The 56,526-nt window shown below is 71.9% G+C and carries 54 protein-coding genes (1 of these 54 only partly in view); 37 read left to right on the plus strand and 17 right to left on the minus strand.

Annotation, left to right across the window (positions count from 1 at the left end):
• Window positions 1-48: 48 nt before the first annotated feature.
• Both C3486_RS17445 and C3486_RS17450 read right to left on the minus strand, forming a co-directional pair.
• Window positions 49-1,050: a carbohydrate kinase gene (locus C3486_RS17445; RefSeq protein ID WP_103833635.1), complete on the minus strand. Its 1,002-nt coding sequence runs from the start codon at window positions 1,048-1,050 to the stop codon at window positions 49-51.
• Between the two features lie 430 nt (window positions 1,051-1,480).
• Window positions 1,481-2,479 (minus strand): LacI family DNA-binding transcriptional regulator, encoded by a 999-nt coding sequence (locus C3486_RS17450; protein ID WP_103833636.1) that lies wholly within the window; start codon window positions 2,477-2,479, stop codon window positions 1,481-1,483.
• Between the two features lie 342 nt (window positions 2,480-2,821).
• Here C3486_RS17450 and C3486_RS17455 point away from each other — a divergent pair, with 342 nt between their 5' ends.
• The 3 genes from C3486_RS17455 to C3486_RS17465 are packed head-to-tail and all read left to right on the plus strand — an operon-like array spanning window position 2,822 to window position 5,797.
• A complete protein-coding gene (locus tag C3486_RS17455) occupies window positions 2,822-3,847 on the plus strand; it encodes a zinc-dependent alcohol dehydrogenase family protein (RefSeq protein WP_103833637.1) in 1,026 nt (341 codons plus the stop codon).
• A 5-nt stretch (window positions 3,848-3,852) separates the two neighbouring features.
• Window positions 3,853-5,325 (plus strand): sugar porter family MFS transporter, encoded by a 1,473-nt coding sequence (locus C3486_RS17460; protein ID WP_103833686.1) that lies wholly within the window; start codon window positions 3,853-3,855, stop codon window positions 5,323-5,325.
• A 55-nt stretch (window positions 5,326-5,380) separates the two neighbouring features.
• The gene (locus C3486_RS17465) at window positions 5,381-5,797 is read left to right on the plus strand and encodes a Rieske (2Fe-2S) protein (RefSeq protein WP_103833687.1); all 417 of its coding nucleotides are present in this window, start codon (window positions 5,381-5,383) and stop codon (window positions 5,795-5,797) included.
• Window positions 5,798-5,843: 46 nt separating this feature from the next.
• Here the strand turns inward: C3486_RS17465 and C3486_RS17470 are convergent, their stop codons facing one another.
• Window positions 5,844-6,782 (minus strand): hypothetical protein, encoded by a 939-nt coding sequence (locus C3486_RS17470; protein WP_103833638.1) that lies wholly within the window; start codon window positions 6,780-6,782, stop codon window positions 5,844-5,846.
• A gap of 238 nt (window positions 6,783-7,020) precedes the next feature.
• Between C3486_RS17470 and C3486_RS17475 the strand changes: the two genes are divergently transcribed.
• From C3486_RS17475 to C3486_RS17535, 13 genes are all read left to right on the plus strand, one after another.
• Complete coding sequence (locus tag C3486_RS17475) at window positions 7,021-7,638, plus strand: papain-like cysteine protease family protein (protein WP_103833639.1); 618 nt, start codon at window positions 7,021-7,023, stop codon at window positions 7,636-7,638.
• A gap of 4 nt (window positions 7,639-7,642) precedes the next feature.
• A complete protein-coding gene (locus C3486_RS17480) occupies window positions 7,643-8,509 on the plus strand; it encodes a hypothetical protein (protein WP_103833640.1) in 867 nt (288 codons plus the stop codon).
• 278 nt (window positions 8,510-8,787) lie between these two features.
• Complete coding sequence (uvrC, locus tag C3486_RS17485; protein ID WP_103833641.1) at window positions 8,788-10,887, plus strand: excinuclease ABC subunit UvrC; 2,100 nt, start codon at window positions 8,788-8,790, stop codon at window positions 10,885-10,887.
• Window positions 10,884-11,834, plus strand: a complete 951-nt coding sequence (gene rapZ / locus C3486_RS17490) for an RNase adapter RapZ (protein ID WP_374936888.1) — start codon at window positions 10,884-10,886, stop codon at window positions 11,832-11,834. Before uvrC ends, rapZ begins: the two co-directional genes overlap by 4 nt.
• Entirely contained in the window at window positions 11,831-12,889 is a 1,059-nt protein-coding gene (gene yvcK, locus C3486_RS17495; RefSeq protein WP_181138584.1) for a uridine diphosphate-N-acetylglucosamine-binding protein YvcK, read from the plus strand. Before rapZ ends, yvcK begins: the two co-directional genes overlap by 4 nt.
• Window positions 12,880-13,869, plus strand: coding sequence for a DNA-binding protein WhiA (whiA, locus tag C3486_RS17500; RefSeq protein WP_103833642.1), 990 nt, complete (start codon window positions 12,880-12,882; stop codon window positions 13,867-13,869). Before yvcK ends, whiA begins: the two co-directional genes overlap by 10 nt.
• A 245-nt stretch (window positions 13,870-14,114) precedes the next feature.
• The gene (gap, locus tag C3486_RS17505; protein WP_103833643.1) at window positions 14,115-15,122 is read left to right on the plus strand and encodes a type I glyceraldehyde-3-phosphate dehydrogenase; all 1,008 of its coding nucleotides are present in this window, start codon (window positions 14,115-14,117) and stop codon (window positions 15,120-15,122) included.
• A 123-nt stretch (window positions 15,123-15,245) separates the two neighbouring features.
• A complete protein-coding gene (locus tag C3486_RS17510; RefSeq protein WP_103833644.1) occupies window positions 15,246-16,448 on the plus strand; it encodes a phosphoglycerate kinase in 1,203 nt (400 codons plus the stop codon).
• A gap of 6 nt (window positions 16,449-16,454) precedes the next feature.
• Complete coding sequence (tpiA, locus tag C3486_RS17515; protein WP_103833645.1) at window positions 16,455-17,231, plus strand: triose-phosphate isomerase; 777 nt, start codon at window positions 16,455-16,457, stop codon at window positions 17,229-17,231.
• A gap of 173 nt (window positions 17,232-17,404) precedes the next feature.
• The gene (gene secG / locus C3486_RS17520; RefSeq protein WP_181138585.1) at window positions 17,405-17,635 is read left to right on the plus strand and encodes a preprotein translocase subunit SecG; all 231 of its coding nucleotides are present in this window, start codon (window positions 17,405-17,407) and stop codon (window positions 17,633-17,635) included.
• Between the two features lie 167 nt (window positions 17,636-17,802).
• Window positions 17,803-18,138, plus strand: coding sequence for an RNA polymerase-binding protein RbpA (locus C3486_RS17525; RefSeq protein ID WP_078600932.1), 336 nt, complete (start codon window positions 17,803-17,805; stop codon window positions 18,136-18,138).
• 277 nt (window positions 18,139-18,415) lie between these two features.
• Window positions 18,416-20,068 carry a glucose-6-phosphate isomerase gene (gene pgi, locus C3486_RS17530; protein ID WP_103833690.1) on the plus strand — a complete coding sequence of 551 codons (1,653 nt, stop codon included), beginning with the start codon at window positions 18,416-18,418 and terminating at the stop codon, window positions 20,066-20,068.
• A 5-nt stretch (window positions 20,069-20,073) separates the two neighbouring features.
• Window positions 20,074-20,331, plus strand: coding sequence for a hypothetical protein (locus tag C3486_RS17535; protein ID WP_103833647.1), 258 nt, complete (start codon window positions 20,074-20,076; stop codon window positions 20,329-20,331).
• Window positions 20,332-20,628: 297 nt separating this feature from the next.
• On the opposite strand, the gene pgl is transcribed toward C3486_RS17535, so the two are convergent.
• Genes pgl through tkt form a run of 5 tightly spaced genes read right to left on the minus strand, consistent with a single transcriptional unit; the run spans window position 20,629 to window position 27,277 of the window.
• Window positions 20,629-21,411, minus strand: a complete 783-nt coding sequence (gene pgl, locus C3486_RS17540) for a 6-phosphogluconolactonase (RefSeq protein WP_103833648.1) — start codon at window positions 21,409-21,411, stop codon at window positions 20,629-20,631.
• On the minus strand, window positions 21,408-22,508 hold the full coding sequence (opcA, locus tag C3486_RS17545; RefSeq protein WP_103833649.1) for a glucose-6-phosphate dehydrogenase assembly protein OpcA: 1,101 nt from the start codon (window positions 22,506-22,508) through the stop codon (window positions 21,408-21,410). Before opcA ends, pgl begins: the two co-directional genes overlap by 4 nt.
• Window positions 22,505-24,028: a glucose-6-phosphate dehydrogenase gene (gene zwf / locus C3486_RS17550; protein ID WP_103833650.1), complete on the minus strand. Its 1,524-nt coding sequence runs from the start codon at window positions 24,026-24,028 to the stop codon at window positions 22,505-22,507. Before zwf ends, opcA begins: the two co-directional genes overlap by 4 nt.
• A gap of 5 nt (window positions 24,029-24,033) precedes the next feature.
• A complete protein-coding gene (gene tal, locus C3486_RS17555; RefSeq protein WP_103833651.1) occupies window positions 24,034-25,152 on the minus strand; it encodes a transaldolase in 1,119 nt (372 codons plus the stop codon).
• Between the two features lie 34 nt (window positions 25,153-25,186).
• A complete protein-coding gene (gene tkt / locus C3486_RS17560; RefSeq protein WP_103833652.1) occupies window positions 25,187-27,277 on the minus strand; it encodes a transketolase in 2,091 nt (696 codons plus the stop codon).
• Window positions 27,278-27,715: 438 nt separating this feature from the next.
• Between tkt and C3486_RS17565 the strand changes: the two genes are divergently transcribed.
• Complete coding sequence (locus C3486_RS17565; RefSeq protein ID WP_103833653.1) at window positions 27,716-28,681, plus strand: heme o synthase; 966 nt, start codon at window positions 27,716-27,718, stop codon at window positions 28,679-28,681.
• A 96-nt stretch (window positions 28,682-28,777) separates the two neighbouring features.
• Entirely contained in the window at window positions 28,778-29,125 is a 348-nt protein-coding gene (locus tag C3486_RS17570; protein WP_374936889.1) for a hypothetical protein, read from the plus strand.
• A 151-nt stretch (window positions 29,126-29,276) separates the two neighbouring features.
• Here C3486_RS17570 and C3486_RS17575 read toward each other — a convergent pair whose 3' ends face one another.
• The 3 genes from C3486_RS17575 to C3486_RS17585 form a co-directional block, all read right to left on the minus strand.
• Window positions 29,277-30,266, minus strand: a complete 990-nt coding sequence (locus C3486_RS17575; RefSeq protein ID WP_103833655.1) for a heme A synthase — start codon at window positions 30,264-30,266, stop codon at window positions 29,277-29,279.
• Window positions 30,267-30,393: 127 nt separating this feature from the next.
• Complete coding sequence (locus tag C3486_RS17580; RefSeq protein ID WP_103833656.1) at window positions 30,394-31,191, minus strand: ABC transporter permease; 798 nt, start codon at window positions 31,189-31,191, stop codon at window positions 30,394-30,396.
• Between the two features lie 88 nt (window positions 31,192-31,279).
• Window positions 31,280-32,242, minus strand: coding sequence for an ABC transporter ATP-binding protein (locus C3486_RS17585; RefSeq protein ID WP_103833657.1), 963 nt, complete (start codon window positions 32,240-32,242; stop codon window positions 31,280-31,282).
• 161 nt (window positions 32,243-32,403) lie between these two features.
• Here C3486_RS17585 and C3486_RS17590 point away from each other — a divergent pair, with 161 nt between their 5' ends.
• The 15 genes from C3486_RS17590 to C3486_RS17660 all read left to right on the plus strand — a co-directional run bounded on the left by C3486_RS17590 (window position 32,404) and on the right by C3486_RS17660 (window position 45,939).
• Complete coding sequence (locus C3486_RS17590) at window positions 32,404-33,270, plus strand: metalloregulator ArsR/SmtB family transcription factor (protein WP_103833658.1); 867 nt, start codon at window positions 32,404-32,406, stop codon at window positions 33,268-33,270.
• Window positions 33,267-34,688 (plus strand): Fe-S cluster assembly protein SufB, encoded by a 1,422-nt coding sequence (sufB, locus tag C3486_RS17595; RefSeq protein WP_103833659.1) that lies wholly within the window; start codon window positions 33,267-33,269, stop codon window positions 34,686-34,688. The genes C3486_RS17590 and sufB overlap by 4 nt, the downstream gene beginning before the upstream one ends.
• A gap of 88 nt (window positions 34,689-34,776) precedes the next feature.
• Window positions 34,777-35,958: a Fe-S cluster assembly protein SufD gene (sufD, locus tag C3486_RS17600; protein WP_103833660.1), complete on the plus strand. Its 1,182-nt coding sequence runs from the start codon at window positions 34,777-34,779 to the stop codon at window positions 35,956-35,958.
• Entirely contained in the window at window positions 35,955-36,278 is a 324-nt protein-coding gene (locus C3486_RS17605; RefSeq protein WP_030619174.1) for a bifunctional 3-phenylpropionate/cinnamic acid dioxygenase ferredoxin subunit, read from the plus strand. The genes sufD and C3486_RS17605 overlap by 4 nt, the downstream gene beginning before the upstream one ends.
• Before the next feature lie 7 nt (window positions 36,279-36,285).
• A complete protein-coding gene (gene sufC, locus C3486_RS17610) occupies window positions 36,286-37,050 on the plus strand; it encodes a Fe-S cluster assembly ATPase SufC (RefSeq protein ID WP_052868332.1) in 765 nt (254 codons plus the stop codon).
• On the plus strand, window positions 37,047-38,303 hold the full coding sequence (locus C3486_RS17615; protein ID WP_103833661.1) for a cysteine desulfurase: 1,257 nt from the start codon (window positions 37,047-37,049) through the stop codon (window positions 38,301-38,303). The genes sufC and C3486_RS17615 overlap by 4 nt, the downstream gene beginning before the upstream one ends.
• Window positions 38,304-38,323: 20 nt before the next feature.
• The gene (gene sufU / locus C3486_RS17620) at window positions 38,324-38,782 is read left to right on the plus strand and encodes a Fe-S cluster assembly sulfur transfer protein SufU (RefSeq protein WP_052868330.1); all 459 of its coding nucleotides are present in this window, start codon (window positions 38,324-38,326) and stop codon (window positions 38,780-38,782) included.
• On the plus strand, window positions 38,779-39,141 hold the full coding sequence (locus C3486_RS17625; RefSeq protein WP_103833662.1) for a metal-sulfur cluster assembly factor: 363 nt from the start codon (window positions 38,779-38,781) through the stop codon (window positions 39,139-39,141). The genes sufU and C3486_RS17625 overlap by 4 nt, the downstream gene beginning before the upstream one ends.
• 98 nt (window positions 39,142-39,239) lie before the next feature.
• Complete coding sequence (locus C3486_RS17630; RefSeq protein ID WP_103833663.1) at window positions 39,240-42,104, plus strand: LuxR family transcriptional regulator; 2,865 nt, start codon at window positions 39,240-39,242, stop codon at window positions 42,102-42,104.
• 111 nt (window positions 42,105-42,215) lie between these two features.
• Window positions 42,216-42,671: a hypothetical protein gene (locus tag C3486_RS17635; RefSeq protein WP_103833664.1), complete on the plus strand. Its 456-nt coding sequence runs from the start codon at window positions 42,216-42,218 to the stop codon at window positions 42,669-42,671.
• 30 nt (window positions 42,672-42,701) lie between these two features.
• Entirely contained in the window at window positions 42,702-43,097 is a 396-nt protein-coding gene (locus C3486_RS17640; protein ID WP_146075010.1) for a hypothetical protein, read from the plus strand.
• Window positions 43,098-43,164: 67 nt separating this feature from the next.
• Window positions 43,165-43,485 (plus strand): multidrug efflux SMR transporter, encoded by a 321-nt coding sequence (locus tag C3486_RS17645; RefSeq protein ID WP_103833666.1) that lies wholly within the window; start codon window positions 43,165-43,167, stop codon window positions 43,483-43,485.
• Window positions 43,485-44,060 (plus strand): TetR/AcrR family transcriptional regulator, encoded by a 576-nt coding sequence (locus C3486_RS17650; RefSeq protein WP_181138586.1) that lies wholly within the window; start codon window positions 43,485-43,487, stop codon window positions 44,058-44,060. Before C3486_RS17645 ends, C3486_RS17650 begins: the two co-directional genes overlap by 1 nt.
• 43 nt (window positions 44,061-44,103) lie before the next feature.
• Entirely contained in the window at window positions 44,104-45,087 is a 984-nt protein-coding gene (dapD, locus tag C3486_RS17655; RefSeq protein ID WP_103833667.1) for a 2,3,4,5-tetrahydropyridine-2,6-dicarboxylate N-succinyltransferase, read from the plus strand.
• Between the two features lie 75 nt (window positions 45,088-45,162).
• A complete protein-coding gene (locus C3486_RS17660) occupies window positions 45,163-45,939 on the plus strand; it encodes an EI24 domain-containing protein (protein ID WP_103833668.1) in 777 nt (258 codons plus the stop codon).
• A 132-nt stretch (window positions 45,940-46,071) separates the two neighbouring features.
• Here the strand turns inward: C3486_RS17660 and C3486_RS17665 are convergent, their stop codons facing one another.
• On the minus strand, window positions 46,072-47,901 hold the full coding sequence (locus C3486_RS17665; protein WP_103833669.1) for an endonuclease/exonuclease/phosphatase family protein: 1,830 nt from the start codon (window positions 47,899-47,901) through the stop codon (window positions 46,072-46,074).
• A gap of 231 nt (window positions 47,902-48,132) precedes the next feature.
• Between C3486_RS17665 and C3486_RS17670 the strand changes: the two genes are divergently transcribed.
• Together C3486_RS17670 and C3486_RS17675 are read left to right on the plus strand one after the other, a co-directional pair.
• Window positions 48,133-49,614: a hypothetical protein gene (locus C3486_RS17670; protein WP_103833670.1), complete on the plus strand. Its 1,482-nt coding sequence runs from the start codon at window positions 48,133-48,135 to the stop codon at window positions 49,612-49,614.
• A gap of 368 nt (window positions 49,615-49,982) precedes the next feature.
• Window positions 49,983-51,419: an alkaline phosphatase PhoX gene (locus C3486_RS17675; RefSeq protein ID WP_103833671.1), complete on the plus strand. Its 1,437-nt coding sequence runs from the start codon at window positions 49,983-49,985 to the stop codon at window positions 51,417-51,419.
• Window positions 51,420-51,476: 57 nt separating this feature from the next.
• Here the strand turns inward: C3486_RS17675 and C3486_RS17680 are convergent, their stop codons facing one another.
• The gene (locus C3486_RS17680) at window positions 51,477-52,361 is read right to left on the minus strand and encodes a class I SAM-dependent methyltransferase (protein ID WP_103833672.1); all 885 of its coding nucleotides are present in this window, start codon (window positions 52,359-52,361) and stop codon (window positions 51,477-51,479) included.
• Window positions 52,362-52,521: 160 nt separating this feature from the next.
• Between C3486_RS17680 and C3486_RS17685 the strand changes: the two genes are divergently transcribed.
• The gene (locus C3486_RS17685; protein ID WP_103833673.1) at window positions 52,522-53,568 is read left to right on the plus strand and encodes an MsnO8 family LLM class oxidoreductase; all 1,047 of its coding nucleotides are present in this window, start codon (window positions 52,522-52,524) and stop codon (window positions 53,566-53,568) included.
• Here C3486_RS17685 and C3486_RS17690 read toward each other — a convergent pair.
• Window positions 53,558-53,782, minus strand: coding sequence for a winged helix-turn-helix domain-containing protein (locus C3486_RS17690; protein WP_103833674.1), 225 nt, complete (start codon window positions 53,780-53,782; stop codon window positions 53,558-53,560). The two genes, C3486_RS17685 and C3486_RS17690, sit on opposite strands and share 11 nt — an antisense overlap.
• A gap of 134 nt (window positions 53,783-53,916) precedes the next feature.
• Here C3486_RS17690 and C3486_RS17695 point away from each other — a divergent pair, with 134 nt between their 5' ends.
• Window positions 53,917-54,192, plus strand: coding sequence for a hypothetical protein (locus C3486_RS17695; RefSeq protein WP_103833675.1), 276 nt, complete (start codon window positions 53,917-53,919; stop codon window positions 54,190-54,192).
• Between the two features lie 56 nt (window positions 54,193-54,248).
• Here the strand turns inward: C3486_RS17695 and C3486_RS17700 are convergent, their stop codons facing one another.
• The 3 genes from C3486_RS17700 to C3486_RS17710 all read right to left on the minus strand — a co-directional run.
• Window positions 54,249-55,532 (minus strand): TerD family protein, encoded by a 1,284-nt coding sequence (locus tag C3486_RS17700; RefSeq protein ID WP_103833676.1) that lies wholly within the window; start codon window positions 55,530-55,532, stop codon window positions 54,249-54,251.
• An 82-nt stretch (window positions 55,533-55,614) separates the two neighbouring features.
• Window positions 55,615-55,887, minus strand: coding sequence for a GlsB/YeaQ/YmgE family stress response membrane protein (locus C3486_RS17705; protein ID WP_103833677.1), 273 nt, complete (start codon window positions 55,885-55,887; stop codon window positions 55,615-55,617).
• Between the two features lie 124 nt (window positions 55,888-56,011).
• A protein-coding gene (locus tag C3486_RS17710) for an NAD(P)-dependent oxidoreductase (protein WP_103833678.1) crosses the window boundary here: on the minus strand, window positions 56,012-56,526 show its 3' portion. The gene runs 295 nt beyond the window's last position; 515 of the gene's 810 nt are visible here — the last part of the coding sequence; its start codon lies off the right edge, out of view; the stop codon is at window positions 56,012-56,014.

A 56,526-nucleotide genomic window follows, 5' to 3' on the forward strand; every position in this document is an offset into this window, starting at 1 on the left:
TCGACAGCGACGGCCCGTCGCAGTCGAGGCCGGCCTGCCCGCTTGTCCTCAGGCGAGTTCGGAAGCGTACGGAGGTTCCGCGCCGGGGCGGGAGCAGGTGAGGGCCGCGGCGCGGGCCGCGTAGGCGAGGATGTCGCGCCAGGCGTCCGCGTCCAGGGCCGCCAGCGCTGCGGGGGAGAGCGCGTGATGCGCGTCCAGGCGGTGCAGCAGGGCGGCGTTGACCGTGTCGCCGGCGCCGATCGTGTCCACGACGTCGACGCGTTCGCCGGGTACGGACACCTCGTCGGTGGCGGTCGTGACGGTCAGCCCGTCGCCGCCCCGGGTCAGGACGACGGCCGCGGGACCGGCGGCCAGCCACTCCTTCACGGCGCCCGCGACCGCGTCGGCGGCCGCGCCCTCCGGCAGCCCGTCGGCGCCGGCCAGCCAGCGGGCGTCCTCCTCGGAGAGCTTGAGCAGCGCGACGTGCGGCAGCCAGGACCGGAATCGGGCCCGGTAGGCGTCCGGGTCGGCGATCAGTCCGGCGCGGATGTTCGGGTCCAGCGCGGTGAACACGCCGCGGGCTGCCTCGCGCCGCATCAGCGCTTCGTACGCGCTCGCGCCCGGTTCCAGGACGAGCGAGCAGGTGCCGAGGGAGAGGGCGCGTACGCCGTCGGGGAGCGCGGGCGGCAGGGTGAAGAGCCGGTCGGCGGTGCCCTCGACGTAGAAGCCGTAGCCGGCCGAGCCGTCCGGGCTGATGTCGGCGAGGGCGAGCGTGGTGGGCTCGGGGCCCCGCTGGACCAGCGAGGTGTCGACGCCCGCGGCGCCCAGGCCGTCCAGCAGGGAAGCGCCGAACGCGTCGGTCGAGACCCGCGAGCAGAAGGCGGCCGGCGAGCCGAGTCGGCCCAGCGCGACCGCGGTGTTGTACGGGCCGCCGCCCCGCCGCGGGGACAGCGACGGCAGCGCGGCCGCCGCGGTGCCCGCGGGCGACGCGGGGGACGCGGGGGCATGCTCGTCGTCCGCGGCGCTCGCGGGGACGAGGTCGATGAGGGCTTCGCCGGCGACGACGATCACGAGAGGTCCTTTCCGGGGCCGGTCCGCTCGCACCGGTCGTACCGGTCGTACCAGCTGCACTGGTTGTACCGGCTGCACCGGGCGTACCAGCGATGGTGGCCGTACCAGTGGTGCCGGACGTACCGGCGGTGCCGGTCGTACCGGCCGGGCCGAGCAGAGGCTGTACGGGGGTGTACGGGCGTACGTGGGGGCGTCGTGCGGTACTGCCGCACGTCGTCAGGTGGGTGCCGCACATCGGCGGGTGAGCGCCGCACATCGGTGGGTGGGTGCCGCACATCAGCAGGTGGGCGGCGCACGTCGGCGGGTGGGCGGCGCGGGGTGGCCGCCGGAGGGCGGTTCGGACCTGCCGTCGCCCCGCGGGCGTCGGCACCCGGCGGCGCCACCGCGGGCCGGGTGCCGTAAGAGGCAGCCCCGGCGCCCCGCACCCCCCTCACGCCCCGCACCCGCACGACGAGCGGTGGATGAAGGTGCAGGGGAGGCGGATCGTGCGGGGCGCGCGGCCGGGGGACTCCAGGCGGTCGAGGAGGAGCCGGACGGCGGCGGCGCCGATCTCGCGGCTGGGCTGGGAGATCGCGGTGAGGCGCGGGGAGAAGAGGTCCGCCCAGGAGAAGTCGTCGAAGCAGGCGAGGGCGATGTCGTGCGGTACCTGGAGGCCCAGTTCGCCGAGGGCCTTCAGAGCGCCGATGGTCATGGCGTTGTTGGCGGTGATCACGGCGGTGGGCGGTTCGGGCGCGGCGAGGAGGTGCCGGGTGGCGTCCTCGGCGCCCTCGGCCTCGGAGTTGCCGCCCGCGAGCAGCTCGGGTGCGAACGGCAGCCCGCGGGAGCGCAGGCCCTCCCGGTAGCCGGCGACGCGCTCGGTGGTCGTGCTCAGGCCCGGGAGGCCCGCGATCAGGCCGATCCGGGTGTGGCCCAGATCGGCCAGGTGCTCGACCAGCTGCCGTACGGGAGCGGTGCTCTCGGCGCACACCTGGTCGTAACCGTCACCGACCAGGCGGTCCAGGAAGACGGTGGGGACCTCGCGCTTGGTGACGTAGTCGACGAGCGCGGCCGGTTCGGCGGAGGGCGCGACGATCATGCCGTCCACGCGTCGTTCGTGCAGCAGCTGCACGACTTTGCGCTCGTGCGCCGGGTCGTCGTGCGGATCGGCGATCAGCAGGCTGTACCCGGCCTCCAGCGCGCCCGCCTCGACGCCCTGGAGGATCTCGGTGAAGTACGGATTGCTGATCGCGGAGACCGCGAGGCCGATGGAGTGGGTGCGCGAGGTCACCAGGGACCGGGCGAGCGTGTTGTGGGTGTATCCCAGCTCGTCGATCGCATCCAGGACGGACTTGCGGGTGTCGGGCCGTACGGGGCGGGTCTCGTTCAGGACGTGCGAGACCGTCGCCACGGAAACACCCGCGCGACGTGCGACATCCACCATCGTCGCCATACGGTGCCGTCCCTCCCTGACGTGGCCGACGTGTCCGACGGCGTGCGTGATTTTGGAGAAACCGTAACGCATGAGAAGCGTGCCGTAAACGCTTGCGTAAGCGTTTACGTGCGAGCTAGCCTCCCGGCAACCGAAATACGGACGCAACAGGGTTACGGACGCGGACGGAACACGGACGCGGACGGGACACGGGCCGGGAACGGTGTGTCCCGGACCCGGAGCGGGACGCGACGGAGTGGGCGTCCGGCCGGCCGGGTACCGGCGTGCAAGCCCCGCACCCAGCAGCACCAGTACAACCAAGCAGCACCCAGAAGCCGCAGCACAACGAAGTGGAGGCGCGATATGCGCGCTGTCGTGGTCACCGAGCCGGGCCGAGCCGCCCCGGCCGACGTGCCGGACCCCCGGCCCGAACCCGGCGAGGTCGTCGTCCGCGTCTCCTCGTGCGGCCTGTGCGGGACGGACATGCACATCCTCGGCGGCGAGCTGCCGCCGGTGACGTACCCCGTGATCCCCGGCCACGAGCTGACCGGTGAGGTCGTGGCGGTCGGCGAGGGCGTCACCGTGCCGGCCGTCGGCGACCGGGTCGCCGTGGACCCCAACATGCCGTGCGGTGCCTGTCACTACTGCCGGATCGGCCGCGGGAACCTCTGCGAGGACTACCGGGCGGTCGGCGTCACGCAGGCGGGCGGCTTCGCCGAGCAGGTGGCCGTCCCGGCACGCTGCTGCTACGTCATCCCGGCGTCCTTCTCCGAGGCGTCGGCCGGCCTGATCGAGCCGCTCTCCTGCGCCGTGCACGGCCTGAACCGGCTGCCGCGCCGCCCCGGTGAGCACTACCTGATCTACGGCGCGGGCACGATGGGCCTGATGATGGCGGCTCTCGTACGGACCGCGGGCGCCGCCTCCGTCTCGGTGGTGGACCTGAACGAGGAGCGGCTGGAGTTCGCCGAGTCGTTCGGCCTGGACGCGGCCGTGACCAGCGCGGACAAGCTGGCGCTGGGCAAGGGGCCGGGTTTCGAGGTGGTCATCGACGCCACCGGCGCCGTGCCCGCCATCGAGGACGGGCTGGGGCGCGTCCGCAAGGGCGGCACGTTCCTGCAGTTCGGTGTGACGGACCCGTCCCGCAAGGCGTCGTTCTCGCCGTACCTCGTCTACAACAGCGAGATCGACATCATCGGCTCGATGGCCGTGCACAACAGCTTCCAGCCCGCCATCGACGTGCTCGCCTCCGGGCTCGACCTGGACCCGCTGGTCAGCGACGTGATCGAGCTGGAGGACTTCGACACCGCGGTGGCCCGCTTCAGGTCCGGGGCCGGCCGCAAGATCCACATCGCGCCGAACGGGCCGGTGGGCCGGCCGGAGAAGGGGTGACCGCCATGTCCTCGTCCACCGCGACCGCGACGCCGGGCACGCCCGGCGCCTCGCGCCTCAGGAACGCGCTGATCTGGGTCTTCGGAGCCCTCGGCGGCATCCTGTGGGGCTACGACACCGGCGTGATCTCCGGAGCGCTGCTCTACATCAAGCGGGACCTCCCCATGAGCCCGCTGCTGGAGGGCATGGTCGTCTCCGGGCTGCTGGTCGGCGCGATGCTGGGCGCCGGCCTGTCCGGGCGGCTGTCGGACTCCTGGGGCCGGAGGCGGCTGATCCTCGCCGCCTCCGGGGTCTTCATCCTCGGCACGCTCGGCGCCGCGCTCGCCACGCACGTCTGGGCGCTGATCGTCTTCCGGTTCGTGCTGGGCATCGGCGTCGGCATCGCGTCCGTCGTCGTCCCGCTGTACCTGACCGAGCTGGCGCCCAAGCACGTGCGCGGCGGGCTGGCCTCGCTGATGCAGCTGCTGGTCACGGTCGGCATCTTCCTCGCGTACCTGACCGACTACGCCTTCCACGGCTCCGGCGCCTGGCGCTGGATGATCGGACTCGGCGTGGTGCCGGCCGCGGTGCTCGCGATCGGCATCATCACGCAGCCGGAGAGCCCGCGCTGGCTGGTCGGCAGGGGACGCGGCGACGAGGCCCGGCGGGTGCTGTTCCAGCTCCGCGGGGAGGGCGAGGCGGCCAGGGCCGAGCTGGCCGAGATCGAGGAGACCGTACGGACCGAGCGCGAGCAGACCGAGAGCCTGACGTTCCGGCACCTGCTGTCGCCGAAGCTGCGGCCGGTCTTCGTGGTCGGGATGCTGCTGGTGTTCTTCCAGAACTTCGTCGGCATCAACACGATCATCTACTACGCGCCCCGGCTGCTGACCAACGTCGGCTTCGGGGACAGCGGCGCGATCATCGCCACCATGGGCGTCGGCGCGCTGAACATGCTGATGACGCTGCCCGCGATGCGGCTGATCGACCGCAAGGGACGCAAGCCGCTGCTCCTGTGGGGCGCGCTGGGCATGTGCGTGGCGATGGTGGTGCTGGCCGTCACCAACCTCTCGGGGCTGGGTTATGGCGCGCTGCTCTCCACGCTGACGCTGCTCGGGATCGGGCTGTACATCGCGTCGTTCGCCGTCTCCTGGGGGCCGGTGCAGTGGGTGATGCTGCCGGAGCTGTTCCCGATGCGGCTGCGCGCCGCGGCGGTCAGCCTGTGCGTGATCTTCAACTGGCTGTTCAACATGGTGGTCGCGCTGGTCTTCCCCTCGCTCCTGGACGCCTTCGGGGCCGGCGTCAACTTCCTCTTCTTCGCGGTGACGACCTTCCTCGCCTTCGTGTTCGTGCGGAAGCTGCTCCCGGAGACGAAGGGGCGCAGCCTGGAGGCGATCGAGCAGGACCTGCTGCGGGGTACGGCGGACCCGGCCGGGGGCGCGGATTCCGTCCCGGTATCGTCGGGCAGCAGCGCCACCCCTGAGAGCGCGCGCGTCCCCTGAGGGACACGCGCCCCGGGGGCAGGCATCCCGCCCCCGGAACGCAGGAGTCATGACCATGAGCGAGCCCCTCCACCGCCGTACCGTGCTGCGAGGGGCCGCGCTCGCGGGCATCGCGTGCGTCGGCGCCGCCGCGTGCTCGGCGGGCGGTTCGGGGTCGGGTTCGGCCCCGAAGGCGCCCACCCAGGAGAGGGAGCTGGGCGCGGCCTCGGAGGTGCCGGTGGGCGGCGCCAAGCTGTATCCGGACGAGAAGCTGGTCGTCGCGCAGCCGGCCAAGGGGAAGTTCACGTGCTTCAGCTCGGTGTGCACGCACCAGGGCGCGGTGCTGAACAAGCTGGACAAGGAAGTGGCGACCTGCCCGCTGCACGGGAGCCGGTTCGACGTGGCCACCGGAAAGCCGGTGCACGGTCCGGCGACCACGCCGCTGGAAGAGGTCCCGGTCAAGGTCAAGGACGGCAAGCTGATCGCGGGCTGAGCCCGCACCCGCCCCGAAGGACCGCTTCCCGCGGGCCCCGAAGGGCTCAGCCCCAGTCCCATTCGATGCCGAGCAGGCCGGGGCGTACGGACTGGTCGACCAGGTGGACGGCGCGGTGCCGGCCCGTGAGGGTCAGGTCCTGCCGGGCGGTGCGCGGCGCGGTCGTCGACGCCTGGGCGAAGCGGCCGCAGCGCACCGGGAGCGCCGCCTCGTCGAAACGCACCTGAAGCACGTACTGCCCGCCGGGGAACGGGAAGCCGCGCAGGTACTCGGTGCTCTCGCCCGCCGTGCCGTCGCGGAACCCGTAGGAGAAGACGTACGTGTCGCCGGTCCGCAGCCGGGTGTCGAAGAGCAGCTCGGCGACCACGAGCGGCGCCTCGGAGACGTACCGCACCCGGCCCACCCGGCAGTTCTCCGTGGCCCGCACGGTCACCCGGGCCGGGTCGGCGCCCTCGTCGCCGCAGTGGATGGCGACGTACCGGTCGATGCCGTCCCGGTGGGCGCGCACCACGTGCTGCGACTCGCGGTCCAGCAGCTCGCGCCGCGCCCCTATGAGCACCCGCTCCGACTGCCCCACGGTGTGCAGCCCGCCGTCCGTGGGCGCTCCCAGGTCGGCGAGGAGCTTGCGCACCACGTCGGAGTCCTCGGTGAGCGTGCGGTACGAACGGCCCGTGGGGCGCTCCACGTCCGGGTACACCGGGGTCTGCGACTCCAGCAGCCGGGTCAGCGCGCCGGCCGGCAGCTCCAGCACCTCCTCCAGGGCGGTCACCGCGCGCAGCGACTCCGGGCGCTGCGGGCGACGGGCGCCCTGCTGCCAGTAACTGAGGCTGGTGACGCCGACCTTGATGCCGCGCTGCGCGAGCTTGTACTGGACGCGGTGCAGGGCGAGGCCCCGTTCGGCCAGCGCGGCGCGCAGGGCGAGGTGGAACGGGCCGGTGCGCAGCAGCTGTGCCAGCTCTGCCGATGCGGCGGTGTCCTGTGCCATGGCCAACCCTCCGGTGCGCGGGGTGAACGTTCACAACCGGAGTTCACACGTCCCGCTGGCGCTGTCCGTTCCTCGCAGATCGCCGGGCAGGGGACGTTCACTTCCGGGCCCGTCCGTCCACACCCCCGCGTCACCCCGCATTGAAGCGTGTTGACCTGCCCCGGACAACACCCGATGCTCCTCAGCATCATCCGGATGCGTTCCTCTCCCTCTTCCCACCCCCCTCGGGAGGACCGCCATGCACCGCCCGTCCCGCCGCACACGTCCGTCCCGGCCCCGCGCCGGGCGCCGCAGATGGCCCCTGATCGCGGCCGTCGCCGCCGTCCTCACCGGCTTCCCCGCCGCGACGGCGACGGCCGCCCCCGACACCGCGCTCGGCAGCAGGCAGCTGAACATCACGATGCAGGCCCAGCAGAACAGCAACTGGTGCTGGGCCGCCTCCGGCAACACCATCGCCACCTGGTTCGGCCGCAACTACAGCCAGAACCAGTTCTGCAACGCCGCCTTCGGCCGGCAGCAGGGCACCTCCTGCCCCAACAGCCAGGCCACGCTCGGCGATGTGCAGAACGGCCTGGACTGGGCCGGCATCAACCCCGGCAGCTACGTCGGCGGCTATCTGAACTACAGCACCGTCCAGAACGAGATCAACGCCAACCGGCCCGTGGAGACCCGCATCCAGTGGTCCTCCGGAGGCGGCCACATGCACGTCCTCTACGGCTTCGACACCGCGAACAACTGGGTGTACTGGGGCGACCCCTGGCCGAGCAACAACCGCTACAACTGGGGGGATTACCGCTACTACGTCAATGGCAGCGAGTTCTCCTGGACGCACTCCCTCTACCGGATCGGAGCCTGAGCCGATGACGCACCGGAACCTGGGGCGGGGCGCCGTCACCGCCGTACTGGCCGCCGCGCTCGCCGGACTCGCCCCGCAGGCCGCTTCCGCCGCCGACACCCCCGCGCCGCCCAGGGCCCCGGCGGCCGCGAGCGTGGCGGCGGCGCACGAAGCGGCGAGCGCGCCGGACACGCTGAAGACCCTCGCCCGTTTCTTCGCCCGCGACGGCAGGGTGACCCTCAAGGCCGCCCGGCCGCACATCGAGGGCGCCACCGTGCCCGTCTACGTGCTCTCGCCCGACTTCGTGCGCGGCCGGGCCGGCGCCCCGGTGGCGAAGCTGGACTTCCTCGCCAGCAGGGCCGTCTCCGCCGACGGCCAGGAGGCGTCGGTGTGGACCGTGCGGCCGGAGGGCGCGGACGCCTGGCGGGTGGTCAACATCGCGAGCGGCGCGGACGAGACGGCGTACGCCGCGAAGGCCGCCGCCCAGGGCGGGACGCTCTTCCGGGAGCCGCAGATCGACGCCTGGTACGTCCAGCGCGGGGACCGCGTCCTGCCGCTGGACGCGGACGCGAAGCGGGCGGTCGGCGCGGCCGGGACCACGGTCGCCGCGTATCAGAAGCGGGTGCACGCGGCGTACGGCGACAAGCTGCCCGGCTCGGCGTACGACCGGCGCGGCGAAGCCGGCGGGTACGGCGGGGACACCGGCTCCGGCGCGGCCCCGGACGGGCGCCCGGCCGCCGCGGACCGCCCGGCCGCGGGCACCGCTGCGCAGCCCGTCGCGGCGGCGGCCACGGACGGCAGCGGTCCGCTCGTCGCGGTGCTGACCGCGCTGGGCACCCTGGTCGTGCTCGCCATCGGCGGGGCGCTCGTCTCCCGGAGCCTGCGCCGCTGAACACCACCTGGCGCCGCTGACCGCGCCCCCGCGCTGCTGGCCGCGTACCTCCGCGCGGCTCACCACGACCCCGCGTCGCTGACCGCGTTCCGTGGCCGGTCCGTACGCCCTCCGTGAGCGGCGCCGACGCGCCACGTGAGCCGCGCCACCGCGCCATCCCCCACACCGGCCCCGGCCCCCGGCGACGCATCCCGCCGCGGGCCGGGGCCCGCCACGCGTGCCGGCCGGTGTCCTCGCCCGTGCCCGGGTTGTCAGTGGTCACCAGTAGGGTGGCGGACATGGCAGACCCCAGCAGCTATCGACCCAAGCCGGGACAGATCCCCGACTCGCCGGGGGTCTACAAGTTCCGGGACGAGCACCGGCGGGTGATCTACGTCGGCAAGGCCAAGAGCCTGCGCCAGCGCCTGTCGAACTACTTCCAGGACCTGGCCAACCTCCACCCGCGCACGCGCACGATGGTCACCACCGCCGCGTCCGTGGAGTGGACCGTCGTCTCCACCGAGGTCGAGGCGCTCCAGCTGGAGTACAGCTGGATCAAGGAGTTCGACCCGCGGTTCAACGTCAAGTACCGCGACGACAAGAGCTATCCGTACCTCGCCGTCACCCTCAACGAGGAGTTCCCGCGGGTCCAGGTCATGCGCGGCGCCAAGAAGAAGGGCGTGCGCTACTTCGGTCCGTACGCGCACGCCTGGGCCATCCGCGAGACCGTCGACCTGATGCTGCGGGTCTTCCCCGTCCGCACCTGCTCCGCCGGGGTCTTCAAGCGCTCCCGCCAGATCGGCCGCCCCTGCCTGCTGGGCTACATCGGCAAGTGCGCGGCGCCCTGCGTGGGCCGCGTCTCGCCCGAGGAGCACCGCGAACTGGCCGAGGAGTTCTGCGACTTCATGGCCGGCCGCACGGGCGCCTACATCCGCCGCCTGGAGCGGCTGATGGCCGAGGCCGCCGAGGAGATGGAGTACGAGAAGGCCGCCCGGCTGCGCGACGACATAGAGGCGCTCAAGCGGGCCATGGAGAAGAACGCCGTGGTGCTCGCCGACGCCACGGACGCCGACCTCATCGCGCTCGCCGAGGACGAGCTGGAGGCCGCCGTCCAGATCTTCCACGTGCGCGGCGGCCGGGTGCGCGGCCAGCGCGGCTGGGTCACCGACAAGGTCGAGAACGTCGACACCGCGGCCCTGGTCGAGCACGCCCTCCAGCAGCTCTACGGCGAGGAGCGCGGCGACGCCGTGCCCAAGGAGGTCCTGGTCCCGGCGCTGCCCGACCCCGTCGAGCCGGTCCAGCAGTGGCTGGCCGAGCGGCGCGGGTCGAACGTCTCGCTGCGCATCCCGCAGCGGGGCGACAAGAAGGACCTGATGGCCACGGTCCAGCGCAACGCCCAGCAGGCGCTCGCGCTGCACAAGACCAAGCGCGCCTCGGACCTGACCACCCGCTCCCGGGCGCTGGAGGAGATCGCCGAGGCGCTGGAGCTGGACTCGGTGCCGCTGCGCATCGAGTGCTTCGACATCTCCCACCTCCAGGGCGACGACGTGGTGGCGTCCATGGTCGTCTTCGAGGACGGGCTGGCCCGCAAGAGCGAGTACAGACGCTTCCAGATCAAGAGCTTCGCGGGTCAGGACGACGTCCGGTCCATGCACGAGGTGATCTCCCGCCGCTTCAAGCGGTACCTCGCGGAGAAGCAGCGGACCGGCGAGTGGGAGGAGGAGGCCGGCCGGGACGAGGGCGGACCGGTCTCCGGACCCGTGCCGGCCCCCGCGGGCCTCTCCGGGCCCGTGCCGGCCCCGGGCGAGTCCGACGGCCCCGTGCCGGGCCCGAAGGACGAGGAGGGCCGCCCCAAGCGGTTCGCGTATCCGCCGCAGCTGGTGGTCGTGGACGGCGGCCGGCCGCAGGTCGCCGCCGCCCAGCGGGCCCTGGACGAGCTCGGCATCGACGACGTCGCGGTCTGCGGGCTGGCCAAGCGTCTGGAGGAGGTCTGGCTGCCCGGCGAGGAGGACCCGGTCGTCCTGCCGCGTACGAGCGAGGGGCTGTACATCCTCCAGCGGGTCCGCGACGAGGCGCACCGCTTCGCCATCACCTACCAGCGCAGCAAGCGCGGCAAGCGGCTCACGGCGGGCCCCCTGGACACCGTGCCCGGCCTCGGCGAGAGTCGCCGCCAGGCCCTTCTGAAGCACTTCGGGTCCCTGAAGAAACTCAGGGCCGCGACGATCGAGGAGATCTGCGAGGTGCCCGGCGTCGGCCGCAAGACCGCCGAGACCGTCGCCGCGACCCTGGCCCAGGCCGCTCCGGCCGCCCCGGCGGTCAACACCGCCACCGGAGAGATCATTGAAGATGAGGGGGCACCGCAGGCCGCGTTGCCTTCAGAACAGGGACAGGAACGATGAGCGACAGCAGCCCCGAGCAGCAGACCGAGAGAGAAGGCGCCCAGGCGGGTGCGGCGCCGATCCGCGACGACCAGGACCGCAGCCCCGCGATCCCCGAGCTGGTGATCATCTCCGGGATGTCGGGCGCCGGGCGGTCCACGGCGGCGAAGTGCCTGGAGGACCTCGGCTGGTTCGTCGTCGACAACATCCCGCCGGAGCTCATCCCGCCGATGGTCGACCTCGGCGCCCGCTCCCAGGGCAACGTCGCCCGCATCGCGGTCGTCGTCGACGTCCGCGGCCGCCGCTTCTTCGACAACCTCAAGGAGTCCCTGGCCGCGCTGGACGCCGCGCACGTCAAGCGCCGGATCGTCTTCCTGGAGTCCTCCGACGAGGCCCTGGTCCGCCGCTTCGAGTCGGTCCGCCGCCCGCACCCGCTGCAGGGCGACGGCCGCATCGTCGACGGCATCGCCGCCGAGCGCGACCTGCTGCGCGAGCTGCGCGGCGACGCCGACCTGGTGATCGACACCTCCAGCCTGAACGTCCACGAGCTGCGCGCCAAGATGGACGCCCAGTTCGCCGGCGAGGAGGTCCCCGAGCTGCGGGCCACGGTGATGTCCTTCGGCTTCAAGTACGGCCTGCCGGTCGACGCCGACCTCGTGGTGGACTGCCGCTTCATCCCGAACCCGCACTGGGTCCCGGAGCTGCGCCCGTACACCGGGCTGAACGAAGAGGTGTCCAACTACGTCTTCAGCCAGCCCGGCGCCAAGGAATTCCTGGACGGCTACGCCGAGCTGCTGCGCATCGTCGCCGAGGGGTACCGCCGTGAGGGCAAGCGGTACGTGACCATCGCGGTCGGCTGCACGGGCGGCAAGCACCGCAGCGTCGCCATGTCCGAGAAGCTCGCCCGCCGCCTGGTCTCCGAAGGAGTCGAGACGGTCGTCGTCCACCGGGACATGGGGCGCGAGTGACCAGCCGCACGCCCCGCATGCGCCGCGTACGCCGGCTGGTACGGGGCAGCACGCAGAAGGGCGCCACGCCGAAGGTCGTCGCCCTCGGCGGCGGCATGGGCCTGTCGGCCTCGCTCGCCGCGCTGCGCCGCATCACGCGCGACCTGACCGCCGTGGTCACCGTCGCCGACGACGGCGGCTCCAGCGGCCGGCTCCGCGACGAGCTGGGCGTCCTGCCGCCCGGCGACCTGCGCAAGGCCCTCGCGGCGCTGTGCGGCGACGACGACTGGGGCCAGACCTGGGCCCGGGTCATCCAGCACCGCTTCATCAGCGGCGGCGAGCTGCACGACCACGCGGTGGGCAATCTGCTGATCGTCGCCCTGTGGGAACAGCTGGGCGACCACGTCCAGGCGCTCGACCTGGTCGGCAAGCTGCTGGGCGCGCACGGCCGGGTACTCCCGATGTCCGCCGTGCCGCTGGAGCTGCAGGCCCTGGTCAGGGGCCACGTCCCGGACCGCCCGGACGACATCTCCACCGTCCGCGGCCAGGCCACGGTGGCGCTCACCCGCGGCGAGGTGCAGTCCGTGCACGTCGTCCCGGAGGACCCGCCGGCCGTTCCCGAGGCCGTCGAGGCGGTCCGGGACGCCGACTGGGTGGTGCTCGGCCCCGGCTCCTGGTTCTCCTCCGTGATCCCGCACCTCCTGGTGCCGCAGCTGCGCGAGGCGCTGGAGGAGACCAAGGCCCGTAAGGTGCTCTCGTTGAACCTCGCCCCCCAGCCGGGGGAGACGGAAGGGTTTTCCCCGCAGCGTCATTTGGAGGTTTTGGCCCGACACGCCCCTAAACTCGCCTTCGACGTGGTGCTGGCCGACCAGGACGCCGTGCCCGACCGGGAGCGTCTGACCGGAGCGGCCAAGGAGCTGTTCGGCAGCGAGGTCGAGCTGGCGGCCGTGGCCGCTCAAGGGGACGCCTCCCGGGCGACCCCCGGGGGCGGCTCCGCTCGGCACGACCCCGAGCTGCTGGCCGCCGCGTACGACCGTATTTTTCGGATGCATGGAAGGATCGGCCCATGGCGATGACGGCAGCGGTGAAGGACGAAATCAGCCGGCTCCCCGTCACCCGGACCTGCTGCCGGAAGTCCGAGGTCTCGTCGATCCTTCGGTTCGCGGGCGGGTTGCACCTGGTCAGCGGACGGATCGTGATCGAGGCGGAGCTGGACACGGGCATCGCGGCCCGGCGGCTCCGCAAGGACATCCTGGAGATCTTCGGACACTCCTCGGACCTCGTGGTGATGGCACCCGGCGGGCTGCGGCGCGGCAGCCGGTACGTGGTCCGGGTGGTGGCCGGCGGCGACCAGCTCGCCCGCCAGACCGGACTGGTGGACGGCCGCGGCCGTCCCATCCGCGGCCTGCCCCCGCAGGTGGTCTCGGGGGCCACCTGCGACGCGGAGGCCGCCTGGCGCGGCGCTTTCCTGGCGCACGGCTCGCTCACCGAGCCCGGCCGCTCCTCCTCCCTGGAGGTGACCTGCCCGGGCCCCGAGGCGGCGCTCGCGCTGGTCGGCGCGGCGCGCCGGCTGGGCATCGCGGCCAAGGCCCGCGAGGTGCGCGGCGTGGACCGGGTGGTGGTCCGTGACGGTGACGCGATCGGCGCGCTGTTGACCAGGCTCGGCGCGCACGAGTCGGTGCTGGCGTGGGAGGAGCGCAGAATGCGCCGCGAGGTGCGGGCCACGGCCAACCGCCTCGCCAACTTCGACGACGCCAACCTCCGCCGCTCGGCGCGGGCCGCGGTCGCCGCCGGCGCCCGTGTGCAGCGCGCGCTGGAGATCCTCGGCGACGAGGTGCCGGAGCACCTCGCGGCCGCCGGACGGCTGCGCATGGAGCACAAGCAGGCCTCCCTGGAGGAGCTGGGCGCGCTCGCCGACCCGCCGCTGACCAAGGACGCGGTCGCGGGCCGCATCCGCCGGCTGCTCGCGATGGCCGACAAGCGCGCGCAGGACCTCGGCATCCCCGGTACCGAGTCCAACCTCGCCGACGACCTCGCGGAGGGCATGGTCGGCTGAACCGGATCTTTACTTGCCAGTAACGCCCCCGGAACCCGCATTGGGTGCCGGGGGCGCGTGCGTACTGACGTGGGCCGGAGGCCGGCGGGTTTCAGAGGGGCTCGGGGGCGCTCACCTGAGCAGATCAGGAGCCCCATGTCAATGTCACGTACGTCTCGTACAGGGGGTAGGGTCGGAGGCGGTCGGGGATATCCCATACAGCTCGGCGGTGCACAAACCGCCGTACCAACGAGGAGATCGGTTTCGTGACGATCCGCGTAGGCATCAACGGCTTTGGCCGCATCGGTCGTAACTACTTCCGCGCGCTGCTGGAGCAGGGTGCGGACATCGAGATCGTGGCTGTCAACGACCTGGGTGACACCGCGACCACCGCACACCTGCTGAAGTACGACACCATCCTGGGCCGTCTGAAGCAGGAGGTGTCGCACACCGCCGACACCATCACCGTCGGCGACCGCACCATCAAGGTGCTGTCCGAGCGCAACCCCGCCGACATCCCGTGGGGCGAGCTGGGCGTCGACGTCGTCGTCGAGTCGACCGGCATCTTCACCAAGCGCGAGGACGCCGCCAAGCACCTCGCCGGTGGCGCGAAGAAGGTCCTCATCTCGGCTCCGGCCAAGGACGAGGACATCACCATCGTGATGGGCGTCAACCAGGACAAGTACGACCCGGCGCAGCACCACGTCATCTCGAACGCGTCCTGCACCACCAACTGTGTCGCGCCGATGGCGAAGGTCCTCGACGAGAACTTCGGCATCGTCAAGGGCCTGATGACCACGGTCCACGCGTACACCAACGACCAGCGCATCCTGGACTTCCCGCACAAGGACCTGCGCCGCGCCCGCGCCGCCGCGGAGAACATCATCCCGACCACCACCGGTGCCGCCAAGGCCACCGCGCTGGTCCTCCCGCAGCTCAAGGGCAAGCTGGACGGCATCGCCATGCGCGTCCCGGTCCCCACCGGCTCGGTCACCGACCTCGTCCTGGAGCTCGGCCGCGAGGTCACCAAGGAAGAGATCAACGCCGCCTTCCAGAAGGCCGCCGAGGGCGAGCTCAAGGGCATCGTGGAGTACACGGAGGACCCGATCGTCTCCTCCGACATCGTCAACGCCCCGGCGTCCTGCACCTTCGACTCCTCCCTGACCATGGTCCAGGAGGGCAAGAACGTGAAGGTCATCGGCTGGTACGACAACGAGTGGGGCTACTCCAACCGTCTGGTCGACCTGACCGTCTTCGTCGGCGGCCAGCTCTGATCCCTGCCTGACCCGCAGGGCAGCACCAGTACAGGATGTGAGGACGGGGCTCGTACGACGCGATGAGGCGTCGTACGGGCCCCGTGCTATGACTGACGTTCCGAACAGAGCCACGGAGTCACCATGAAGACGATCGACGACCTTCAGGTAGCGGGAAAGCGGGTCTTCGTCCGCGCCGACCTGAACGTGCCGCTGGACGGCACCACCATCACCGACGACGGCCGCATCCGCGCCGTGCAGCCGACCATCGCCAAGCTCGCCGAGGCCGGCGCCAAGGTGGTCGTGGCCTCGCACCTGGGCCGCCCCAAGGGCGCGCCGGACCCCGCCTTCTCGCTCGCCCCCGCGGCGAAGCGGCTGGGTGAACTGCTCGGCAAGGACGTGGCGTTCGCCACCGACACGGTCGGCGAGTCCGCGCGGGCCACCGTCGCCGGCCTGGCCGACGGTCAGGTCGCCGTCCTGGAGAACCTCCGCTTCAACCCGGGCGAGACCAGCAAGGACGACGCCGAGCGCGGCGAGTTCGCGGACCAGCTGGCGCAGCTCGCGGACCTGTACGTCGGTGACGGCTTCGGTGCCGTGCACCGCAAGCACGCCTCGGTGTACGACCTGCCGGCCCGCCTCCCGCACGCCGCGGGCGACCTGATCGCGGCCGAGGTCACCGTCCTGAAGAAGCTCACCGAGGACGTCAAGCGCCCGTACGCGGTCGTGCTCGGCGGCGCCAAGGTCTCCGACAAGCTGGGCGTCATCGACCACCTGCTGGAGAAGGCCGACCGCATCCTCATCGGCGGCGGCATGGCGTACACCTTCCTCAAGGCCCAGGGCCACGAGGTCGGCATCTCCCTCCTGCAGGAGGACCAGATCCCGGCGGTCAAGGAGTACATGAAGCGCGCCGAGGAGCGCGGCGTGGAGTTCGTCCTCCCCGTCGACGTGCTGGTCTCCGCCGAGTTCCCGGACCTGAAGACCAAGGCCCCCGCCAACCCCACCGTGGTCGCCGCCGACGCCATCCCGGCCGACCAGGAGGGCCTGGACATCGGCCCGAAGACCCGTGAGCTGTACGCGTCGAAGCTCAAGGACGCGGCCACCGTCTTCTGGAACGGCCCGATGGGCGTCTTCGAGCACCCCGACTACGCCAACGGCACCAAGGCCGTCGCGCAGGGCCTGCTCGACTCCGAGGCGTTCACCGTCGTCGGCGGCGGTGACTCGGCCGCTGCCGTACGCCTGCTCGGTTTCGACGAGAATGCTTTCGGCCACATCTCGACCGGTGGCGGCGCCAGCCTCGAGTACCTCGAGGGCAAGACGCTCCCCGGCCTCGCCGCTCTGGAGGACTGAAGAACCGTGACGGTACGCACCCCGCTGATGGCGGGCAACTGGAAGATGAACCTCAACCACCTCGAGGCCATCGCGCACGTCCAGAAGCTCGCCTTCGCACTCGCCGACAAGGACTACGACGCCGTCGAGGTCGCGGTCCTGCCGCCCTTCACCGACCTGCGGTCGGTGCAGTCGCTGGTCGACGGCGACAAGCTGAAGATCAAGTACGGCGCCCAGGACATCTCGGCGCACGACTCCGGTGCCTTCACCGGTGAGATCTCCGGCCCCATGCTCGCCAAGCTGAAGTGCTCCTACGTGGCCATCGGCCACAGCGAGCGCCGCCAGTACCACGGCGAGGACGAGGCGACCTGCAACGCCAAGGTCAAGGCCGCCTTCAAGCACGGCATCACCCCGATCCTCTGCGTCGGCGAGGGCCTGGACGTCCGCAAGGCCGGCAACCAGGTCGCGCACACCCTCGCCCAGGTCGACGGCGCGCTGAAGGACGTCCCGGCCGAGCAGGCCGAGACGATCGTCATCGCCTACGAGCCGGTGTGGGCCATCGGCACCGGCGAGGTCGCCACCCCCGAGGACGCGCAGGAGGTCTGCGGTGCGATCCGCCGCCGCCTCGCGGAGCTGTACAGCCAGGAGCTCGCCGACAAGGTGCGGATCCAGTACGGCGGCTCGGTGAAGTCCGGTAACGTCGCGGCGATCATGGCGCAGCCGGACGTCGACGGCGCCCTGATCGGCGGCGCCGCGCTGGACGCCGACGAGTTCGTCAAGATCGTTCGATTCCGCGACCAGTAACGGTCGTGCCGCTGCCGGTACCACCCTTGAGCAGCGGCTATGACGGCGGGCCCGGCCCGTCGTAGGCTAACGGGGCCGGGTCCGGTGTCACACGACGCCGCCCCGGCCCCATCCGCATCAGATCCGCCCGTACTCCCGTCCGTCAGTCCTAGAGAGTTGGTCCAGCCGTGGTCATGGGATTCTCGATCGCCCTCATCGTCTTCAGCGTGCTGCTGATGATGCTGGTGCTCATGCACAAGGGGAAGGGCGGCGGTCTGTCCGACATGTTCGGCGGCGGCATGCAGTCCTCGGTCGGCGGCTCCTCCGTCGCCGAGCGGAACCTCGACCGCATCACCATCGTCGTCGGCCTGCTCTGGTTCGCCTGCATCGTCGTCCTCGGCATCCTGATGAAGCTGGACAAGTAGAGAGCTGACACGGTGTCGGGGACGCGGCTTATCATGAGTGCGGCGTCCTTCCGTGGCCGGGTAACTCCAGTCACTGGACGCGCGTTGGGCCTTACGTAGACTGGGGCGCTCCGCAGCGAAGCTTCCCGTCGATGCTTCGCAGCACCATGACGCAGGGAGTTACGACCGTGGCAAGTGGCAACGCGATCCGAGGAAGTCGGGTCGGGGCGGGGCCGATGGGGGAGGCCGAGCGGGGCGAGTCCGCGCCGCGCATCCGCATCTCCTTCTGGTGCTCCAACGGGCACGAGACACAGCCCAGCTTCGCCGGCGACGCGCAGATTCCTGACACCTGGGACTGCCCGCGCTGTGGCTTCCCCGCAGGCAAGGACCGGGACAACCCGCCGGACCCGCCGCGTACCGAGCCGTACAAGACGCACCTGGCGTACGTACGGGAGCGCCGCACGGACGCGGACGGCGAGGCGATCCTCGCGGAGGCGCTCGCCAAGCTCCGCGGCGAGATCTGACGACGCCTCTCCCGTGGCGGTACCGACGGGACATGAAGAGTGGTGCACCGGCCCGGCCGGAGGGTTTCGGCCTTCCTGTCGGGCCGTCGCGTTGCGCTGTTCGGGTGGCCTCGCAGGTGAATCCGGTACGGACCACCGGCGTCAGCAGATCGTCGGCGGGCGGACATCTTTTCCCACTCCCGGCTTCGCTCGAGCGTGAGTGCGCCCATCGTCCTCTGATCGATTAGGTTGGAGGGTGGCGGGGCCGATACGAGACCAAAGAAGGCTGATGTCCGAGATGAACGCAGATGGCCGCAGCAGGCTCGACCAGACGTCCGAGTGGGCGGCCCTGGGGAAGCACCGCGAACAACTCGCGAGCACGCATCTGCGCGAGCTGTTCGAGCAGGACCCCGGCCGTGCTGAGCGGTACACCCTCCAGGTCGGCGACCTGCACCTGGACTACTCCAAGCACCTGGTGACCGACGAGACGCTGCGCCTGCTCCGTGAGCTGGCCGCGGCGGCGAAGGTCACCGAGCTGCGGGACGCGATGTTCCGCGGCGAGAAGATCAACATCACCGAGAACCGCGCGGTGCTGCACACCGCGCTGCGCGCACCGGAGTCGGCGGTCATCGAGGTCGACGGTGAGAACGTCGTCCCCGCCGTGCACGCCGTGCTGCGCAAGATGCAGGTGTTCACCGACCGGATCCGCTCCGGCGACTGGAAGGGCCACACCGGCAAGCGCATCAAGAACGTCGTCAACGTCGGCATCGGCGGCTCCGACCTGGGCCCGGCGATGGCGTACGAGGCGCTGCGCGCCTACACCGACCGCGACATGCAGTTCCGGTTCGTCTCCAACGTGGACGGCGCCGACCTGCACGAGGCCGTGCGCGACCTGGACCCGGCCGAGACGCTCTTCATCATCGCCTCGAAGACGTTCACCACGATCGAGACGATCACCAACGCCAAGTCGGCCCGCGAGTGGCTGCTGGACGGCCTGGGCGCCGGTGACGAGGCGGTGGCCAAGCACTTCGTGGCGCTGTCCACCAACGCCGAGAAGGTCGCCGAGTTCGGCATCGACACGGCCAACATGTTCGAGTTCTGGGACTGGGTCGGCGGCCGCTACTCCTACGACTCGGCCATCGGCCTGTCGCTGATGATCGCCATCGGCCCGGAGCGCTTCCGCGAGATGCTGGCCGGCTTCCACCTGGTCGACGAGCACTTCCGGTGCGCGCCGCCCGAGGAGAACGCGCCGCTGCTGCTCGGCCTGCTGGGCCTCTGGTACGGCAACTTCTGGGACGCGCAGTCGCACGCGGTGCTGCCGTACAGCCACTACCTCTCCAAGTTCACCGCGTACCTCCAGCAGCTGGACATGGAGTCCAACGGCAAGTCCGTCACCCGTGACGGCGACCCGGTGCACTGGCAGACCGGCCCGGTGGTGTGGGGCACGCCCGGCACCAACGGCCAGCACGCGTACTACCAGCTGCTGCACCAGGGCACGAAGATGATCCCGGCCGACTTCATCGGCTTCGCGCGGCCCGTGGACGACCTCCAGCCGCGTCTGGTCGCCCAGCACGACCTGCTGATGGCGAACCTCTTCGCGCAGGGCCAGGCGCTGGCCTTCGGCAAGACGCCGGAGGAGGTGCGCGCCGAGGGCGTGCCGGAGGAGCTGGTCACGCACAAGACCTTCAAGGGCAACCGCCCCTCCACCACCATCCTGGCCAAGGAGCTCACCCCGTCGGTGCTGGGCCAGCTGATCGCCCTCTACGAGCACAAGGTGTTCGTCCAGGGCGCGATCTGGAACATCGACTCCTTCGACCAGTGGGGCGTGGAGCTCGGCAAGGTCCTCGCCAAGCGCGTGGAGCCGGCGCTGACCGAGGGCGCCGAGGTCGAGGGCCTGGACGCCTCGACGAAGTCGCTGGTGGCCGCCTACCGCGAGATGCGGGGGCGCTGATCGCCGTGCACGAAGACGCGCTCCTGAGTTTTCTGAACCTGCTGACGCCGGAGAACCGCGAGTGGCTGGTGGCCCAGCCGGCGGCCAAGCAGCAGGAGGTGGCCGCCCGGCACCTCGAAGCGGAGCAGGGCGACAAGGAGGCCGGTCTCGGCCCGTACAACACCGTGGACGAGGACGTCGAGGGCGTCGCGGTGGGGGACCTCCAGGACCCGGCACGGCTGGCCAACGCGATGGTGCGCCAGGAGCGGGAGCGGGAGCGGTAACGGTTGGTAACCGTGACCGCCTGACGTTCCGGCGCGCGTGCGGTCCCGTTCCGGGCGGCGGCTCCGTCCCCGTAGTGGGAGCGGGCCGCCGCTCGTCGTGGGAGCGGGCCGCCGCTCGTCGTGGGTGCGGTGCCGGGCCGCTCCGGGGTGGGGTGCCGGACTGCTTCGCTTGACGTCCGGCACCCCACCCCTGTGCGTCCCGGCACCTCCCGTACGTTCCCGGTTCTCATACGCCGACGGCCCGGCTCCTGCGGTGATTCACCGTGGGAGCCGGGCCGTCGTGCGGGCGGGCCTCGGTCAGGGGGAGGCCGGGGGGTACAGGCCGCGCGGGAGCTGGGAGGCGGCCGCCTCGTCCAGCAGCCAGAGCGTCCGGCTGCGGCCGTACGCGCCCGCCGCCGGAGCCTGTATCTCGCCCGCGCCGGACAGCGCCATCGCGGCCGCGTTCGCCTTGTCCTCGCCTGCGGCGAGCAGCCAGACCTCGCGTGCCGCGCGGATGGCCGGCAGCGTGAGCGAGATCCGGGTGGGCGGCGGCTTGGGCGCGCCGTGCACGCCGACCACCGTCCGCTCCGTCTCCCGCACCGCCGGGTGCTCGGGGAAGAGCGAGGCGACGTGGGTGTCCGGGCCGACGCCCAGCAGCAGGACGTCGAACGACGGGACCGGACCGTGGTCCTCGGGCCCCGCCGCGGCCGCCAGGGCGGCGGCGTACGCCTCCGCGGCGGCGTCCGCGTCGTTGCCGTACCCGCCGTCGGACGGCGCCATCGCGTGCACCCGCGCCGGGTCCAGCGGGACGCTGTCCAGCAGCGCCTCGCGGGCCTGGGTGTGGTTGCGCTCCGGGTCGCCCTCGGGCAGGAACCGCTCGTCGCCCCACCACAGGTCCAGCCGGGACCAGTCCACGGCGTCCCGGGCCGGCGCCTCGGCGAGCGCGGCCAGCAGACCGTTGCCGTTGCGGCCGCCGGTCAGCACGACGGACGCCGAGCCGCGGGCCGACTGGGCGTCCACGATGCGCGTGATCAGCCGGGCCGCAGCGGCCTTCGCCATCAGCTCCTTGTCGCGGTGGACGACGACCTGCGGCGCGCTCACTTGGCGGCCGCCCTCTTGGCGGGCGTCTTCTTCGCCGCTGCCTTGCCCTTGGGGGCGTCCTCGGCGGACTGCGCCTCGGCCTCCCGCCCGGCGTTCCCGGCGGACTGCGTCTCGGCCTCCCGCTCGGCGTCCTCGGCGGTCTTCGCCGACTCGCCCGGGAGCCCCTCCTTGTACTCGCCCAGCCGCTCCACGCCGTACTTCAGCGCGGACGCGTAGGTGTCGTCCGGGTCGAGCCGGCGCAGCTCCTCGGCGAGCAGCTCGGAGGTCTCCCGCCGCTGCAGCGCCACCGAGCGGTCCGGCTGGCCGGTCATGCACAGCGTGGCGAGCGCGCCGTCCGCGCGGTCCAGCACGATCGGGCCGCTCTTGGTCTCCATCCGGACGGCCGTCAGGCCGGGGCCGGCGGACAGGGTCCGCTGGACGGGGACGTGCAGCCGGTCGGCGAGCCACATGGCGAGCAGCTCGCAGCTGGGGTTGAACTCCTCGCCCTCGACGGTGACCGAGGTGACCTCGCTCGGCTGCTGGTCGAGCGCGGCGGCCAGCATCGAACGCCAGGGCGTGATGCGGGTCCAGGCCAGGTCGGTGTCGCCGGGGGTGTACTTCTCGGCGCGTGCGGCCAGCTCCTGGACGGGCTGCTCGGCGGCGTAGGTGTCGGTGACACGGCGCTGCGCGAGCGCCCCGAGCGGGTCGGCCGCCGGGTCCGTCGGACCGCCGACCGGCCACCAGACCACCACGGGGGCGTCCGGCAGCAGCAGCGGCAGGACGACCGACTGGGCGTGGTTGATGGCCTCGCCGTACAGGCGCAGCACGACCGTCTCGCCGGTGCCGGCGTCGGCGCCGACCCGGACCTCGGCGTCCAGGCGGGCCTGGGCGCGGCCGCGCGGCGAGCGGCTGACGCGCTTGATGACGACGAGGGTGCGCGAGGGGTGCTCGCGGGAGGCCTCGTTGGCGGCCTTGAGCGCGTCGTAGGCGTTCTCCTCGTCGGTGACGATGACGAGGGTGAGCACCATGCCGACGGCGGGGGTACCGATGGCCCTGCGGCCCTGGACCAGCGCCTTGTTGATCTTGCTGGCCGTGGTTTCGGTGAGATCGATCTTCATGGCCGACGCCAGCTCCGTCCGTCTCGTGCGAGCATTTCGTCCGCCTCGACCGGCCCCCAGGTACCCGCCGGGTACTGCGCGGGCTTGCCGTGGGTGTCCCAGTACCGCTCGATCGGGTCGAGGATCTTCCAGGACAGCTCCACCTCCTCCGTACGCGGGAAGAGGTTGGCGTCGCCGAGGAGGACATCGAGGATCAGGCGCTCGTACGCCTCGGGGCTGGACTCCGTGAAGGACTCGCCGTACGCGAAGTCCATCGAGACGTCCCGCACCTCCATCGAGGTGCCCGGAACCTTGGAGCCGAACCGCACCGTCACGCCCTCGTCCGGCTGCACCCGGATGACCAGGGCGTTCTGCCCCAGCTCCTCGGTGGCGGTGGAGTCGAAGGGGGAGTGCGGGGCACGCTGGAAGACGACCGCGATCTCGGTGACGCGGCGGCCCAGGCGCTTGCCGGTGCGCAGGTAGAAGGGCACGCCCGCCCAGCGGCGGTTGTCGATGCCCAGCTTGATCGCGGCGTAGGTGTCGGTCTTCGACTGGGGGTCGATGCCCTCTTCCTGGAGGTAGCCGACGGCCTTCTCGCCGCCCTGCCAGCCTTCCGCGTACTGCGCCCGTACGGTCTCCTTGCCCAGGTCCTTGGGCAGCCGGACGGCGCCGAGCACCTTGGCCTTCTCCGCGACCAGCGCGTCCGCGTCGAAGGAGGCGGGCTCCTCCATCGCGGTGAGCGCGAGCAGCTGGAGGAGGTGGTTCTGGATCACGTCACGCGCGGCGCCGATGCCGTCGTAGTAGCCGGCGCGGCCGCCGATGCCGATGTCCTCGGCCATCGTGATCTGCACGTGGTCCACGTAGGAGCGGTTCCACAGGGGCTCGAACATCGTGTTGGCGAAGCGCAGCGCCAGGATGTTCTGGACCGTCTCCTTGCCGAGGTAGTGGTCGATCCGGAAGACCTCTTCCGGCGGGAACACCTCGTGCACGATGCGGTTCAGCTCGCGCGCGCTCTCCAGGTCGTGCCCGAAGGGCTTCTCGATGACGGCGCGGCGCCAGGAGTCCTCGCGCTGGTCGGCGAGCCCGTGGTGCTTGAGCTGCTGGACGACCTTGGGGAAGAACTTCGGCGGCACCGAGAGGTAGAACGCGAAGTTGCCGCCCGTGCCCTGGGCCTTGTCCAGGTCCTGGATCGTGGACTTCAGCGTCTCGAAGGCCTGGTCGTCGTCGAAGTTGCCCTGGACGAAGCGCATGCCCTGGCTGAGCTGCTGCCAGACCTCCTCGCGGAACGGGGTCCGCGAGTGTTCCTTGACCGCGTCGTGCACGACCTGGGCGAAGTCTTCGTTCTCCCAGTCGCGGCGGGCGAAGCCGATGAGCGAGAAGCCCGGCGGCAGCAGGCCGCGATTGGCCAGGTCGTAAACGGCGGGCATCAGCTTTTTACGTGACAAATCGCCCGTAACGCCGAAGATGACGAGGCCCGACGGCCCCGCGATACGCGGGAGCCGTCGGTCCGCGGCGTCACGCAGCGGATTGCTGCTTGACAAGAGTCTCAGCCCTCCGAAGGAGCGAGGCGCTTCAGCTCCGCCTCGGTCGACTTGAGCAGGTCGTTCCAGGACTTCTCGAACTTGTCGACGCCCTCGTCCTCCAGCAGCTGGACGACCTCGTCGTACGAGACGCCGAGCTTGGCGAGCGCGTCGATGTCCGCCTGCGCCTGCTCGTACCCGCCGGTCACCGTGTCACCCGTGACCTCGCCGTGGTCGGCGGTGGCCTCCAGGGTGGCCTCCGGCATGGTGTTGACCGTGTTCGGCGCGACCAGCTGCTCGACGTAGAGCGTGTCCTTGAGCTCGGGGTCCTTCACACCGGTGGAGGCCCACAGCGGACGCTGCTTGTTGGCGCCCGCCTTCTCCAGGGCCGCCCAGCGGTCGGAGGAGAAGACCTCCTGGTAGGCCTGGTAGGCCAGCCGGGCGTTGGCGAGGGCCGCCTTGCCCTTGAGGGCCTTGGCCTCGTCGGTGCCGATGCCGTCCAGGCGCTTGTCGATCTCGGTGTCCACGCGGGACACGAAGAAGGACGCGACGGAGTGGATCTTGTCCAGCTCCAGGCCCAGCGACTTGGCCTTCTCCAGGCCCGCCAGGTAGGCGTCCATGACCTCGCGGTAGCGCTCCAGCGAGAAGATCAGCGTGACGTTGACGCTGATGCCCCGGCCGATCACCTCGGTGATCGCCGGCAGGCCCGCCTTGGTGGCCGGGATCTTGATGAGGGTGTTCGGGCGGTCCACCAGCCAGGCCAGCTGCTTGGCCTCGGCGACGGTCGCCTTGGTGTTGTGCGCCAGACGGGGGTCGACCTCGATGGAGACCCGGCCGTCCTGGCCGTCGGTGGCGTCGAAGACCGGCCGCAGGATGTCGGCCGCGTCCCGGACGTCCGCCGTGGTGATCATGCGGATGGCTTCCTCGACGGTGACCTTGCGGGCCGCGAGGTCGGAGACCTGCTGCTCGTAGCCCTCGCCCGAGGAGATCGCCTTCTGGAAGATCGACGGGTTGGTGGTGACACCGACCACGTGGCTCTGGTCGATCAGCTCGGCGAGGTTGCCGGACGTGATGCGCTTGCGCGACAGGTCGTCCAGCCAGATCGCAACGCCTTCGTCGGAAAGGCGCTTGAGTGCGTCTGTCATGGGAATTGCATCTCCTACTTGTCGTCTATGGACGTCAGCGCGCGGCGGCGTCGATCGATTCCCGCGCGGCGGCGGCCACGTTCTCGGGCGTGAAGCCGAACTCGCGGAAGAGAACCTTGCCGTCGGCGGAGGCGCCGAAGTGCTCCAGCGACACGATGCGGCCGGCGTCACCCACGTACTTGTGCCAGGTCAGGCCGATGCCCGCCTCGACGGCGACGCGGGCCTTGACGGCCGGCGGCAGCACGCTGTCCTTGTACGCCTGGTCCTGCTCCTCGAACCACTCCACGCACGGCATCGAGACGACCCGGGTCGGGACGCCCGCGGCCTGCAGCTGCTCGCGCGCCTCGACGGCGACGTGCACCTCGGAGCCGGTGGCGATCAGCACGACCTGCGGCTCGCCGCCCTCGGCGTCGAACAGCACGTAGCCGCCCTTGGCCACGCCCTCGGCGTTGGGCTCGTAGGTCGGCACGCCCTGGCGGGTCAGCGCCAGACCGTGCGGGGCGCCCTTGCCGAACTCCTTGGTCCAGCGCTTGTTGATCTCGCCCCAGGCGAGCGCGGTCTCGTTGGCGTCGGCCGGACGGACCACGTTCAGGCCCGGGATGGCGCGCAGCGAGGCCAGGTGCTCCACCGGCTGGTGGGTCGGGCCGTCCTCGCCCAGGCCGATCGAGTCGTGCGTCCACACGTAGGTGACCGGCAGGTGCATCAGGGCCGACAGGCGGACGGCGTTGCGCATGTAGTCGGAGAACACCAGGAAGGTGCCGCCGTAGATGCGGGTGTTGCCGTGCAGCGCGATGCCGTTCATCTCCGCGGCCATGGAGTGCTCACGGATACCGAAGTGAATCGTACGCCCGTACGGGTCGGCCTCGGGCAGGGTGTTGCCCACCGGCAGGAACGAGGAGTTCTTGTCGATGGTGGTGTTGTTCGAGCCCGCGAGGTCGGCGGAGCCGCCCCACAGCTCGGGGATGACGGCGCCCAGCGCCTGCAGGACCTTGCCGGAGGCGGCACGGGTGGCCACCGCCTTGCCGGTCTCGAAGACGGGCAGCTGGTCCTCCCAGCCGGCCGGCAGCTCGCCGGCGCGGATGCGGTCGAACTCCTTCGCCCGCTCCGGGTTGGCCGTCCGCCACTCGCCGAGGGCCTTCTCCCACTCGGCCTTCGCCTCACGGCCGCGGTCCAGCGCCGCACGGGTGTGCGCCAGGACCTCGTCCGAAACCTCGAAGTCCTTCTCCGGGTCGAAGCCCAGCACGCGCTTGGTCGCCGCGACCTCCTCGGCACCCAGCGCCGAGCCGTGCGCGGCCTCGGTGTTCTGGGCGTTCGGGGCCGGCCAGGCGATGATCGAACGCATCGCGATGAAGGACGGGCGGTCGGTGACGGCCTTGGCGGCCTCGATCGCCTCGTACAGCGCCTCGGGGTCCAGGTCGCCGTTCTCCTTGGGCTCCACGCGCTGGACGTGCCAGCCGTAGGCCTCGTACCGCTTGACGGTGTCCTCGGAGATGGCGGTCTCGGTGTCGCCCTCGATCGAGATGTGGTTGTCGTCCCACAGCAGGATCAGGTTGCCGAGCTTCTGGTGCCCGGCCATGGAGGACGCCTCGGCCGAGATGCCCTCCTGCAGGCAGCCGTCGCCGGCGATGCAGTAGACGAAGTGGTCGAACGGCGAGGTGCCGGCGGCCGCCTCCGGGTCGAACAGACCGCGCTCGTACCGGGCGGCCATCGCCATGCCCACCGCGTTGGCCACGCCCTGGCCCAGCGGGCCGGTGGTGGTCTCCACACCCGTGGTGTGGCCGTACTCCGGGTGGCCCGGGGTCTTGGAGCCCCAGGTGCGGAAGGCCTTCAGGTCGTCCAGCTCCAGGCCGAAGCCGGCCAGGTAGAGCTGGATGTACAGGGTCAGGGACGAGTGCCCCGCGGACAGCACGAACCGGTCACGGCCGGTCCAGTCCGCGTCGGCGGGGTCGTGCCGCATGACCTTCTGAAAGAGGGTGTAGGCGGCAGGAGCGAGGCTCATGGCCGTGCCCGGGTGGCCGTTACCGACCTTCTGCACGGCGTCTGCGGCCAGAACGCGGACGGTATCGACAGCCCGCTGGTCCATTTCGGTCCACTCAAGACCTGTGGTGGTCGGCTTGGTGCTCACCCTGGGTCAGGGCTCCTCTCCACATGTCGAATGCCGGGGGCCGGAAATGCCCTCGGACGCTGTCGAGCCTACCTGCGCGGGAGGCGCATTTTTCCGCCGGAACCCCGCTCGGCGTCACCTGCAACACATGAGTTTTCAGGACCCCGAACGAGCGCCCGAATGAGCAGGTGAACGCCCAGGAGACGGGGGGTGTCGGCCCTCCTTTCAGACTGCCGCCGCGCGCCCCCTTTCGCCCGCTGAACATCCGCGTGTCCAGGCACTCGGGTGCTATTCCTCCCGCCCCGCACCGAGCCAACACGAACCGACCCCCGCGAAGGCCGCGCTACCCGCAACGTCTAGAGTGGCGTGGTACGCGCAAGTCTTCACCGGGCTTTCACCGCCCGGCAGAGCTTGCTGGCCTTATCTCCGCGGTACCAGCCGCAGAAGTTACTTCCAGGGGTGTGCGTGACGGCCGTCGAATCCCGTCCTGCGGGTGCGCTCTCTCGGAGCCCGGGGCACCCCGGTCCCGTGAACCGGCCGTTCGGGGCCCGGGTCAAGGCGTTCGTGGCACTGACCAAGCCGCGGATCATCGAACTGCTGCTCATCACCACCGTTCCGGTGATGTTCCTCGCCGAACAGGGCGTGCCCGACCTGACGCTGGTGCTCCTCACCTGCGTCGGCGGCTACCTCTCGGCGGGCGGCGCCAACGCGCTGAACATGTACATCGACCGCGACATCGACGCGCTCATGGAGCGCACGTCGCAGCGTCCACTGGTCACCGGCATGGTCAGCCCGCGCGAGTGCCTGGTCTTCGGCGTCTCGCTCGCGGTGATCTCCACACTGCTGTTCGGACTGACCGTCAACTGGCTGTCGGCCTGGCTCTCGCTCGGCGCGCTGCTGTTCTACGTGGTCGTCTACACGATGATCCTCAAGCGCCGTACCTCCCAGAACATCGTCTGGGGCGGCATCGCCGGCTGCCTGCCGGTCCTCATCGGCTGGTCCTCCGTGACCAACTCGATGTCCTGGGCGCCGGTCATCCTCTTCCTCGTGATGTTCTTCTGGACGCCGCCGCACTACTGGCCGCTGTCCATGAAGGTGAAGGAGGACTACGCACGCGTGGGCGTGCCGATGCTCCCCGTGCTGGCCTCCAACAAGGTGGTGGCCCGCCAGATCGTGCTCTACAGCTGGGTGATGGTCGGCGTGTCGCTGCTGCTGCAGCCGCTGGGCTACACGGGCTGGTTCTACACGATCGTCGCCGTGCTGTGCGGCGGGTTCTGGCTCAAGGAGGCGCACGCCCTGCAGGCCCGCGCCAAGGCCGAGGTGACCGGAGCCAAGCTCAAGGAGATGCGGCTCTTCCACTGGTCCATCACCTACGTGTCGCTGCTCTTCGTGGCGGTCGCGGTGGACCCGTTCCTGCGCTTCTGATCCCCGCACTCCCGTGGAGGCCGTGCGCCGGTGGCCGTGAGGCCGTTCGGCGGCGGCCTCTTCCGCGTTCTATTACCGGCGGGTAGCATGCGGCCCATGGCAGACACCAAGCAGGCGGACGAGCAGCTGGACAAGCGCGCGGAGAAGCAGACCGCCCGGCTCGCCCGGGAGATGCAGGCCTTCGCCAAGAGCCACGGCGGCAGCGCCGAGGGCCAGCTGGCGCACATCGGCCGGGGCCGTACCCGCGTCGCCCTGGTCGGCGCCAACGGCGAGTGGGGCAACCTCGTGGCCCGCTCGTACGAGGCCGCGCAGAAGGCCGCCGAGAAGGCCGGCATCACCCTCCACGACGACTTCGACGGCGACCTGGCCGCCAAGGTGCGCACCGGCCGCTACGAGTGGTCGCGGATGGCGGGCATCCAGCTGGGCGGGCCCTCGAACGACTGACTTCCGCGGCGCGTCCGGCCCCGCTCCGTGGGGCCTCCGGGGCGGCCGGACCGGTCGGGCCGGCCGGGGCGGCGTATGCAGAGAGCCCGCGGGCCACGATCCGGCGATCGTGGCCCGCGGGCTCTGTCGTTCCCCGCGCCGGGAAGGCGCCTCAGGCGGCCGTGGTGGCCCTGGGAGCCTCGACGGGCTCCTGGTCCCCGGCCGGGCCCGGAACGGCCGGCAGCGGGCCGCGCTCGCGCAGCGAGAGGAAGACCCGCAGCACGCAGATCCACACCAGCGTCGAGCCGAACATGTGGATGCCCACGACCAGCTCCGGCAGGTGCAGGAAGTACTGCACGTAGCCGATGACGCCCTGGAAGGCGAGGCAGCCGAACAGCTCCAGTACGACGCGGCGGGGCGCGGCGGGCGCCTTCACGGCACGCAGCGTGAACCACAGGGCGACACTCAGGCCGATCACGATGTACACGAAGTCCACGTGCAGCTGGGTGATCTCCTGCCAGTCCAGCGGGATGCGGTGCACCTTGCGCGCGTCGCCCGCGTGCGGCCCGGCGCCGGTGACCACCGTGCCGATCACGGTCAGCGCGGCGGTGGCCAGCACCAGCAGCCAGGACAGCTGGCGGACCGGCCGGGCCACCAGGTCGCGCGGCTCCGCGTCCCCCTCGGCGGCCCGCCGCCAGGAGATCACGGCCACCGTGAGCAGCCCCGTCGACAGCAGGAAGTGCGAGCTGACGATGTACGGGTTCAGGCCGGTCAGCACGGTGATGCCGCCGACCACGGCGTTGCCCATGACGATCCAGAACTGGGCCCAGCCCAGCCGGGTCAGCGAGCGGCGCCGGGGGTGGCGGGCGCGGGCGGCGATGATGAAGAGGCCGACCACCGCGCACAGCACGTAGGTGAGCAGCCGGTTGCCGAACTCGATGAGGCCGTTGATGCCCATCTCGTGGGTCGGCGTCAGGCTGCCGGGGGTGCACTGGGGCCAGGTGGAGCAGCCCAGCCCCGACTGGGTGAGCCGGACCGCGCCGCCGGTCACGACGATGACGACGGCCATGACGACCGTGGCGAGCGCGGTGCGCCGCACGAAGGCCGCCGACGGCTGCCAGCGGCGGGCGATCTGCTCGAGGGGGTTCAGCGAATTCGGCACGGGGTCATCGTATGCGGCGGCTTGTGCGGATTTTCACGAGGGGGTCCGAGGGAGACGGCTCCCCGGGGAGGCGCGGCCACGAGGGGTGCGAAACGGTGCGTACCGTGTACTCCTCGTGGCCCACGCGTCACTCCCAGCGGAAGAACTTCGCCGCCGCGCCCAGACCCAGCACCGTCCACACCGCGAGGATGCCGAGGTCGGCCAGGGGGAGCCCGGCGCCGTGCTGCAGGACGTCGCGCAGCCCGTCGGAGAGGGCCGAGATCGGCAGCAGCTGGAGCACGGACTGCGCAGCGCCGGGGAACTTCTCCAGCGGCACGATGACGCCGCCGCCGACCAGCAGGAGCAGGAAGACCAGGTTGGCAGCGGCGAGCGTGGCCTCGGCCTTGAGCGCGCCGGCCATCAGCAGCCCGAGCCCGGAGAACGCCGCCGTACCGAGGACCAGCAGCAGGACCACCCAGACGGGGTTGCCGTGCGGGGACCAGCCGAGCGCGAGGGCGACCACGGTGAGCAGCACGATCTGCAGGATCTCGGTGACCAGCACGGAGCAGGTCTTCGCGGTCATCAGCGCCCAGCGGGGGAGCGGTGAGGCGGCGAGCCGCTTGAGCACCCCGTAGCGCCGCTCGAACCCGGTCGCGATGGCCTGCCCGGTGAAGGCGGTGGACATCACGGCCAGCGCGAGGATGCCGGGCGCGAGGAAGTCGACCGACTTCCCCTGGCCGCCCGCCGTCCCCGTGGGCACGGCGATGATGTCGACGGCCGAGAAGAGGACGAGCAGCAGCGTCGGGATGACGACGGTGAGCAGCAGCTGCTCCCCGTTGCGCAGCAGCATCTTCGTCTCGAGGAGGGCCTGCGCGCAGATCATCCGGGGGAGCGGCGCCGCGCCGGGCTTCGGGGTGAAGACACCCTCGGTGGCGGTGGTGCTCATGCGCGCAGCTCCTTGCCCGTCAGCTCCAGGCTGTGCCTTCCCGGGGGACGACCCCCGGACCCCCGGCCGGAGGAGGGACGACCTTGCGTCATGCGCGCAGCTCCTTGCCCGTCAGCTCAAGAAATACGTCTTCCAGGGTGTGCCGCTCGACCGCTATGCGGTCCGGCAGGACGCCGTTCTGGGCGCACCAGGTGGTGACGGTGGCCAGCAGCTGCGGGTCGACCGTGCCGGTGACCCGGTACGCGCCCGGCGTCAGCTCGGCCGCCGCGCACTCCGGGGGCAGCGCCTTGAGGAGTGAGGAGAGGTCCAGGCCGGGCCGGCCCGTGAAGCGCAGGGTGTTCTCCGCACCTCCCTTGCACAGCGTGTCGGGGCTCCCCTGGGCGATGACCCGGCCCCCGTCGATGATCGCGACGTCGTCGGCCAGCTGCTCGGCCTCGTCCATGAAGTGCGTGGTCAGCACCACGCCCACGCCGTCGGCGCGCAGCTCCCGTACGAGGTCCCAGGTCGCGTGGCGGGCCTGCGGGTCCAGACCCGCGGTCGGCTCGTCGAGGAAGACCAGCTCGGGGCGGCCGACGACGGCCATGGCGAGTGCCAGGCGCTGCTGCTGGCCGCCCGAGAGCCGCCGGTAGCTCGTCCGGCCGCAGGAGCCCAGTCCCAGCCGCTCGATCAGGAGGTCCACGTCCACGGGATGCGCGTGCAGCGACGCGGTGTGCCGCAGCATTTCCTCGGCGCGGGCACCCGCGTACACGCCCCCGGACTGCAGCATCACGCCGATACGGGGGCGCAGCGCGGCGGCGTCGGCGACGGGGTCCAGGCCCAGGACGCGGACGGTGCCGGCGTCCGGACGGCGGTAGCCCTCGCAGATCTCGACGGTGGTGGTCTTGCCGGCGCCGTTCGGGCCGAGGACGGCGGTGACGGTGCCGCGGGCGACGGTGAGGTCCAGGCCGTCCACGGCGGTCTTGGCGCCGTACCGCTTGACCAGTCCCGTGACCTGGACGGCAGGCTCTCGCCCGTGGGTCCGGGGGGCGTCCCCCGGGGAGGTGCTGCGCATGACCGGCAGTCTACGAAGGCGCGCCTTCCGGCTCCCACGGGGGCTCCCGCGCCCCGTCGCGAAGGGGCCTTGCACTTAGGTTCACCTAAGTGATAGAGGCCACCACGCGAAGGATCGAACGAGGCTTGTCCTGGTCTGAAGAATTACGCAACAATGTCGTTGTGAAATACGCGAGCGAGGATCGACAGGCACCCGCGGCCACCCCGGCCGCCGGGCCGGTGACCTCAGCCTCTGCGCAGGTCACCGCGCAGGACGAAGCACACGGCACGCGGAACCGCGTCGCCCGCTCCATCCTGGACCACGGCCCCTCCACCGCCGCCGAGCTGGCGCTGCGGCTGGAGCTGACCCAGGCCGCCGTCCGGCGCCATCTCGACGCCCTCGTGTCCGAGGGTGTCGTCGAACCCCGAGAGAAGCGGGTGTACGGCACGCGTTCCCGCGGCCGTCCCGCGAAGGCCTTCGCGCTGACGGACTGCGGCCGGGACGCCTTCGACCAGGCGTACGACAGCCTGGCCTCCGACGCCCTGCGCTGGATCGCGCGGAGCGCGGGCGGCGGCGAGCGCGGCGAGGCCGCGGTCGCCGAGTTCGCCCGCGCGCGGCTCGAGGCCCAGGCCGAGGAGTACCGCTCGGCGGTCGAGGCCGCGCCCCCGGAGGACCGCACCAAGGCCCTTGCGAAGGCATTGACCGCGGACGGGTACGCTGCTACGGCGCGCAGCGCCCCCCATCTCCAGCAAGGTGAACAGCTCTGCCAGCACCACTGTCCGGTCGCCCATGTGGCCGAGCAGTTCCCTCAGCTGTGCGAGGCGGAGACCGAGGTCTTCTCGCGCCTGCTCGGGACCCACGTGCAGCGTCTTGCCACCATCGCCCACGGCGACGGTGTCTGCACGACCTTCGTCCCCAAGGCGACGGCCCAGGGCGCCCCCAAGGCCCAGGACCGGCGCCGGACGGCGAAGGCCACCGGCAAGGCCGACCACCGCACCACCAAGACCACCACCGCATCTGCAAGCACGGCCGGGAGGAACCCCGCATGACGCTCCCCACGGAGACTGCTCACCCTGAGCTCGAGGGTCTGGGCAAGTACGAATACGGCTGGGCCGACTCCGACGTCGCCGGCGCGTCCGCCAAGCGCGGCCTCTCCGAGGAGGTCGTCCGCGACATCTCGGCGAAGAAGAACGAGCCGGAGTGGATGCTCAAGCTTCGCCTGAAGGGCCACAAGCTCTTCGAGAAGAAGCCCATGCCGAACTGGGGCTCGGACCTCTCCGGCATCGACTTCGACAACATCAAGTACTTCGTGCGCTCCACCGAGCAGCAGGCTGCCAGCTGGGAGGAGCTGCCGGAGGACATCAAGAACACCTACGACAAGCTCGGCATCCCGGAGGCGGAGAAGCAGCGCCTGGTGGCCGGTGTCGCCGCGCAGTACGAGTCCGAGGTCGTCTACCACCAGATCCGCGAGGACCTGGAGGCGCAGGGCGTCCTGTTCCTGGACACCGACACCGCGCTCAAGGAGCACCCGGAGCTCTTCAAGGAGTACTTCGGCACGGTGATCCCGGCGGGTGACAACAAGTTCGCCGCGCTGAACACCGCGGTGTGGTCCGGCGGCTCGTTCATCTACGTGCCCCCGGGCGTGCACGTCGACATCCCGCTGCAGGCCTACTTCCGGATCAACACCGAGAACATGGGTCAGTTCGAGCGGACGCTGATCATCGTCGACGAGGACGCCTACGTCCACTACGTCGAGGGCTGCACGGCGCCGATCTACAAGTCGGACTCGCTGCACTCCGCGGTCGTGGAGATCATCGTCAAGAAGGGCGGCCGCTGCCGCTACACGACGATCCAGAACTGGTCGAACAACGTCTACAACCTGGTCACCAAGCGTGCCGTGGCCTACGAGGGCGCGACCATGGAGTGGGTCGACGGCAACCTCGGCTCCAAGGTGACGATGAAGTACCCGGCCGTCTACCTGATGGGCGAGCACGCCAAGGGCGAGACCCTGTCCATCGCCTTCGCGGGCGAGGGCCAGCACCAGGACGCCGGCGCCAAGATGGTCCACATGGCTCCGAACACCTCCTCGAACATCGTCTCCAAGTCGGTGGCGCGGGGCGGCGGCCGGACCTCCTACCGCGGCCTCATCGAGATCGGTGAGGGTGCCGAGGGCGCCAAGTCCAACGTGCTCTGCGACGCCCTGCTGGTGGACACGATCTCCCGCTCGGACACCTACCCCTACGTGGACGTCCGCGAGGACGACGTGTCCATGGGCCACGAGGCGACCGTCTCCAAGGTCAGCGAGGACCAGCTCTTCTACCTGATGGCCCGCGGCCTCTCCGAGGACGAGGCCATGGCGATGATCGTGCGCGGCTTCGTCGAGCCCATCGCCCGTGAGCTGCCCATGGAGTACGCGCTGGAGCTCAACCGGCTGATCGAGCTGCAGATGGAGGGCGCGGTCGGCTGACCGAGCCGTCCGGGGGCCGGGTCCACGGACCCGGCCCACCCCCGCCGCAGCAAAATTCTTGATCCAGAAAGCGAGCACTACGACAGCCATGGCTGAGGCTCAGAACATCCCCGCGGGCTCCACCACCGCGGGCTCGATCGCGGTGGCCGCGGAGTCCACCGTCGCCACCCGGATGAGCGCCCCGCCGTCCTACGACGTGGCGGACTTCCCCGTGCCGCACGGCCGCGAGGAGGAGTGGCGCTTCACGCCGCTGGAGCGCCTGAAGGGCCTCCACGACGGCACCGCCACCGCCACCGGCGGCATCTCGGTCGAGATCAACGCGCCGGAGGGCGTGACGGTCGAGGCCGTGGGCCGCGACGACGCTCGCGTCGGCAAGGCCGGCAAGCCCATCGACCGGGTCGCCGCGCAGGCCTACAGCTCCTTCGAGAAGGCGTCCGTCGTCTCCGTGCCCAAGGAGACCGTGCTCGACGAGCCGATCCGCATCGCCGTGCGCGGCGAGGGCGGGGTGGCCTACGGCCACCAGGTCATCGAGCTGGGAGCCTTCGCCGAGGCCGTCGTCGTCATCGACCACACCGGTGACGCCACGCTCGCCGCCAACGTCGACTACCTCCTCGGCGACGGCGCCAAGCTGACCGTCGTCTCCGTCCAGGACTGGGACGACAGCGCGGTCCACGCGGGCCAGCACAACGCCCTGGTCGGCCGGGACGCCTCCTTCAAGTCCGTGATCGTCACCTTCGGCGGTGACCTGGTCCGGCTGAACCCGCGCGTCACCTACGCCGGTCCCGGCGGTGAGGCCGAGTTCTACGGCCTGTACTTCACCGACAACGGCCAGCACCAGGAGCACCGCCTCTTCGTCGACCACGAGGCGACCAACTGCCGCTCCAACGTGGTCTACAAGGGCGCCCTCCAGGGCGAGGACGCGCACGCCGTCTGGATCGGCGACGTCCTCATCCGCGCCGCGGCGACCGGCACGGACACCTACGAGCTCAACCGCAACCTGGTCCTCACGGACGGCGCGCGGGTGGACTCGGTGCCGAACCTGGAGATCGAGACCGGCGAGATCGTCGGCGCGGGCCACGCCTCGGCGACCGGCCGCTTCGACGACGAGCAGCTGTTCTACCTGATGGCCCGCGGCATCCCCGCCGAGGAGGCCCGCCGCCTGGTGGTCCGCGGCTTCTTCGCCGAGCTGGTCCAGCAGATCGGCCTCCCGGACGTCGAGGAGCGCCTCATCGCCAAGATCGAGGCCGAACTGGAAGCGTCGGTGGCATGACACCCAACTTCGTACGAGCCTGTGGGCTGAGCGAGCTCGAAGAGGACACCCCCAAGCGGGTCGAGCTCGACGGCACCCCGGTCTCGGTCGTCCGTACCGAGGGCGAGGTGTTCGCGATCAACGACATCTGCTCGCACGCGAACGTCTCCCTCTCGGAGGGCGAGGTGGAGGACTGCTCCATCGAATGCTGGCTGCACGGCTCCAGCTTCGACCTCCGCACCGGCAAGCCGTCCGGCCTTCCCGCGACGCAGCCCGTCCCCGTGTACCCCGTAAAGATCGAAGGGGACGACGTGCTCGTCTCCGTCACCCAGGAGTCCTGAGTTCCCCATGGCAACGCTTGAGATTCACGACCTGCACGTCTCCGTCGAGGCCGAGAACGGCCCGCGCGAGATCCTGAAGGGCGTCGACCTGACCGTGAAGCAGGGCGAGACGCACGCCATCATGGGCCCCAACGGCTCCGGCAAGTCCACCCTCGCGTACTCGCTCGCGGGTCACCCCAAGTACACGATCACCGGCGGCACCGTCACCCTCGACGGCGAGGACGTCCTCGAGATGTCCGTCGACGAGCGTGCCCGCGCCGGCGTCTTCCTCGCCATGCAGTACCCGGTCGAGGTCCCCGGCGTCTCCGTCTCCAACTTCCTGCGCACCTCCGCCACCGCCGTCCGCGGCGAGGCCCCCAAGCTGCGGACGTGGGTCAAGGAGGTCAAGGAGGCCATGGAGCGCCTCTCGATGGACCCGGCGTTCGCCGAGCGCAACGTCAACGAGGGCTTCTCCGGCGGTGAGAAGAAGCGCCACGAGATCCTCCAGCTGGAGCTGCTCAAGCCGAAGATCGCGATCCTCGACGAGACCGACTCCGGCCTGGACGTCGACGCGCTGCGCATCGTCTCCGAGGGCGTGAACCGGGTCCGCGAGTCCGGTGAGGTCGGCACCCTGCTGATCACCCACTACACGCGGATCCTCCGTTACATCAAGCCCGACCACGTCCACGTGTTCGCCAACGGCCGGATCGCCGAGTCCGGTGGCCCGGAGCTGGCGGACAAGCTGGAGGCCGAGGGCTACGAGGCGTACGTGAAGGGTGGCGCTACCGCGTGACACAGCTGCCGGGCCTCCTCGACACAGAGGCGATCCGTAAGGACTTCCCGATCCTGGGCCGCGAGGTCCACGAGGGGAAGAAGCTCGTCTACCTGGACAGCGCCGCGACCTCGCAGACGCCCAGCCAGGTCATCGACGTGCTGAGCGAGTACTACGAACGCTACAACGCCAATGTCCACCGCGGCGTGCACGTGCTCGCCGAGGAGGCCACGGCGCTGTACGAAGGTGCTCGCGACAAGGTCGCCGAGTTCATCAACGCACCGAGCCGCGACGAGGTGATCTTCACCAAGAACGCCTCGGAGTCGCTCAACCTCGTGGCGAACATGCTCGGCTGGGCCGATGAGCCCTACCGCGTGGACCACGAGACCGAGATCGTCATCACGGAGATGGAGCACCACTCCAACATCGTGCCGTGGCAGCTGCTCTCGCAGCGCACGGGCGCGAAGCTGAAGTGGTTCGGGCTGACCGAGGACGGCCGGCTCGACCTCTCCAACATCGACGAGATCATCACGGAGAAGACCAAGGTCGTCTCCCTGACCCTGGTGTCCAACCTCATGGGCACGGTCAACCCCGTCGAGACGATCGTCCGCAAGGCGCAGGACGTCGGCGCGCTGGTCGTCTTCGACGCCTCGCAGGCCGCGCCGCACATGCCGCTGGACGTCCAGGCGCTCCAGGCCGACTTCGTGGCCTTCACCGGCCACAAGATGTGCGGTCCGACCGGCATCGGCGTGCTGTGGGGCCGCCAGGAGCTGCTGGAGGACCTGCCGCCGTTCCTCGGTGGCGGCGAGATGATCGAGACCGTCTCGATGAACTCCTCCACGTACGCCCCGGCGCCGCACAAGTTCGAGGCCGGTACGCCCCCGATCGCCCAGGCCGTCGGCCTCGGCGCCGCGGTGGACTACCTCAACTCCATCGGCATGGAGCGGATCGCCGAGCACGAGCACGCGCTCACCGAGTACGCCGTCAAGCGGCTGCTGGAGGTCCCGGACCTGCGGATCATCGGCCCCACCACGGCCGAGGACCGGGGCGCCGCGATCTCCTTCACGCTCGGCGACATCCACCCGCACGACGTGGGGCAGGTGCTCGACGAGGAGGGCATCGCGGTCCGGGTCGGCCACCACTGCGCCCGCCCGGTCTGCCTGCGGTACGGAATTCCTGCGACGACACGAGCGTCGTTCTATCTGTACTCCACCCCGGCCGAGGTCGACGCCCTGGTCGCCGGCCTGGAGCACGTCCGTAATTTCTTCGGATGAGGACGAGGACTGACTGACCCGTGAAGCTGGATTCCATGTACCAGGACGTCATCCTGGACCACTACAAGCACCCGCACGGCCGGGGCTTGCGGGACGGCGACGCCGAGGTGCACCACGTCAACCCGACCTGCGGTGACGAGATCACCCTGCGCGTCCGCCTGGACGGCGCGACCATTGAGGACGTGTCCTACGAAGGCCAGGGCTGCTCCATCAGCCAGGCCTCCGCGTCCGTCCTCAATGAACTCCTGGTCGGGAAGGAGCTCGGCGAGGCGCAGAAGATCCAGGAGACCTTCCTGGAGCTGATGCAGTCCAAGGGCCAGATCGAGCCCGACGACGCCATGGAGGAGGTGCTGGAGGACGCCGTCGCGTTCGCCGGCGTCTCGAAGTACCCCGCCCGCGTCAAGTGCGCCCTCCTGTCCTGGATGGCGTGGAAGGACGCGACCGCCAAGGCCCTCTCCGAGGAGGCGAAGACCGCATGACCGAGAACGCAAGCGCCACCGAGGCGCCGGCCGGGGCAGCCGCCCTGAAGCCGGCCACCGAGGAGGAGGTCCGCGAGGCCCTCTACGACGTCGTCGACCCCGAGCTGGGCATCGACGTGGTCAACCTCGGCCTCGTCTACGGCATCCACGTCGACGACGCCAACATCGCCACCATCGACATGACGCTCACCTCGGCGGCCTGCCCGCTGACCGACGTCATCGAGGACCAGGCGAAGTCCGCCACGGACGGCATCGTCAACGAGCTCCGGATCAACTGGGTCTGGATGCCCCCGTGGGGCCCCGACAAGATCACCGACGACGGCCGCGAGCAGCTGCGCGCGCTGGGGTTCAACGTCTGACGTTTTCCCGGCGGCCGGACCGCGCACGATGAGCCAGTGGGGTACTACGCTGAGTAGTGCCCCACTGGCTTTTTCACGGGCACGAGGACGGCGGGCCGATGACGGCTGACGACGCCGGTCCGCGCGACTCCGCCGCCCAGACTCCGCTGCTGGACCGCCGGGCCGAACAACGCACGATCCGGAAGACACTGCGTGCCTTCGCTGCCGACCCCAGCGCGCGGCACGGCCCCCTGCTGCTGGAGGGCAGCTCCGGCATGGGCAAGACGACCCTCCTGGACGTGGTGCGGCGACAGGCCCGGCAGCTGGGCCTCACCCCGCTCGACGCTGTCGGCTTCCCGCACAGCGACCGGGCCTATCTCATGGCGCGGCAGTGGTTCCTCCCGGACGCGCGGACCCTGGAGCTGCGGCCGCTGGAGCGTCGCCTCCTCGGCCTGGAACCGCAGGAGCGGCTGGTCGACCGCGGTGTCAACAGCGTGCTCGCGCCGCTGGAGCGGTCCGTGGTGCTGGACGCCTGGGACGGCATCGCGGCCGGTGTCGAGCAACTGCACGGCCCCCTGGTCCTGTTGTTGGACGATGCGCACTGGGCCGATCCGTACACCCTGGACTGGCTTCACCGGCTGATCCGGCAGCAGCCGGGCCGGCCGCTGCTCGCCGTCCTCGCGCGCCGCACGGAGGAGCCGTCGCGCAGCCATCGCCCGCTCACCGAGCTGGCCGGGCTGCCCGCCGCCGTACGCATGCCCCTGCGCCCGCTGGAGTTCTCCGCGGTCCGCACGCTGGCCGAGGCACTGCTGCGGGAACCGCCCGACACCGCGTTCAGCAGCACGCTGTACCGGGCCACCGGCGGGGTGCCGTTCAACGTCGTCGACACCTGCCGCAGGGCCGCCGCCGACGGGGTACGGCCGGTCGCCCGGGACGCTCCCCTCATCGGCGATCACGCCCGGACCGCCATCGGGCAGGGACTGCTGCCACTGCTCGACCGGCTCGGTGCGGTACACCTCCGGACCGCCCGCGCGCTCGCGGTGCTCGGCCCGCACGCTACGCCCGCCCTGGTCGGGCGGCTGGCCGGGCTCACCCCCGACCGGGCCGCCGCCAGTCTGGACCGGCTGCGCGACGCGCTGCTGCTGGCCCCTGACCAGCCGGCGTTCGTCCACCCGCCGTTCGCCGACGCCGTGTACGGCGCCATACCGCAGGGCCTGCGCGGCCGGCTGCACGCGCGGGCCGCCGTGCTGCTCGCCGACGCCGGACTCGGCCCCGAAGTGGCCGCCGTGCACCTGCTCGCCGCGCCGCCGGACGGCTCGACGTGGGCCGTCGAGCAGCTTCGGGAGGCGGCCGCCCAGAGCCTGGCCGCCGGCGCCCCCGAGGACGCCGACCGGCTGCTGGCCCGCGCCCAGGCCGAACCGCCGCCGCCCGAGCTTCGCGGCGACCTGCACTACGAACGCGGGGTGGCGACCTACCCCGTCGACACCCGGCGGTCGGCAGCCCACCTGCAGGCCGCACTGGCCGACGGCCGGCCGCGCGAGGCGGCGGTGCGGCTGCTGGCCAAGGCCCTCGCCCACGAGGACCGGCTGCCCCAGGCGGTCCGCATGCTGCAGCGGGAGTCCGAGCGGGCCACGCGTCCGGACAGCCGGCTGCGGCTGCTCGCCGAGGGCTTCCTGTGGAGCGCCTACTGGGAGGACGAGCCGGACGCCGCCCGGCAGCACCGGCTGCTCGGGACCATCACCGACCGGCTCACCGGGGACACTGCAGAGCACCGTCGCCTGCTGGTCCTGCGGGCCTGGTACGCCACCCTGCGCGGCGATCCGGTGGGCGTCGCGCTGCGGGCGGTGCGGCTGGGCACCCGTGTGCGGCCGGGGTGGACCGGCGACAAGGGGGACTTCGACTGCGGCGTCCTGACCGCGCTGGTGTACTTCTACTGCGGCCAGGTGCGGAGCGCCGAACGGATCCTGGACGAGGGCATCGCCGAACTGCGGGCCCGGCGCTGGTGCGGAGGCCACCTGGCGCTCGCCCTCGCCCTGCGCGCCATGGTCCTGCTGCGCACCGGGCGGCTGGCCGCCGCCCAGGGCGAGAGCGAGCGTGCCCTGCGCATCGCGGAGGGGCTGCGGCCCATGTCGCACGCCCGGTGGTACGCGCTGAGCACCGCGCTCAGCGTGCTGCTGGCCCGCGGCAAGTCGGCCGAGGCGGCCGACCTGAGCGAACGCGAACGCTTCACCGAGCCGTTCCCCGCCACGGTCGTGCTGCCCGCGCCGCGGTGCGTGCTGGCGGAGCTGCGTATCGAACAGGGCCGGACGGCTGAGGCCGTGGAGCTGCTGACCGCGGCGGAGCAGCGGCAGCGTGCCCGTCTCGCGGTCAACCCCGCGGTGTGCCCGTGGCAGCCGCTGCTCGCCCAGGCCCTGGCGGAGTTCGACCGGCCGGCCGCACAGGAGAAGGCCGAGGAGGCGGTGCGGCGGGCCCGCGCGTTCGGTGTGCCCGCTGCGACCGGGGAAACGCTGGTCCGGGCCGGGCTCGCGTACGGCGGCGAGGAGGGGCTGCGGCTGCTGGCCGAGGCGGCCGAGCTGCTGGGCGGTACGGCCGACACCTACGGACAGGCCCGGACGCTGACCGAGTACGGGGACGCGCTGCGCCGGGCCGGGCGGAAGGAGGAGGCCCGGGACACGCTGTGGCGGGCCCGCGCGACGGCCTGCCGGGCCGGCGCCGAGAAGCTCGCCGAGCGCGCCCGCGCCGCGCGGCGGCTGGCGGGCGGCCGGGACCGCACGCCGATCGTCCCGGGCCTGGAGGGGCTGACCGGGCGGCAGTGCGAGGTGGGGGCGCTGGCCGCGGCGGGGCTGACCAACCGTGAGATCGCCCGCGTCCTCGTCATCTCGCTGCACACCGTCAGCGCGCACCTGCGGCAGATCTACGCCACGCTCGGCGTCACCCGGGAAACGCTGCGCGGCCTGCCCTGGCCGGACATCGGCCCGACCTGACCGGGTGTCCGCTTAAGGGTAGAGGGGGGTCGGTAATCGACGCGAGGCCGGCCGTTCCGCATGCTCCGAGTAAGTGCTCCGGAGGGACGACCGGGGAGAAGGAGGACCCTCATGCGGTACCTGCGGTGGGGACCAGCGGCTCGCGACGCACGGGCGGGGTGGGAGGAGGACACGTACCGGAAAGCCCTGGAGGCCGTCGGCAGGCATGACGCGGCGGTGGCCCGGTGGTATCTGGAGCGGCTGCTCCGTACGGCCGACACCGCGCCCGAGACCTGTTCCGGGACCGCGGCGAGGGCCTTGTACCTGCTGGCCGGGCTGGACGCGGCGGAGGGGCTGCTGTTCTCGGCGCGGTCCCGCTACGCCGAGAGCGCCATGGCGCTGGAGGGGGCGCGCAGCCGCGCCGAGCGCGCCGGCGACGGCGGACCGGCAGCCATGCTCGCCGAGTTCCGCGACCTGGCACGCGCGGTCGCCGCCGACCTGGCGGAGAACTGCGGCCTCGACGGGGGATGGCCGGAGCCGGGGCACCGGGCCGTGCCGCCGGGTGAGCCCGCCGGCACCGCGGGCTGAGCGGACCGGGGCACTGCGGAGGGAGCAACGATGTGGCGCAGGACAGCTGCCGCCCGCGGCCCGCGGGTGCGGTGGCGGGGCGAGATATGGCTGCCCACGGGCGAGGGCGGCGGTTGGCACGGGTACGCGCTGGACCGGGTGCCGCCCGGGGTGAGCGCGGTCGAGGACGATCTGCGGATGTACCGAGGACGGATCCAGGTGGCATCGGGCCGCTTCGTGGACCTGGGCGCCGGGGTGGCTCCACCGGACGCGGGCACGGCGCGGAAGCTGCTGGCCGCAGCGTTCCCGGCGACGCCCGGCATGGCGCCGGTGCGTCCCCTGGAGCGCTGGCTCGCGGTGGTCACGCGCGGCGGACGTACCGCGCTGGTGCGTCCGCTGGCCGAGGCGGCCGAGGCGGTGGTGGTCCTGGTCCAGGTGTGGGAGTGAGCGGCGAGAGCGGGACCGGGCGCCACGGTATGTACGGTCGTACGCATCGTTGTGTACGCTCGTACGTATGGCATATGTGACGCTGGGTGCCGCGATTCTGGTGGAGGTGCTGGCCACCACGGCGATGAAGTACAGCGACGGGTTCACGAAGCTGTGGCCCTCGCTGGGGACCGCGGCCGGGTACCTGATCGCGTTCGTGCTGCTCGCGCAGACGCTGAAGACCATGAGCGTGGGGACCACGTACGCGATCTGGTCCGGGGCCGGGACGGCGGTGATCGCGGCCATCGGGATGCTGTTCCTCGGGGAGGCGGCGAACGCGGCGCGGCTCATCGGGATCGCGCTGATCATCGTGGGCGTGGTCGTGCTGAACCTCGGCGGGGCCCACTGATGCCGCGGCGGTACGACCCCGAGCGGCGGCAGCGGATCATCGACGCGGCGATCCGGGTGGCCGAGGAGCGTGGCATCGGGGCGCTCAGCCACCGGGCGGTGGCGGCCGAGGCGGACGTGCCGCTGGGGTCCACCACGTACCACTTCGCGTCCCTGGACGACCTGCTGGTGGCCGCGCTGCGGCAGGTGTGCGGCGAGTCCGGCACCGCGGTGGAGGGATGGACCGCGTACCTGGACCGGGCCGGGCCGCTCGCGGACCGGATCGCCGACCTGCTCGCCGCCTACATGGACGAGAGCCGCAGCGGCCGCGTGCGGATGGAGTACGAGCTGTACCTCGCGGCGCTGCGGCGGCCCGCGCTGAGCCCGGTGGCCGCCGAGTGGCTGGACAGCACCCTGGAGGTGCTCGCCCGGTACACCGACCCCGGCACGGCCCGCGTGCTCGGCGCGCTGATCGACGGGCTGCTGCTGCAGCTGCTGCTCACCGGCCGGCCCTTCGACCGGGACACGGTGCGGGCCGAGGTGGCGCGGGTGGTCGGCGAGGAGCCCGGGGAGCGGCCGCGCGCGTCTGACGGCTGAGACCGGTTCGCCAGGCCGGGGGCGCGCCGGTTAGGTTTTCCGCATGACCGAAGCAACCTCCCGTACGACCGGCGCCGTCGCCGCCGGACTCGCCACCGTCGCCTCCGACGGCACCGTCCTGGACACCTGGTTCCCGGCGCCCGAGCTCGTCGCCGAGCCCGGCCCGGCCGGCACCGAGCGGCTGACCGCCGAGCGCGCCGCCGAACTGCTCGGCGCGGCCGCGCCCAAGGCGCTCGGCCCCGACGCCCGCCGCGGCGTGGAGATCGTGGCCGTACGCACGGTCATCTCCTCCCTGGACGACAAGCCGCTCGACGCGCACGACGTCTACCTGCGCCTGCACCTGCTCAGCCACCGCCTGGTCCAGCCGAACGGCCAGAACCTCGACGGCATCTTCGGCCTGATGGCGAACGTCGCGTGGACCTCGCTCGGCCCGGTGGCCGTGGACGAGCTGGAGACCGTGCGGCTCAACGCCCGCGCCGAGGGCCTGCACCTCGCCGTGTACGGCGTCGACAAGTTCCCGCGGATGACGGACTACGTCGCCCCGGCGGGCGTCCGCATCGCCGACGCCGACCGGGTCCGCCTGGGCGCGCACCTCGCGGCCGGCACCACCGTCATGCACGAGGGCTTCGTCAACTTCAACGCCGGCACGCTCGGCACCTCCATGGTCGAGGGCCGCATCAGCCAGGGCGTCGTCGTCGGCGACGGCTCGGACATCGGCGGCGGCGCGTCCACCATGGGCACCCTCTCCGGCGGCGGCAAGGAGCGCATCCGCATCGGCGAGCGCAGCCTGGTCGGCGCGGAGGCCGGTGTCGGCATCGCGCTGGGCAACGAGTGCGTGGTCGAGGCGGGCCTGTACATCACCGCCGGCACCCGCGTGACGATGCCCGACGGGCAGATCGTCAAGGCCGCCGAGCTGTCCGGCGCCGACAACATCCTCTTCCGCCGCAACTCCACCACCGGCGTGGTGGAGGCCCGCCCGAACAACGCGGAGTGGGGCGGCCTGAACGACGTGCTGCACCACAACTGAGCGGTCCCGCGGCAGACGACGGGCGGTCCGTACGGACCGCCCGTCACTGTCAGTGGCACCGGCTAGGGTTCTCCTATGCGTGATCTTGCAGCCGGTGTGGGGTACTTGGGGAAGGGGCAGCGCTGGGTCGCACAGCACGGCAGGTGGTGGGGGTTCGGGCTGATCCCCGCGCTCATCGCGCTGGTGCTGTACGCCGCGGTGCTGACCGTCTTCGCCTTCTGGACGGACGACATCGCGGCCTGGGCGACGCCCTTCGCCGACGACTGGGGCTCGCCCTGGCAGGGGCTGCTGCGCGGGATCTTCGTCGCCCTGCTCTTCGGCGGCGGGCTGCTGCTGGCCGTGCTCACCTTCACCGCCGTGACGCTGCTGATCGGCGACCCCTTCTACGAATCGCTGTCCGAGAAGGTCGAGCAGTCGGAGGGCGACTGCCCGGAGGGGCCGGACCGCTCCCTCTGGGCGGAGATATGGATCGCGCTGAAGGACAGCGTGTACGTGCTGCTGCGCGCCGCCGGCTTCGGACTGCTCTTCTTCCTCCTCGGCTTCGTGCCGGTCATCGGCCAGACCGTGATCCCGGCCCTCGGCTTCTGCGTCTCCGGCTTCTTCCTCACCGTCGAGCTGACCTCCGTGGCCATGCAGCGCCGCGGGATACCCGTGCGCGAGCGGCTGCGGCTGCTGCGCGGCCGCAAGCTGCTCGCCGTCGGCTTCGGCACCCCGCTCGTGCTGCTCTTCCTGATCCCGTTCATCGCCGTGGTCCTGATGCCGGGCGCGGTCGCGGGCGCGACGCTGCTGGTACGGGACCTGGTGGCGGAGCCGGACCCGGCCCCGGGTGAGGCCGCTGCAGAGCCGGCGTAGACCGCGCCCCGTCAGGGGCGCGGGGCCGTGCCGATGTGCGGCTCCGCCGCGTGGGCGCGAGCAACCACGACGGTGCCGCGCCGGGCGGACTTCCGAACCGCCCGGGACGCGACCCCGCCGGATATCAGGCGCCTACGGCGCCACGCGCAGCACCTGCGGGTCGTGGTCGCTGGCCTGGTCGGCGAACTCCGCGTTGAGGTGGACGATGTCGTAGTCGGTACGGGTCAGGGCCGGGCTGGTCAGCATGTGGTCCAGCGCCTGGGAGTTGCCGTTGTAGACGTAGCCGTACCGCTCGGCCTTCGGCAGCCGGTTCACCTGGTCGGTGAGGACGCCGCCCGCGGTGAGCTTCTTCAGCGCCGGGGAGAACTGGTAGTCGTTCAGGTCGCCCGCGACGATCACGGCCGCCTTCGGGTCCACGGCGAGCACGTCCTTCACGAAGCCGTGCACGGCCTCGGCCTGTGCGGTGCGCTGCGTCTCCGAGGAGCGGGCCGGCGGCTGGAAACGGCTGTCCAGCCCCTGGTCGCCGCCCTTGGAGTTGAAGTGGTTGGCGACCACGAAGACCCGCTTGCCGCGGAAGGTGAACTGGCCGGCGAGCGGCTTGCGGCTGTCCTTCCAGGCCGGGTTGGCCGGGTCGATGCGGCCGGGGGAGGCGGAGAGGGCCGCCTGCCCGTCCTTCTTCTCGACCTTCACCGGGGTCGTCGCGTCGCCGCCGGGGGTGTCGGTGAACGAGACCCGCTCGGGGTTGTAGAGGAACGCGACGCGGATGTTGCCGCCCGGCTGGCCGCCGTCCTGGTCGTTCTCCGGGTCGATCTGCGCCCACTTGTACGCCGGGCCGCCCGCCTCGGCGATGGCGTCGGTGAGCTTCTTGAGCGTGACGCCCGCGGTCACCACCCCGTTGTCCGTGGACCCGTTGTCGTCCTGGACCTCCTCCAGGGCGACGACGTCGGGCGAGGCGAGGTTCTTCACCAGCGCCTCGGCCAGCCGGCCGTACTTGGCCTGCGCGGTCTTCGGCGAGAGGTTCTCCACGTTGTACGTGGCCACCGACAGCTCGTTCCCGGACTGCTTGCGGGTGGTCTCGCGGTCCGGCCCGTGGTCGGCGAGCGTGCCCAGGTCGGTGGCCTCGATCGTGTAGCCGCCGAAGTCGTCGTAGTCCAGCGGGCCCGCGGTGGTGCCGGTCAGCGCGTCGCCGACGTCGGCGACCGGGAACGGCCGCTCGGCGAACGGGATCAGCGAGGTGACCTTGAGCCGGCCCGGGTTCGGGTCGGCGTACGAGGAGTAGAGCGTGCCGCCGCGTGCGGTGCGGTGGTGCTTGGGCTCGGCGGTCACCCACAGCTCGTGGTACGAGTTCGTCGGGCCGACGACCGGCGCGTCGGAGACCGCGACCCGCATGCCCTCCAGCGACTCGTAGCGGTCCAGCGCGTAGGAGCCGGGCCGGAGCTTCAGCGGCTCGATGTCCTTGCCGCCGTTGTCCGGGGCGTATCGATTCGGCACGGACGCCGGGGTCAGCCGGAACGTTTCGGGGAGACGATTCTTCGCCGACATCACCGTCCATTTCGCGCCAGTGATCTCGGTGACGGACTGCGCCCCCGCGTCCTTGCCGCCGGGATAGTACTCACTGACCGTGCCGGCCACCTCCACCGCGTCGCCCACCGCGACGCCGGGCGTCTGCTTCCCGGTGAAGACGAAGACGGCCTCGCTGGTCGCGGGGTCGCGGTCGGGGTGCGGGTCCTGGAACCAGAAGCCGCGCGCCGACCCGAAGGCGCGTACGGCCGTGACCACCCCGGGCACGCCCGTGACCTGCTTCCCCGCCAGCGGGGATATCCGGGTACTGCCCTGGATGTCGTGGATCCGGGTGTCGGCCGCTGCGGCGGACTGCGGGACGGTGAGCAGCCCGGCGGCGAGCGCCGCGGCGGCGGCCGAGGCGAGCGTGAGCGGTCTGCGGATCGTGCGGCGGGACGGCATGGTGGCCTCCGGTCATGTGGGGAAAGGAGGGAGGAGCGAGGTGAAGAGGGCGGAACGGCGTATCGGAGGACGGTCCGCTACGCGCGTCAATCTCTTGCGTGTGCCGGGAAGTTGTCAAGGCTCACCCGGTGGCCGGCGGCGGGCGGGCCGGTGAACCGCCCGGGATCGTCACGATTCCGTCTACGCTTGGCGTCGCACCAGCCGTAGTCCGCCCGAGGAGCTGAACCCTAGATGTCCGACGAGCGCCCCACCCTTCCCCCGGTGCGGCTGCACCCCGAAGCGGAGCTGGCCAGGGACGCGCTGAGCGCCCCCCTCTTCGCACGGGCGGCGAAGCTCGCCCGCTGGGCCGAGCGGGAGGTACCGGTCGGCGTCGGCGGCGACCTCCTCGAGGAACAGCTCGCCGAGGCCGCGACCCACCTCGGCCTGGCCGTCGACGAGGACGGCACCGGCTACGCCGCCGAGGCCTGGCAGCTGGCCGTGGACACCGGCCTGGTCGAGATCGAGGAGCACGCGGACGACGACGAGGACCTGCCCGACGGCGCCCCGGCCGGCACCGCCACCCCCGGCGAGGAACTGCGCCTGCTGACCCAGGGCACCCCGCAGGACGTGCTGGCCATCTGGCTCGGCGGCATGGAGACCGTGCTGGCCGACGCGGCCGCGCCCGACCTCGGCGACATCGTGGAGCAGATCGCCGAGGGCGGCGAGCTGGACCTGGACGCCATCGACTGGAACCCCGAGGACGAGGCCGAGCTGCTGGACGGCATCCTCGGCAACCTCTACATGCTCTGCGCGCTGGCCGAGGACCCCGAGCAGAGCGTCCCGCTGCCGGCCCTCGCCGCCTCGATGATCGTCCCGGCCGACATGGACGAGCCCACCGACGACATCCTGGAAGAGGTCTCCGAGGCGATGATGCGCCTGGACGACCAGTTCCGGATCCTGGAGCCGATCGGGCTGGTCGCGTACCGGCCGGTGGACGAGGCGCTCATCGAGGAGCTGGACGAGGACGGCGAGACCGTGCGGTCCGCCGAGGCGCCGGGCGACGAGGACGTCAGCCGGTACGGCATGGTGCGGCTCACCCCGCTGGGCATGTACGCGGTCCGCGCGCGGATGCTCGACGCGGGCGTCGAGGCCCCGGCCGTCGGCGACCTCGCCGACAAGGGCGCCGACGTGCTGCTCGCCGCGCTGCCCGGCTACCCGGAGACCCTCGCGCAGGCCGAGTCCGAGCAGTGGCTCGCGGCCCGCGAGAGCCTGCCGGCGGCGCGCGAGCTGCTCTCCGCGGCGCGCGGCGACGACGAGCGGGCGCCGCAGCGCCGGCTCGCCTGCCAGCAGACCCTGTCGCTGGTCGGCCCGGAGGCCGAGCCCGCGCTGCGCGAGGTGCTGGACGACCGGCAGCTGGGCGGGCTCGCGCGGGTGTGGCTGGCCGAGCGCGGCGCCGCCGACATTCCCGAGCCGTCCCAGGACATGATCTTCTGGCTGACCGTGGACACCGTCGCGGCGCAGCTGGGCACCGCCGACGAGGACGCGGCCGAGCTGCGGGACCTGGTCGAGGGGCTGGTGGGCCAGCACGCGGGCTTCTTCGACGCGGTCTGGCGGGTGGACCACCCGGCGACCGCCGACGTCCTGGAGGCCATGGGCCGGCTGCACCCGGACAAGAAGGCGGCGAAGGAGGCCCGCAAGGCGGCCTTCAAGGCCCGCTCCAAGGCAGGCGCCTGACACCCCGTCGGCTCGCCGGCCCGTCGGCCCGCCGCCCGCACGCCGTCGCGCGTACGGGCGGCGGGCCGCTTTCGTAAGGCGGGGCGGGGCGCCGGGGTACGGGGCGCCGGGCGCGGCCCGCTCCGTGGGGGCGGGGCGCCAGCGCGGCCTCCGGCTTCTTCGTACGGGAACGGGCGCCGGGGCACGCGGCGCCCGGCACGGCCGTGGCCGCCTCCGCGCCGGGCGCGGCCCGCTCCGTCGGGCCCGCTGCCGCCTCGGGAGAAACGGTTTCTGGACGTCGTGTCCCGTTCAACTGGAATTCGGCGGCGCACGGGAACGTGTGCGGCGCACACACAGGGGACCAGGTTCCGGCCGTCCAGGAGATGACAATGCCGCTCACCCGCAGAGACTTCACCAAGCGATCCGCCTTCACCGGCGCCGGCGTGGCGCTGGCCGGCAGCGTGGGAGTGCTCGCCACCGCGCCCGGCGCCGTCGGTGAGGAGGCCCGGCACGTCCCCGCCGGGCAGGACACCGCCCGCCTCGGGTACGGCCCGCTGATCGACGACCCGAAGGGCATCCTGGCGCTGCCCGCCGGCTTCAGCTACAAGATCATCACGCGTACCGGCGTCACCAAGCTGGAGAGCGGCGAGTCCACCCCCTCCAACCACGACGGCACCGCCACCTTCGCGGGCCCGCGCGGCACGACGCTGCTCGTCAACAATCACGAGCTCGGCGGCCCCCGCGCCAAGTGGCCGCACCCGGTCCCGCTCATCAAGGGCCTGGTCTACGACCCGGCGGCGTCCGGCGGCTGCACCGTCGTGGAGGTCTCCAAGGACGGCGAGCACGTCACCGAGCGGGTCGGCATCGCCGGTACCTCGACCAACTGCGCCGGCGGCCGTACCCCCTGGGACACCTGGCTGACCTGCGAGGAGACCGAGGACAAGGCCGGCCAGAACGGCATGACCAAGGACCACGGCTACGTCTTCGAGGTCGACCCGCACGACGAGCGCGCCGCGCGCGACCCGAAGCCGGTCAAGGCGCTCGGCCGGTACGCCCACGAGGCCGTCGTCGTCGACCCCAAGCGCGGCCACCTCTACCTCACCGAGGACGCCTCCGGCCCGAACGGCCTGTTCTACCGCTGGACCCCGCCGCACGGCTTCCAGCACGGCCGCGGCAAGCTGCGCACCCTCGCCGACGACGCCGGCGTGCTGTCCGCCTTCAAGTGCTTCGACTCCGGCGGCCGCTTCGTCGACGACCTCTCCCGCGCCACCGAGCCGGGCACGGTCTACGGCGTGGACTGGGTCGAGGTGCCCGACCGGGACGCCCGCACCACTTCGGTCCGCAAGCAGTTCAAGGACGGCCAGGTCACCCGCGCCCGCAAGCTGGAGGGCATGTGGTGGGCGGACGGCGGCGTGTACGTCGTCTCCTCCTTCGCCCGCGAGGAGAGCCCGGTCCAGCACGACGGCCAGGTGTGGTTCTACAACCCGGCCCGCCGCACGCTGACCCTCAAGGTCCGCTTCGGCGTCAACCCGGCCCCGGAGAAGGACGGCGCGTTCGACGGCCCCGACAACATCAGCGTCTCGCCGTACGGCGGGCTGATCATCGCCGAGGACGGCGAGGGCGTGCAGCACCTCTTCGGCGCCACCGAGGACGGCCGCACCTACCCGGTCGCGCGCAACGAGCTGAACATCGGCACCGCGGAGGAGCCGGAGTACAGCGAGTTCACGGGGCCGGTCTTCTCGCCCGACGGCAAGACGCTGTTCGCCAACATCCAGGAGCCGGGCATCATGCTCGCGATCACCGGCCCCTGGCGGCGGCAGGGCTGAGCCACCGCCGGACCGGCCGGGTCGGGTGCCCAGCCGGTCAAGGGGAGCCCGGCGGTATCAGGGGGAGCCCGGCCGGTCGGCGGTGAGCACGTAGTAGTCCAGCAGCCCCTTCTCGTACGCGGTCAGGAACCTGCGCGGCCACAGGTCGCGCAGCTCGGGGACCTGGCCGAGGTACCGGTCGTACGCGACCCACACCGACTCCCCGATCGTCCGGATCCGCACGGCCGACAGCCCGGCCCCCGCCAGCGCGGCGGCGACCTCGTCCGCCACGTGGGGGAGGTCCAGGCCGTCGGCGTAGGTGGGCAGCAGTCCGGGCAGCGCGCGGGCGGCCTCCCGGCCGGTGGCGAAGAACGTCGTCAGGGCCAGCCGGCCGCCCGCGCGCAGCACCCGCGCCGCCTCGCGCGCGAAGCCGGGTACGTCGGGGAAGTGCTGGGCCGCCTCGACCGAGAACAGGCAGTCCACCGAGGCGTCGGGCAGCGGCATCCGCTCGGCGGCGCCGCGCCGGTAGGCCAGCCGCCCCGGGTGCGCGGCCCGCGCGCCGGCGTTCCGCTCCCGGGCCCGCGCGACCTGGTCCGGATGGACGTCCAGGCCGGTGACCGACCCGAAGCCGTACTCCTCCAGCGCGAGCGCCGAGCCGAGGCCCAGCCCGCAGCCGACCTCGACGGCGTCCCGGCCCTCCGTACGGCCGAAAGTACGCAGCACCAGCCGGTACAGCTCCTTCTCCGTGGCGATCCGGTCGGCTTCGGTCAGCGGGCGGTCGGCCGGCGCGTCCGCCCAGTACCCGAAGTTGATGAACCCGCCCGCGAAGGCGGGGACGTGGCTGAGGTCGAACTCCCCGTAGATCTCGGCCACGGGCCCGGGAACGGAGCCGGGGCCGGGCCCGGGGCCGGGCCCATGGGCGGCGGGGGAGTCGGCGGGCGGTGGCGGCTGGTCGGGAGACATCCGGGCTCCTCGCGTACGGCGGCGGGCGGTCGGAGTGCGGTGGCTGCGGCGGCGGGCGGTCGGAGTGCGGCGGGTGCGGTGGCTGCGGCGGCGGGCCGCCTGCCAGGCGGTAGCCCGCCCCCGTCCGGAATCCTCAGCGGCGGGAAACGTTGTACGACACGTGAACTCGACGACAGCGGCCCCACGATTCTCGGTCCTCGACCGGTCCCGCACCAGAGCGGGACGGCCGGAGGCCGAAGCACTCCAGGAGACGGTGGCCTTCGCGCGGGAGGCGGAGCGGCTCGGCTACCACCGCTTCTGGGTGTCCGAGCACCACGGCGTGCCCGGCGTGGCCGGCTCGGCGCCCACCGTGCTCGCCGCGGCCGTCGCCGCCGCCACCGACCGCATCCGGGTCGGTACGGGCGGGGTCATGCTGCCCAACCACCGGCCACTGGTCGTCGCCGAGCAGTTCGGCGTGCTGGCCTCGCTCTTCCCCGGCCGGATCGACATGGGCCTGGGCCGCTCGGTCGGCTTCACGGACGGCGTCCGGCGCGCGCTGGGCACCGGCAAGGAGGCCACGGCGGACTTCGGCGCGCAGCTGGCCGAGCTGACCGGCTGGTTCACCGGTACCCAGACGGTGCATCCGGGGGTGCACGCGCGGCCGGCCGAGGGGCTGACCGTCCCCGCGTTCGTCCTGGCCACCGGCGCGGGCGCGGACATCGCGGCCGAGGCAGGGCTGGCCCTCGTCATCGGCGAGGTGCGCGGCCGGGAGCGGATGCGGGAGGCGATCGAGCGGTACCGGGCCGCCTTCCGGCCCTCCGCGCTGTGGGAGCGCCCGTACGTCGTCGTCTCCACGACCGTCGCGGTGGCCGCCACCACGGAGGAGGCCCGGATGCTGCTGCTCCCGGAAGCCTGGGCCATGGCGTACTCCCGCACGCGCGGCGTCTTCCCGCCACTGGAACCGGCCGAGGCCGTGCGCGCCCGCGAGGCCATCATGACGCCCAAGGAGCGCCAGTTCTACGAGGCGGCCCTGCAGGACCAGCTCCACGGCACGGAACCCGAGATCCGCGCGGCCCTCACCGACCTCTTCGCCACCACGGCCGCCGACGAGCTGCTGATCACCACGAGCACGTACGACCGCGCGGCTCAGCTGGACTCCTACCGCCGGCTGGCGAGGGTGGCGGGACTGGACGGCGCGGCCGAGCCGGTGGCGTCGCTCAGTCCGTGACGTAGCTGCCGGCGCCCAGGACCGTGTGGATACGGCCCTCCTTGCGGAGCTGGACGATGGCCTTCTGGACCGTTGACTGAGTGATGCGGTACTCGGCGGCCAGCGCAACCGTGCCCGGGAACCGTTCGCCGGGAGCCCATTCCCCGGCATCGAGGCGACGTCGAAGGTCAGCGGCCACTTGGGGCCACACGGGCACAGAGCGATCAAGGTCCATACCTACAGCGTGCGCGGATCCGCGGCAGCGAGCTACCGCGAAACCGCGAAACCGCGTAACCTCGGCGGCGGAAGAGCCCCCGCGACCGTGCGACCGGCCCGGGGGCATGGCCCTCGCTGTGAAGGAGCGAAGACGTGGAGAGCCTACGACGACTGCCGTGGAGCGATGACGGGCGGGCGGCTTACGTCGCGCCGGGGGACGGGTTCGTGAACGAGCTGGCGGATGCCGTGGAGGCGGAGATGCTGGGGGTGGCCAGGGCGGACGCCTCGCGGGGGCGGGCGCTGGCCGATGATCCGGCGGCCGGTGGGGTGGAGCTGCGCGGCGCGGTCTGGTACCTCGCCCGTGCGGTCGAGGACGCGGCCCTGGTCGCCGACCTGCGGGCGGAGCGGCTGCTCGACGCGGAGGCGTAGCGGGCGGGCAGGCCGGACCGGGGCGGCGGGGACGGCCCGCCGCCCCGGTGCGTGCGTCAGAGCGCCTGGGCGCCCGGCTTGACCATGCCGCGGACCGTGCGGGAGTCGACGAACTCGCCGAGCGCCGTCATCTCCCACTCGCCGCTGTACTGCCGGATCAGCTTGGCCATCAGCACGCCCGTGCGCTTCTCCGAGCCGGTGAGGTCGAAGCGGACCAGCTCCTCGCCGGACTGCGCGTCCAGCAGGCGGCAGTACGCCTTGGCGACGTCGGTGAACTTCTGGCCCGAGAAGCTGTTCACCGTGAAGACCAGGCCGGTGACCTCCGGGGGGAGGCCGCCGAGGTGGACCGTGATCGACTCGTCGTCGCCGGCGCCCTCGCCCGTGAGGTTGTCCCCGGAGTGCTGGATCGCGCCGTTGAGGATCGCCAGCTTGCCGAAGAAGCAGTTGTCGATCTTCTTGCGGTCCGGGCCGTACGCGATGACCGAGGCGTCCAGGTCGACGCTCCGGCCGCGGAACGCGGGCTCCCAGCCGAGGCCCATCCGGACCGAGGAGAGCAGCGGGCGGCCGCCCTTGACCAGGGAGACGGTCTGGTTCTTCTGGAGGCTGACCCGGCCCTTGTCGAGGTTGATCTTCCCCGCGCCGGGAGCGGGGGCCTGCGGCGCAGGGGGCGGGGGCGCGGGCGTGCCCATGGCGCCGGGCGCGCCGGGGACGGCGGTCGGCGGGGCGAGCGGGGCGGGCGCGCCGGTGGGCGGGCCCCACTGGCCGGCGGCCGGGGCGCCGGGGTGCGGCGGCGCGGGCGGAGTGGCGGGCTGCTGCGGCTGGACGGGGGCGGCGGCGGGCGCGGCGGGCTCCTCGACGGTGACCCCGAAGTCGGTGGCGATGCCGGCCAGCCCGTTGGCGTAGCCCTGGCCGACCGCGCGGACCTTCCAGGCGCCGTTGCGGCGGTAGACCTCGACCACCACGAGGGCGGTCTCGGGGCCCAGCTGCGGCGGGGTGAACGTGGCGATCACCTGGCCGTCGTCGGCGCTGCGGACCGTCGCCGTGGGCTCCGTGCCCGCGAAGGTGGCGCCCGGTGCGTCCAGGCTGGCCGTGACGACGACCTTCTCGATGCCGGCCGGCACGGCCGCGGTGTCCACCGTGATGGTGTCGCCGCTGCCGCCCGCGCCCGCCGTGTGGGTGACGCCGGGGCCGCTCGGCTGGTTGTAGAAGACGAAGTCCTCGTCCGAGCGGACCTTGCCGTCGGCGGTCAGCAGCAGGCCCGAGACGTCCAGCCGCACGGGAGCGGTGACGTCCACCGCCACCCGCGCCGCGGAGAGCGGGAGATTCGAGCCAGGAGTCATAGCGGTCATGTCAGGGGTAACGACCGGCGCCGCTTTACGGTTCCATTACCGGCGCGAGAACCCCGCGCACGCCGCAGGAGCCTCAGTGCCGCTCGCGGGAGTTGCCGAAGAGCAGCCGGTAGATGATCAGCAGTACCAGGGCGCCGGCGATGGAGGCGACCCACATCGACGGTTCGAAGAAGTCCTTCGGTATCGGGCGGTCGAGCAGCTTGGTGGAGAGCCAGCCGCCCACGAAGGAGCCCACGATGCCGGTCAGCGTGGTGCCGACGATGCCGCCCGGGTCCCGTCCGGGCAGCAGCACCTTGGCGATGACGCCGGCGACCAGGCCCAGTACGAGCCAGCTGACGATGCCCATGATGGTGTTCCTCGTTCCTGCAGGGGTTGTTACGTCTTCAAGGACGCGAGGAGACTGCCCGGAGTTCCGTGCCGTATACCACCATCGTCCGAGGCAGGCCGCCTGCCGGCCCGCCACGGGGCGCTCAGTGCGGCCAGATGGGCGGGTCCGTGCAGAAGGCGCCGCCGAGGTGGGCGTGTTCGGGGTTGTCCGGGTCCAGCTCGCCCTGTTCGGCGAGGAGTCCGGCGGCGTACTCCTCGGAGTCGTCCTGCGGCTCGTACCCGAGTGCGCGGGCGCTGCTGAGGTCCCACCACAGGCGGGTGTTGGCGGAGGAACCGTAGACGACGGTGTGGCCGACGTCCTTGGCGGTGAGCGCGGCGTGCAGCAGCCGGGCGCCGTCGGCCGGGCTCATCCAGATCGAGAGCATCCGCACCGACGTGGGCCGCGGGAAGCAGGACCCGATGCGGACCGAGACGGTCTCGATGCCGTGCAGGTCCCAGTAGAGCGAGGCCAGGTCCTCGCCGAAGCCCTTGGAGAGGCCGTAGAAGGTGTCGGGGCGGCGCGGGGTGTTCACCGGGATCGCGGCGGAGCCGTCCGCGGGGCGCGGGGTGAAGCCGACGGCGTGGTTGGAGGAGGCGAAGACGATCCGCCGCACGCCGG

Source organism: Streptomyces sp. Ru73, from assembly GCF_002920575.1.
Lineage (GTDB): Bacteria > Actinomycetota > Actinomycetes > Streptomycetales > Streptomycetaceae > Streptomyces.

Coding starts and splice junctions, on each gene's coding strand:
- C3486_RS17585 (WP_103833657.1), bottom strand. CDS start 32,242: ATGCGCAGCACCTCCCCGGGGGACGCCCCCCGGACCCACGGGCGAGAG.
- tal (WP_103833651.1), bottom strand. CDS start 25,152: ATGACAGACGCACTCAAGCGCCTTTCCGACGAAGGCGTTGCGATCTGG.
- C3486_RS17660 (WP_103833668.1), top strand. CDS start 45,163: ATGCGTGATCTTGCAGCCGGTGTGGGGTACTTGGGGAAGGGGCAGCGC.
- C3486_RS17650 (WP_181138586.1), top strand. CDS start 43,485: ATGCCGCGGCGGTACGACCCCGAGCGGCGGCAGCGGATCATCGACGCG.
- C3486_RS17450 (WP_103833636.1), bottom strand. CDS start 2,479: ATGGCGACGATGGTGGATGTCGCACGTCGCGCGGGTGTTTCCGTGGCG.
- C3486_RS17705 (WP_103833677.1), bottom strand. CDS start 55,887: ATGGGCATCGTCAGCTGGCTCGTACTGGGCCTGGTCGCCGGCGTCATC.
- dapD (WP_103833667.1), top strand. CDS start 44,104: ATGACCGAAGCAACCTCCCGTACGACCGGCGCCGTCGCCGCCGGACTC.
- sufD (WP_103833660.1), top strand. CDS start 34,777: ATGGCTGAGGCTCAGAACATCCCCGCGGGCTCCACCACCGCGGGCTCG.
- C3486_RS17465 (WP_103833687.1), top strand. CDS start 5,381: ATGAGCGAGCCCCTCCACCGCCGTACCGTGCTGCGAGGGGCCGCGCTC.
- sufC (WP_052868332.1), top strand. CDS start 36,286: ATGGCAACGCTTGAGATTCACGACCTGCACGTCTCCGTCGAGGCCGAG.
- C3486_RS17635 (WP_103833664.1), top strand. CDS start 42,216: ATGCGGTACCTGCGGTGGGGACCAGCGGCTCGCGACGCACGGGCGGGG.
- C3486_RS17675 (WP_103833671.1), top strand. CDS start 49,983: ATGCCGCTCACCCGCAGAGACTTCACCAAGCGATCCGCCTTCACCGGC.
- C3486_RS17690 (WP_103833674.1), bottom strand. CDS start 53,782: ATGGACCTTGATCGCTCTGTGCCCGTGTGGCCCCAAGTGGCCGCTGAC.
- C3486_RS17645 (WP_103833666.1), top strand. CDS start 43,165: ATGGCATATGTGACGCTGGGTGCCGCGATTCTGGTGGAGGTGCTGGCC.
- pgi (WP_103833690.1), top strand. CDS start 18,416: ATGAACGCAGATGGCCGCAGCAGGCTCGACCAGACGTCCGAGTGGGCG.
- C3486_RS17480 (WP_103833640.1), top strand. CDS start 7,643: ATGACGCACCGGAACCTGGGGCGGGGCGCCGTCACCGCCGTACTGGCC.
- C3486_RS17665 (WP_103833669.1), bottom strand. CDS start 47,901: ATGCCGTCCCGCCGCACGATCCGCAGACCGCTCACGCTCGCCTCGGCC.
- whiA (WP_103833642.1), top strand. CDS start 12,880: ATGGCGATGACGGCAGCGGTGAAGGACGAAATCAGCCGGCTCCCCGTC.
- C3486_RS17510 (WP_103833644.1), top strand. CDS start 15,246: ATGAAGACGATCGACGACCTTCAGGTAGCGGGAAAGCGGGTCTTCGTC.
- C3486_RS17680 (WP_103833672.1), bottom strand. CDS start 52,361: ATGTCTCCCGACCAGCCGCCACCGCCCGCCGACTCCCCCGCCGCCCAT.
- C3486_RS17640 (WP_146075010.1), top strand. CDS start 42,702: ATGTGGCGCAGGACAGCTGCCGCCCGCGGCCCGCGGGTGCGGTGGCGG.
- C3486_RS17580 (WP_103833656.1), bottom strand. CDS start 31,191: ATGAGCACCACCGCCACCGAGGGTGTCTTCACCCCGAAGCCCGGCGCG.
- secG (WP_181138585.1), top strand. CDS start 17,405: ATGGGATTCTCGATCGCCCTCATCGTCTTCAGCGTGCTGCTGATGATG.
- C3486_RS17605 (WP_030619174.1), top strand. CDS start 35,955: ATGACACCCAACTTCGTACGAGCCTGTGGGCTGAGCGAGCTCGAAGAG.
- rapZ (WP_374936888.1), top strand. CDS start 10,884: ATGAGCGACAGCAGCCCCGAGCAGCAGACCGAGAGAGAAGGCGCCCAG.
- C3486_RS17630 (WP_103833663.1), top strand. CDS start 39,240: ATGACGGCTGACGACGCCGGTCCGCGCGACTCCGCCGCCCAGACTCCG.
- C3486_RS17625 (WP_103833662.1), top strand. CDS start 38,779: ATGACCGAGAACGCAAGCGCCACCGAGGCGCCGGCCGGGGCAGCCGCC.
- C3486_RS17455 (WP_103833637.1), top strand. CDS start 2,822: ATGCGCGCTGTCGTGGTCACCGAGCCGGGCCGAGCCGCCCCGGCCGAC.
- C3486_RS17670 (WP_103833670.1), top strand. CDS start 48,133: ATGTCCGACGAGCGCCCCACCCTTCCCCCGGTGCGGCTGCACCCCGAA.
- sufB (WP_103833659.1), top strand. CDS start 33,267: ATGACGCTCCCCACGGAGACTGCTCACCCTGAGCTCGAGGGTCTGGGC.
- C3486_RS17470 (WP_103833638.1), bottom strand. CDS start 6,782: ATGGCACAGGACACCGCCGCATCGGCAGAGCTGGCACAGCTGCTGCGC.
- C3486_RS17700 (WP_103833676.1), bottom strand. CDS start 55,532: ATGACTCCTGGCTCGAATCTCCCGCTCTCCGCGGCGCGGGTGGCGGTG.
- uvrC (WP_103833641.1), top strand. CDS start 8,788: ATGGCAGACCCCAGCAGCTATCGACCCAAGCCGGGACAGATCCCCGAC.
- C3486_RS17570 (WP_374936889.1), top strand. CDS start 28,778: ATGGCAGACACCAAGCAGGCGGACGAGCAGCTGGACAAGCGCGCGGAG.
- opcA (WP_103833649.1), bottom strand. CDS start 22,508: ATGAAGATCGATCTCACCGAAACCACGGCCAGCAAGATCAACAAGGCG.
- C3486_RS17460 (WP_103833686.1), top strand. CDS start 3,853: ATGTCCTCGTCCACCGCGACCGCGACGCCGGGCACGCCCGGCGCCTCG.
- C3486_RS17475 (WP_103833639.1), top strand. CDS start 7,021: ATGCACCGCCCGTCCCGCCGCACACGTCCGTCCCGGCCCCGCGCCGGG.